The sequence below is a fragment of the Microbacterium zouquanmingi genome, from assembly GCF_052266675.1.
Lineage (GTDB): Bacteria > Actinomycetota > Actinomycetes > Actinomycetales > Microbacteriaceae > Microbacterium.
In genome coordinates, this window is sequence record NZ_JBQPRA010000004.1 from 283,970 (window position 1) to 339,444 (window position 55,475).

The window sequence follows — 55,475 nt, forward strand, 5'->3', positions numbered from 1 at the left end:
TGTGGAACTCCTCGAACCAGTACAGTGCATTGGCGACCAGGAAACCGCGCACTTCGTTGCGGCCGTAGTCGAAGATGAGCGTGCCCCAGTCCTGGTGCTCGCCGCGTCGGGGATCGGGATGCTCGTAGACGGGACGTCCGTCGAAGCGGGCGAGCGCGAACTCGTCCTTCGGGAAGTGACCCGGCACCCAGTCCAAGATCACCCCGATGCCGGCCTGGTGCAGCTGATCGATCAGATACCGCAGGTCATCGGGGGATCCGAACCGAGCGGTGGGTGCGTAGTAGCCGCTGACCTGGTAGCCCCATGAGCCGCCGAAAGGATGCTCCGCAAGCGGCATGAACTCGACGTGCGTGAAGCCCGTCTCGATGACGTGTGCGATCAGCGGCTCGGCGACGTCGCGATAGCCGAGCCCGCCACGCCACGATCCGAGGTGCACTTCGTAGACGCTCATCGGCTGTGCGACCGCGTGGGTGGCCGCGCGACGAGTCATCCATGCGCCGTCCTTCCAGCTGTAGGCAGAGAAGGGGACGACGGATGCGGTCTCGGGCGGCACCTGCGAACGCTGCGCCATCGGATCGGCTTTGAGGATCCACGTTCCATCCGGAGTGAGGATCTGGTACTTGTACACCGTCCCGGGCGAGATGCCCGGGATGAACAGCTCCCAGACTCCGCTGGATCCCATCGAGCGCAGCGTGTGGCCCTCGCCGCTCCAGTCGTTGAACTCTCCGACGACTCGGACCGCCTGTGCATTGGGCGCCCATACGGCGAACGAGATGCCGATCTCGCCGTCGATGAGGTGGGCGTTTGCCCCCAGGACCTCCCAGAGCCGCTCATGGCGGCCCTCGGCGATCAGGTGGAGATCGAGCTCGCCGACTGTCGGCAGGTGGCGATACGGGTCGCCGGCGACCCGTTCCGGGCCACCGTCGTACGCCGTCGCAAGACGGTACGGTGCGGGCGAACCCGGATGGCTGCCTTCCCAGATGCCATCGGAGGTATGTGAGAGCGGCACGCGGGTGCCATCGTCGAGCACTGCGATGACGGAGTCTGCGAGCGGACGCCGCGCGCGGATGACGGTGCGGCCAGGACCGCCGTCGTCACCAGCGGGATGCGGGCCGAGCACATCGTGCGGCATGTGGTGGGCGCCCGCGGCGATGGCGCACCAGCCTGCCGATCCGGGGGCATGCACGGACTCGCTCATGTGCTGCTCTTCACGTGGAGGACGTGCACGGGATCTGTGAACGCATCAAGTCGCACGTAGTTGTGATCAGACCAGGTCCAGACCGCGCCGGTGATGAGGTCTTCCACTTCGTACCGGTCGCCGAGAGCGATGCCCCAGATCGTCGTGTCGAGGTGCACGATCGTCTCACGCACAGAGTGCGGATCGACGTTGGCGACGACGATGATCGTGTCGGAGACGCCGTCTGCGGTGAACGCGCCGTCGAGATGCTTCGAATACACCAGGATGCTGTCATCGTCGCTCCAGTGCACCGAGAGGTTGCGCAGCTGGCGCAGCGCGGGGTGACTGGCGCGAATGGCGTTCAGCCTGCGCAGGTACGGTGCGAGCGAGTCTCCGGTGCTCTCTGCCGCGGCGAAGTCCCTGAACTTGTACTCGTACTTCTCGTTGTCGATGTTCTCTTCAGAACCGGGACGGGCCACGTTCTCGAACAGCTCGTAGCCGGCGTACACCCCGTAGAGCGGAGCGGCGGTGGCAGCGATCGCTGCCCGAATCCTGTACGCGCCGCGACCACCGTACTGCAGATACTCGGTGAGGATGTCGGGGGTGTTCACGAAGAGGTTCGGTCGCAGATAGTCGGCGGTCACTGCGGCGAGCCCGGTGAGAAATTCTTCGAGCTCAGACTTCGTATTGCGCCAGGTGTAGTAGGTGTAGCTCTGCTGGAAGCCGGCCGCCGCGAGAGCGCGCAGCGGTGCGGGGCGGGTGAACGCTTCAGCGAGGAACACCGCTCCGGGTTCGCCGGCTGTGACTTCGGCGATCAGCCACTCCCAGAACTGCAGCGGCTTGGTATGAGGGTTGTCCACGCGGAAGGTCTTCACGCCCTGCGCGATCCAGTGCCTGACGATGCGCAGCACTTCGGCGCAGAGGCCTGTCGGGTCGTCATCGAAGTTCAGCGGATAGATGTCCTGGTACTTCTTCGGTGGGTTCTCGGCGTAGGCGATCGTGCCATCGGGGAGTGCGGTGAACCATTCCGGGTGCGATGCCACCCACGGATGATCGGGGGAGGCCTGCAACGCGAGATCGAGCGCTACTTCGATTCCCGCCTTCTGCGCTTCGCGCACGAAGAAGCGGAAGTCGGCCGGAGTCCCGAGGTCGGGGTGAACGGCATCGTGCCCGCCAGAGGCTGCGCCGATCGCCCAGGGCGATCCGGGATCAGCAGGACCAGCATCCAGGGTGTTGTTGGGCCCCTTGCGATGCGCGTGACCGATCGGATGGATCGGCGGCAGATACAGCACATCGAAGCCGAGGTCCGCGACCCTCGCGAGGCTTTTCACCGCGGATCGGAAGGTTCCGCTCTTGACGGTGCCATCTTTGAGCTTCCTGGCGCCCTCGGAACGAGGGAAGAACTCGTACCACGCACCCACGCCCGCACGGGTGCGCTCGACGACGAGCGTCTGCTCAGCGCTCACCGAGGAGAGCGAGAACAACGGCTGCTCGGCGAAGACGGTCGCAAGGGCAGGATCGCCGGCTGCGGTGAGGGCGGCACCCGCATCGCCTCCAGCGAGGACCGCGGCCAGCTTCTTCAGCTGCGCGCGTTCATTTACCGGCCTTGTGGTCTCAGCCGCCGCTCTGGCCAGGAGCTCGCCGCCGATGGCGCCCATCACCTCGACATCGACGCCGGCTGCGATCTTCACGGAGGCAGCGTGCGCCCAGGTGGCGAAATCATCGCCGAACGCCTCGAAGCAGTACCGCCATGTGCCTTGAGCATCGAGGGCGATATCGGCCTGCCAGCGATCGGTGCCATCGGCGAGTGCAGTCATCCGATGCAGAGACTCGACACCCATCGGACTCGTGAGTCGAACGTGCACGCCGATGCGGTCGTGGCCTTCTCGGAAAGCCACGACGCCGAACGGCACGACCTCGCCGGCGAACGCTTTGGCAGCGAATCCGCCAGGGACAGCAGGTGTCGGATCGGAAAGCGGGATGCGCCCGGTCCGCGTGAGAGCAGACGAGTGCGTGGCCCGCGGACGCAGTGGAATCTGTGCGGGACTTCGAAGCTCCGCCGAACGATCTGCTGAACGTGTGACCACACCCTGAATGTACCGCGCCGGGCACCCGGGGAGAACCCGGCTGGCCGCGAAGAATCAGCTCTACTCGACGCGGAAGAGGCGCATTGATGTGCCGGGCGTCGGCACGACCTGTCCCGGAGCGAATTCTTCCGCTGTGGATGCCGGCCGCTCGTCTGCGCTCGACCACAGGGAAGTGAATTTCGCCGCACCGGCCAGCGTGGTCGGCAGGATCACATCGATCGGCTCTTCGGTGCCGTGCACGATCAGAAGAGTGCGATTGGTCTTCTCATGCACGGGCGTTGATTCCGCGACGTACTGGAGCGTGCGGTTGCCCGGATCGGTCCACTGCGCTTCTTCCATGCTCTCGCCATTCTGGTTGAACCAGTCCATGTTCGAGGCGTTCGGCGTATGAACATCGCGCCGCGCGTAACGGCTGGGACGAAGCGCTGCGTTCTCCCTGCGAAGCCGGGTGAGCGTGGAGACGTGGGTGCGCAGATCCTCTTGCCATGGTTCGAAGTCCCAGCTGAGCCAGGTGAGATCTGAATCATGCGCGTACGCATTGTTGTTGCCGTTCTGGGTGCGACCCGTCTCATCTCCGGCGGTGAGCATCGGGATGCCCGCTGAGAGCAGCAGCGTCCCCAGCAGGTTGCGCATCGCCTTGCGGCGAGCGCTGAGAATCGTCGGGTCGTCGCTAGGGCCCTCGACACCGTGGTTGAAGCCGCGGTTCATGTTCGCACCGTCGCGGTTGTTCTCACCGTTGGCCTCGTTGTGTTTGACGGCGTAGGTCACCAGATCGTTGAGGGTGAATCCATCATGCGCGGTGACGAAGTTGATTCCGGCGAGTGGGCCGCGCTCTTTGCTGAAGGTGTTCGATGAGCCGGCCAGACGCGTGGCAAACCCGCCGATGCCGACGGGCGCAGAAGCGCGCCGGGCGTAGTCGATGTCGCTCAGCCAGAAGTTGCGCACACGGTCGCGGTAGCGATCGTTCCATTCGTGCCACCCATCGGGGAAATTCCCGGTCTGCCACCCGCCGAGCCCGACATCCCACGGCTCCGCGATGATCTTGACGTCGGCCAGCACGGGATCTGCGCTGATGGCTTTCAGTAGCGGATGCTCTGGCGAATACTCATGCGCAGCATCCCGACCGAGCGATGTGGCGAGGTCGAACCGGAAACCATCGACCTGCATCTCATCCGCCCAATAGCGCAGTGAATCCAGGACCAGCCTGGCCCCGGCATCCGTCGCGGTGTTCAGAGTGTTTCCACACCCGGTGGTGTCGATATAGACACCATCAACCTGCTGACGGTAATACGTGGCGTTGTCGATGCCGCGCAGGCTCGTGCGCGGACCTCCGATCCCCTCCTCCGATGTGTGGTTGTAGACCACGTCGAGGATGACCTCCAGGCCCGCTTCATGCAGAAGCCGCACCATGCCCTTGAACTCGGTGATGACGGCATCAGGACCCTGCTTGCGTGCCTCTTCGGTCGCATAGGCCGCGTGCGGGGTGAAGAAGTTCAGGGTGTTGTAGCCCCAGTAGTTCGATAGTCCGCGATCGAGCAGCCGAGGCTCTGAAGCGAAGCTGTGCACGGGGAGCAGCTCGACGGCGGTGACCCCGAGAGAGTGGAGATGATCGATCATCGCCGGATGAGCGAGCCCGGCGTAGGTGCCGTGCAGGGCCGGTGGGATCTCGGGGTGACGCTTGGTCGTGCCTTTCAGGTGCGCTTCGTAGATGACGGTGTTGTCGAGGGGAATCTGCGGTTTGCCCACACCGCCCCAATCGAAACCGTCAGAGATGACGACCGAGCGCCAGTCTCCGTACCCGTCGCCCTGGGCGAGCCCGCGTGCGTAGGGGTCGAGCAGCAGCGTCGCAGGATTGAATGTGTTGCCAGGACCGTGCGGACCGTCAACTCTCAGTGCGTAGCGCGTGCCGGGGGAGAGGAGATCGGTCGTCGCTTCCCACACACCGCCCGAGCACTGTTCCAACGGCACCGTGTCGGTGACCCAGTCGAGATCGACCTCATCGAACACGACGAGTTCGATCGATGCGGCGTGGTGCGACCAGACGCGCAGAGTCGCGACGCCATCGTGCAACTGCACGCCGAGGTTGTCGAGGGCCGTGCCGCCTGGCGAGGTGAAGTCGGACATGCCTTACAGAGTATGCGGCAGAAGGTCGTGCGCCGACCAGGCGAAAATGCGGGAGAGTTAAGGGATGCGGTTCTATCTCGACCACGCGGCGACGACTCCGTTGCGCCCGCAGGCGCGCGAGGCGTGGCTTTCCGCCTCCGAAATCGTCGGCAACGCCTCCTCGACGCACGGGGCGGGTCAAGATGCCAGGCGACTGCTCGAAGAGTCACGAGAGGGCATCGCCGCAATCCTGGGCTGCGACCCGATCGAAATCGTGCTGACCTCTGGCGGAACAGAATCGATCAACACCGCGCTGCGCGGGATGTGGGCGTCACGGCCGGCATCGGCGGATGCCATCGTGCTGCCGGACGGCGAGCATCACGCCACGATGGACACCGTCGCAGCCCTCGCAGCAGAAGGCGCGCACGTGCGCGCGGTTTCACTCACGGACACCGGACGAATCGATCCGGATGCCTTCCGCGAGAGCCTTCCCGGTGCGGCCCTCGCAACCGCACTGGTCGCGAACAATGAGGTCGGAACGATCAACGATGCAGTGGCACTCTCGCGAGAGGCCGCAGCCGCGATGGTTCCGCTGCACCTGGATGCGGTCGCAGCCCTCGGTCACATCCCGCTGTCGTTCCGTGAATTGAGGGCGGATGCTGCGCCAGGAGCAGGGTTGGTGGCGATGAGCATCGCCGGGCACAAGATCGGTGCCCCGGTCGGCATCGGAGCGCTCGTCGTCGCCCGTACAGCGAAGATCTCCGCACTGCTGCACGGCGGGGCGCAGCAGCGTGGTCTGCGTGCAGGCACCCAGGATGTTCCGGGGGCAGCGTCCTTCGCCGCGGCTCTGGCTGCGGCAGAGGCGGAGCGCGAGTCGGAGCACAGCAGGCTGAGCATGTTGCGTGACCGGTTGGTCGACGGCATCCGCTCGGCTGTTCCGGCAGCTCGATTGCTCGGCGATCCCAGCGACCGCTTGCCGGGCAACGCGCACTTCCTCTTCCCCGGGGCCGTCGGGGAGAGCCTGCTCTTCCTGCTCGATGTGGCGGGACTTGCGGCATCCACCGGCTCTGCGTGCCAGGCCGGCGTCGCCGAGCCCTCGCACGTCGTGATCGCCATGGGCGGCAGCGAGCGCGACGCGCGAAGCGTGTTGCGCTTCACCCTCGGACGCACCTCCGCAGATGCCGATGTCGATGCGGTCCTCGCGGTGATCGGGGAAGCATATTCACGGGCATCCGGGGCCCGTACAGCCGGCGGATCGTAAACTGGACCCATGCGGATTCTTGCGGCGATGAGTGGCGGCGTCGATTCTGCGGTTGCGGCAGCCCGCGCCGTCGAAGCCGGACACGACGTCACCGGCGTGCACCTTGCGCTCTCCCGAGCGGGGGGAACGCTGCGCACCGGCAGTCGCGGCTGTTGCACGATCGAAGACGCCATGGACGCCAGGCGCGCGTCCGACATGCTCGGCATCCCGTTCTACGTGTGGGACTTCTCCGAGCGTTTCCGCGATGACGTGATCGACGACTTCATCTCCGAGTATCAGGCCGGACGTACGCCCAACCCGTGCATGCGCTGTAACGAGAAGATCAAGTTCGCCGCGCTCCTCGAGCGCGCGATCGAACTCGGCTTCGACGCAGTGTGCACCGGGCACTACGCGACGCTCGTAGACGGCGAGAACGGGCTCGAGCTGCACCGTGCCTCGGACAACGCGAAGGACCAGTCGTATGTCCTCGGCGTTCTCACCGCGGAGCAGCTGGCGCACACCTACTTCCCGCTGGGCGAGACGCCCTCGAAGGCGCTGGTTCGCGCTGAAGCCGCTGAGCGGGGTCTGAGCGTCGCGCAGAAGCCGGACAGCCATGACATCTGCTTCATCCCCGACGGCGACACCCGGGGCTGGCTGGCCGAGAAGGTCGGCGCAGAGCAGGGCGAGATCCTCGACCGGAACGGTGATGTCGTCGGCTCGCACGACGGTGCCCACGCATTCACTGTGGGGCAGCGGCGCGGGCTGAAGCTCGGCGTCCCGGCATCGGATGGAAAGCCGCGATTCGTGCTCGAAGTGCGTCCCGTCTCGAACACCGTCGTCGTCGGCCCCAAGGAAGCCCTCGCGATCGGTGAGATCTCGGGGGAGCGGCACTCGTGGGCGGGCGCCGCACCCACCTCGAGTGAGTTCGACTGCGATGTGCAGATCCGTGCGCATTCAGAGCCCGTTCCCGCGCGTGCGACTGTGGCGGCGGACGGCGTCACCGTGGTTCCCGAAGTGCCGCTGGATGGTGTAGCTCCCGGTCAGACCGCTGTGCTGTACGTCGGCACGCGTGTGCTCGGCCAGTTCACGATCGACCGGACAGTCTCTGCGGTACCGGTCGACGCCTGAAAAGCCGAGTGATGTCGGCACCCGCTCGTAGACTGATCGAGTGCCGGAGAACATCTCACTGCAAGACGCTCGCATCGAGGCTGAAGAGCTGACGACGCGCATCCTCGAAGCGAAAGACGCGTACTACGGGCGCGACACCTCGCTGGTCGATGATGCGACATACGACGGCTGGATGCACCGGCTCGACGACCTCGAGCGTCTGCACCCCGAACTGCGCGGGCAGGACTCCCCGACGCAGATGGTGGGCGCAGCTCAGGCCACGGGCCTTGCGACGATCGAGCATGCCGAGCGGATGCTGAGTCTCGACAACGTCTTCTCCGTCGAAGAACTGCGTGAATGGGCGGCGAAGACTCGCGCGGCGGCTGGTCGCGATGTTGCGTGGCTCACCGAGCTGAAGATCGACGGGCTCGCCATCAACCTGCGGTACGAGAACGGCGTGCTCACCTCAGCGGCCACACGCGGCGACGGACGGGTCGGTGAGATCGTCACCGAGAACGCGCTGCGCCTCGCCGATATCCCGAAGCAGCTCAGCGGTGAGGGGCATCCCGAGGTCGTCGAAGTGCGCGGCGAGGTGTTCATCCCCGTTGCGGCGTTCGAACGGCTCAACGCGGCTCAGGCTGCGTTCCGGGAACGTGCATATTCCGATGCCTTGGGAAAGTGGGAGGCGCGTGGAGGTGCGAAGCGCCCGTTCGAAGAAGACAAGGCGCGAAGTGCCGCGGCGCGCCGATTCCCCGCTTTCGCGAACCCGCGAAATGCCGCCAGCGGCGGGCTGCGTCAGCAGATCGACAAGAAGGATGGCCTCGAACTCGAGGCCGGCCTCCTGCGAATCGAATCGCTGTCGCTGTACGTGCACGGCATCGGGGCGTGGGAGAACCCGCCGGTAGCCGCGCAGAGCGAAGTGTACGAACTTCTCGCCTCATGGGGGCTGCCGACCAGCCCGCATTCCAAGGTGTGTCATTCGATCGATGAGGTCACCGAGTTCGTGGCGTACTTCGGAGAGCACCGCCACGATATCGAGCACGAACTCGATGGCATCGTGGTGAAGGTCGATGAGCTCGCGCTGCACGACGAACTCGGAGTGACCAGCAGGGCTCCTCGGTGGGCGATCGCCTACAAGTACGCGCCGGAAGAGGTGCAGACGACGCTGCTCGATATCGTCGTCTCAGTGGGGCGCACTGGACGCGCCACGCCGTTCGCGGTGATGGCTCCCGCGCACGTGGCAGGGTCAGTTGTCCGTCAGGCGACTCTGCACAACAAGGACGTCGTCAAAGCCAAGGGCGTCCTCATCGGCGACACAGTCGTGCTCCGCAAGGCGGGCGATGTCATCCCCGAGGTGCTGGGGCCGGTCGTCGAGCGTCGCGACGGCTCCGAGCGCGAGTTCGTGATGCCCGAGAACTGCCCGGAGTGCGCAACACCGCTGCGAGCCATGAAAGAGGGCGATATCGACCTCCGGTGCCCCAACGCCAGGTCCTGCCCCGCCCAGGTGCGCGGACGCGTAGAGCACATCGGTTCGCGCGGTGCGCTCGACATCGAAGCCCTCGGTGAAGTCACGGCAGCAGCGCTCACCCAGCCGAGCATTCCATCGCAGCCGCCCCTCGACACCGAGGCCGGACTGTTCACGCTGAGTCTCGAGCAGATCGTGCCGATCGAAGTCGTCGTCCGTGATGCAGAGACCGGGCTTCCCAAAGAAGTCGACGACGGCTCCGTCAAGACTCGTGCGCCCTTCCGCCGCAACCCGACCGCGGCAGAGAGGAAGCGGGGAGTGAACTCTTCCCAACCCTCATCGCAGGCGACGAAGCTGCTCGCAGAGCTCGAGAAGGCGAAGACCAAGGAACTGTGGCGCCTGCTCGTGTCGCTGAATATCCGCCACGTCGGGCCTGTCGCTGCCCGCGCCCTGGCGCAGTGGTTCGGTTCCTTGGACGCGATTCGCGCTGCCTCAAGAGATGAGCTGGCAGCGGTCGACGGCGTCGGCGGAATCATCGCCGACTCGCTGCTGGCGTGGTTCGACATCGATTGGCATCTCGACATCGTCGAGCAGTGGGCCGCGGCGGGCGTGCAGTGGGCAACGCCTGGACACCCCGGGCCCGGCGCAGCTGTCGCTGAGGACGGCGTGCTCGATGGCCTCACGGTCGTCGCGACCGGTTCTCTCGATGGCTACACCCGAGACGGGGCGCAAGAGGCGATCATCAGGGCCGGCGGCAAGGCGGCATCCAGCGTCTCGAAGAAGACGGACTTCGTCGCGGCGGGTCCTGGTGCTGGTTCGAAACTCGCCAAGGCAGAGGAGCTCGGCATCCGCATTCTGGATGCTGCCCAGTTCCACACTCTTGTGACCGAGGGCCCTGACGCGCTGGGTTGACTCCCGCCAGAATTGCTCTGCGCGACGAAAATCGCCCTGCCACGCGGATTCTCAGCGGGCAGGGCGATTCTCACTGTGTGAAGCGGCTCAGTCCTTGTGGCGCGGCTTGCGGAACGGCTTGTCGTCGCGGGCGGGGCGGTCCCCGTAGGAGGGGCGGTCGCGGCGCTCGTAACCACCGCGGGATCCGCCGTCGCTGGCGCCGCGGCGCCCGGGAGCACCGCGGTCGGCCTTGATCTCGATCAGACGGCCCGAGATGCGCGTGTCCTTGAGCTTGTCGAGGACTGCAGGGTTCATATTCGAGGGCAGTTCGACGATGGTGAAGTCCGGCTTGATGTTGATCGCACCGAAGTCATCGCGGCCGAGTCCGCCCTCGTTGGCCAGCGCACCGACGATCTGTCGCGGCTCCACACGGTGTCGGCGGCCGATCTCGATCCGGTACGCAGCGTAGTCACCGCGCCCACGACGTTCACGCGGCTCGCGGGCCGGGCGGTCGCCGCGGTCGCGATCGTTGCGCGGACGGTTGTCGCGAGCGACAGCCGCGGTGAGCGGGTCGTTCTCAGGGTCGAGCAGCAGCGGCGTTGCACCCTGTGCCACGACAGCGAGGGCCGCGGCGACGTCAGCCTCGGGAACATCGTGGTTGCGCACGTAGTGCGCGACGATGTCGCGGAAGGCCTCGATGCGTGCGGTCTCGGCGAGAGCCGCGGTGATGCCGTCGTCGAAGCGCGCGAGACGTGTGGTGTTGACGTCATCGGTGCTGGGCAGCGTCATCTGGGTCGGCGCCTGGCGGGTCGCCTTCTCGATGCTCTTGAGCAGGTATCGCTCGCGCGGAGTGATGAAGCTGATTGCGTCGCCGGTGCGGCCGGCACGGCCCGTGCGACCGATACGGTGCACGTAGGACTCGGTGTCGGTGGGGATGTCGTAGTTGACGACATGGCTGATGCGCTCGACGTCAAGCCCGCGAGCAGCGACATCGGTGGCGACGAGGATGTCGAGCTTGCCGTCCTTGAGCTGGTTGACGCTGCGCTCACGCTGAACCTGTGCCACGTCGCCGTTGATCGCCGCTGCGGAGTAACCGCGTGCGCGCAGCTTCTCGGCGAGAGTCTCGGTCTCGTTCTTCGTGCGGACGAAGACGATCATGCCGTCGAAATTCTCGACCTCGAGGATGCGGGTGAGGGCGTCGACCTTCTGCTGGTACGAGACGACGAGGTAGCGCTGCGTGATGTTCGTGGCGGTCGCCGTCTTGGACTTGACCGTGATCTCTTCTGCATCGCGGAGGTACTTCTGCGCGAGCCGTCGGATCTGCGCGGGCATGGTCGCAGAGAACAGTGCGACCTGCTTCTCTTCGGGGGTCTGCGCGAGAATCTGCTCGACGTCTTCAGCGAAGCCCATCTTCAGCATCTCGTCGGCCTCATCGAGCACGAGGTACTTCAGCTCGGAGAGATCGAGGGTTCCCTTCGCGAGGTGATCCATGATGCGACCGGGCGTGCCGACGACGACATGCACTCCGCGGCGGAGGGCCGACAGCTGGACGCCGTATCCCTGGCCGCCGTACACGGGGAGGACGTGCACGCCTTTCATCTTCGCGGAGTAGGACTCGAACGCTTCGCACACCTGAAGGGCGAGCTCACGGGTCGGCGCGAGCACGAGTGCCTGCGGAGTCTTCTGCGCGACGTCGAGGCGTTCGAGCACTGGCAGTGCGAACGCGGCGGTCTTTCCCGTTCCGGTCTGTGCCATGCCGACGACATCCCGTCCGCCGAGAAGCGTCGGGATCGTGGCCGCTTGGATCGGCGAGGGTGTCTCGTAGCCGAGGTCGCGGATGGCTTTCAGGACCGGCCCGGTGATGCCGAGCTCCTCGAATCCGGGAAGGGTGGGGGATTCGTCAGTGGGCTCGTTCAGAGATGCGTCTTCAGGGGTCACCGACTAAGGGTAGCGCCCCGGGTGGCACGTTCCCTGTGAAGACGCAATCTCAGGCGGAGCCGGTGAGCGCGAGGATCTTGTCTTTGACCTGTCGGCGCAGAACTTTTCCGATGAGTGACTTCGGGAGCTCGTCGACGACGAACAGCCGACGCGGCACCTTGTATGGGGTGAGGATGCTGCGCGCGTACTCGCGGATGGCCTCCTCATCAAGTTCAGCACCAGCATCCAGAACGATGGCGGCGACGACCTCTTCTCCGGAATGATCGCTCGGCAGACCGACGACGGCGACGTCGTCGACGGACGGATGCTGACGCAGCGCGTTCTCGACCTCTGTGGGGGAGACGTTGAACCCGCCGGTGATGATGAGTTCTTTGATCCGGTCGATGATCCGCACGAAACCGGCGTCGTCGATCGTGACGATATCGCCGGTGCGGTACCAGCCCTCGGCGAAGGACTGTTCGGTTGCCTCCGGATTGCCGTAGTAGCCGGAGAAGACCTGTGGACCACGCACGACGAGCTCTCCTGGCGCACCGGGCTCGACGTCCTGCGTGGGGTTGTCCGGGTCGACCACTCGGCATTCGGTTCCGGGCAACGGAAGGCCGATGGTCCCGGCGACACGGTTCTCGGCCACGGGGTTCGCCATGAGCACGGGGGAGCATTCGCTCAGCCCATACCCCTCGACGAGGTAGCCGCCGCTGGCCTCTTCGAAAGGCACGACCAGTTCGTGCGGCAGCGCCATCGCGCCCGAAATAGCCACTTCGGTGCCTGCCAGAGAGATGCCCTTGGCCTTCGCTGACTTCAGCAGGCGGTCGGCGATCGGGGGCACGAGCGGGAGGAACGTCGGCGGATGCTTCTTCACGACGTCGAGCACGAGGTCGGGGTCGAACTTCGGGAACAGCACCAGACGCGCGCCCATCGACATCGCGAACGTGAGGCAGAGAGTGAGCCCGTAGGCGTGGAACATCGGCAGGACGGCGTAGACGACGCATCCATAGCCGCGCTTTATCGATGGCACCCAGGCGCGCGCCTGCGCTGCGTTGGCCAGCAGGTTGCGGTGGGTGAGGGATGCCCCCTTCGGGGTGCCGGTGGTGCCCGAGGTGTACTGAATGATCGCGAGGTCATCGGTGGCGGGCCGCGGATACGATGACGGCAGCGGCTCGGACCCGACGATCTGCTCCCACAGCGTCGTGCCGCGGACCTTCTCGGTCAGGGCAGCGCGCGATTCGCGAGCCTTGGCAACGGGAAGCCGGAGGGCTGCACGAGTGCGGAGGGGCATTGCGGCGGTGATGTCGACGGAGATGAGCGATGGCACCGCCAGATCTTCCGGGAACTCCTGCACGGTTGCGACGACCTTGTTCCACACGATCGCATGCTTCGCCCCGTGATCTTCGAACTGTTTGCGCAACTCACGCGGCGTGTAGAGCGGGTTGTGCTCGATGACGACAGCACCGAGGCGGAGCACCGCGTAGAAGGCGATGATGTGCTGCGGGCAGTTCGGCAGCACGATCGCCACCGGGTCGCCGGACCGGATGCCGCGGGCGTAGAGCCCTGCCGCCGCGCGATCGATCGCCGACTGCAGCTGCGAGTAGGACGTTTCGCGACCGAAGAACTCCAGAGCCGGAGCATCCGGGTAATCGCGTGCCGAGGCTTCGACGATGTCGACGAGCGATCCCGTCACCGGAGGAAGATCTTCGGGAACTCCCTCTGCATAGCTGGCGATCCACGGACGAGGGGGGTGATGCGTCGTCATGCTCTTCACCCTATTCGCAATGCAGGCAGGAGGTCTGTGCGACGCCAACTAGACTGAGACGGTGTCTGAAATCACCCCTGAACTTGTACGCCATCTCGGCGTGCTCGCGCGCATCCAGCTGAACGACGACGAGGTGACGCGGCTCACGGGCCAGCTCGACGCCATCGTCGACAACATCGCGAAGGTCTCCGAGGTGGCGACCGCTGACGTCGCTGCCACGAGTCACCCCATCCCGCTCGCGAATGTCTTCCGACCCGACGAGGTCGGCGAGACGCTCACTCATGAGCAGGTGCTGCAGAACGCACCGGATGCCGCGGACGGCCGGTTCCGCGTGACCGCCATCTTGGGAGAAGAACAGTGAGCGACATCATCCGCTGGACCGCCGCGGAGCTCGCCGACAAGCTTTCCGCGGGTGAAGTCTCCAGTCGCGAAGCGACGCAGGCGCATCTCGATCGGATCGCCGCCGTCGACGGTGACGTGCACGCATTCCTGCATGTGAACGAGGGGGCTCTCGCCGCAGCCGACGCTGTCGACAGCGCCCGTGCCGCGGGGGAGCAGCTGCACGCGCTCGCCGGCGTTCCGCTCGCGATCAAGGACGTCCTGGTCACGAAGGACCAGCCGACCACCAGCGGATCCAAGATCCTCGAGGGATACATGTCGCCGTACGACGCGACCGTCGTCGCTCGTGCGCGCGCTGCCGGCCTCGTGCCGCTCGGCAAGACGAACATGGACGAGTTCGCGATGGGCTCCTCGACCGAGTTCTCGGCGTACGGACCGACGCGCAACCCCTGGGACCTCGACCGCATCCCCGGCGGCTCCGGAGGCGGTTCGGCTGCGGCCGTTGCGGCGTTCGAAGCTCCGCTCGCCCTGGGCTCTGACACCGGAGGGTCGATCCGCCAGCCTGCCCACGTCACCGGAACCGTCGGCATGAAGCCCACTTATGGCGGCGTGAGCCGCTACGGCGCGATCGCTCTGGCATCGAGCCTCGATCAGGTCGGACCTGTGACTCGCACGGTGCTCGATTCAGGCCTCCTGCACGATGTCATCGGTGGGCACGACCCGCAGGATTCGACGTCTCTCGCTGACCAATGGCCGTCGTTCGCCGATGCAGCCCGCGAGGGTGCGCGTGGTGACGTGCTCAAGGGACTCAAGGTCGGTGTCGTCAAGGAGTTCCCGGACTCCGGCTTCCAGCCAGGGGTCGCGGCGTCCTTCCGCGCATCGCTCGACTTGCTCGAGGCGAACGGCGCCGAGATCGTCGAGATCTCCACGCCGCATTTCGAGTACGGCGTCGCCGCGTATTACCTGATCCTCCCCGCTGAGGCATCCAGCAACCTGGCGAAGTTCGACTCCGTGCGCTTCGGTCTTCGCGTCACGCCGGAAGGCGGCGCAACCGTCGAAGACGTCATGTCTGCGACGCGTGAGGCCGGCTTCGGCGACGAGGTCAAGCGCCGCATCATCCTCGGCACCTACGCGCTCTCGGCGGGCTACTACGACGCCTACTACGGCAGTGCGCAGAAGGTGCGAACGCTCATTCAGCAGGACTTCGACAAGGCGTTCGCCGAGGTCGATGTCATCGCGACGCCGTCGGCCCCGACGACGGCGTTCAAGATCGGCGAGAAGATTGACGATCCGCTGCAGATGTACCTGAACGACCTCACGACGATCCCTGCGAACCTTGCGGGTGTCCCTGGTATCTCGATCCCGTCCGGGCTCGCGGACGACGACGGCCTGCCCGTCGGCATCCAGTTCCTCGCCCCCGCACGCGAGGACGCTCGTCTCTACCGTGTGGGCGCGGCGCTCGAGACCGCACTCGTCGACTCGTGGGGAGCCCCGCTGCTCACCCGCGCCCCCACCCTTCGACAAGCTCAGGGACCAGCAGGAGGGAACCGCTGATGGCCGCCGCAGCCAAGCTGATGGATTACGACAAGGCCCTCGAACTGTTCGAGCCGGTGCTCGGGTTCGAAGTGCATGTCGAGCTCAACACGAACACGAAGATGTTCTCGGCGGCGCCGAACCCCGCCAACGAGATGTACCACGCGGCAGAGCCGAACACACTCATCGCTCCGGTCGATCTAGGTCTTCCCGGCGCGATGCCGGTGGTGAACGAGACAGCGATCCGGTCATCGATCAGCCTCGGTCTCGCGCTGAACTGCTCGATCGCGGAATCGAGCCGCTTTGCGCGGAAGAACTACTTCTACCCCGACCTCGGCAAGAACTATCAGATCTCGCAGTACGACGAGCCGATCGCGTACGAGGGCTCAGTGGTCGTCGAGCTCGAGGACGGCACACTCGTGACCGTGCCGATCGAGCGCGCGCACATGGAAGAAGACGCCGGCAAGCTCACCCACATGGGCGGCGCCACCGGACGCATCCAGGGCGCGGAGTACTCGCTGGTCGACTACAACCGTGCGGGCGTTCCGCTCGTCGAGATCGTCACCGACATCATCTTCGGCGCGGAGCACCGCGCCCCGGAGGTCGCGAAGGCGTACGTCTCCACGATCCGCGACATCGTGCGCAGCCTGGGTATCTCCGAAGCTCGCCTTGAGCGCGGCAACCTGCGCTGCGACGCGAACGTGTCACTGCGACCGCGCGTCGCCGAGGGCGAAGAGCCTGCGCCGCTCGGCACCCGCACCGAGACGAAGAACGTCAACTCGATGCGCTCTGTCGAGCGCGCGGTCCGCCATGAGATCCAGCGCCAGGCGCAGATTCTCGCTGATGGTGGCACCATCACACAGGAGACGCGTCACTGGCACGAGGACACCGGCACGACCTCACCCGGTCGACCGAAGTCGGATGCTGACGATTACCGCTATTTCCCTGAGCCCGACCTGCTGCCGGTGCAGCCGACCAGCGCGCTGATCGAGGAGCTGCGGTCGCAGCTGCCGGAGCAGCCTGTCGCGCGCCGTCGCCGCCTGAAGACGGAGTGGAACTTCACGGACCTGGAGTTCCAGGACGTCCGCAACGGCAACCTGATCGACGAGGTCGAGGCGACGATCGCCGCTGGGGCCACTCCGGCTGCCGCGCGCAAGTGGTGGACGGGTGAGATCTCTCGCCTCGCGAATGCGCAGGACAAGGACGTCGCAGGCCTCATCACGCCCGAGAATGTCGCTGCGCTGCAGAAGCTCGTCGATGACGGCACGCTGACTGACAAGCTCGCACGTCAGGTGCTCGAGGGCGTCATCGCCGGAGAGGGCACGCCCCAGCAGGTCGTGGATACTCGCGGTCTTGCTGTCGTCTCTGACGACGGTGCGCTGATCGCCGCTATCGATGAGGCTCTCGCGGCTCAGCCTGATGTGATGGCCAAGATCAAGGACGGCAAGGTTCAGGCAGCCGGCGCCATCATCGGTGCGGTCATGAAGGCGATGAAGGGGCAGGCGGATGCCGCTCGCGTGCGTGAGCTGATTCTGGAGCGCGCCGCTCAGTAGTCGTCGGGCCCCGACACTTCGGGGGCCGCGCGCACGGATGTCGGACCGATTCGCGTGATTGATCCGACATCCGTCGCTTGCGCCCCCAGACCGGGGGACGGATGTCGGTGGTTTCAGCGAGAATGGAACCATGGGGCGCGGTGACGGACGAGGCAGGCTCGTCTCTGCTGACGGAGCAGACGACACCGGCACCCGCATACTTCATGTCGACATGGACGCCTTCTACGCGGCCGTCGAGGTGATGGATGATCCCTCGCTGCGCGGGCTGCCGCTAATCATCGGCAGCCCGGACGGGCGTTCGGTCGTCTCCAGCGCCTCCTACGAGGCGCGCAGGTACGGCGTGCGCGCCGCGATGCCGGTGAGTCAGGCGATGAGGTTGTGTCCCACGGCGAAGATCGTGATGCCGCACTTCGACCGCTATCAGGCCGTGTCACGTCAGGTGATGGCTGTCTTCGAATCGATCACGCCGCTGGTGGAGCCGCTGTCGGTCGACGAGGCCTTCCTCGATGTACAGGGTGTGAGGCGACTGTGGGGGAGTCCGGGGCAGATCGCGCGCCTGGTCAGGGTGCGGGTGCAGGCCGAGGTCGGCATCAGCTGCAGCGTCGGTGTCGCCGCGACCAAGCACGTCGCGAAGATGGCATCGACGATCTCAAAGCCCGACGGGATGCTGATCGTGGCCGCCGCGGACACGCTCGACTTCCTGGCGCCGCGCTCGGTGCGGACGATGTGGGGTGTCGGGCCGAAGGCCTCGGATGCTTTGGAGGCACGTGGCATCCGCACGATCGGCGACATCCGCGACTCGCCGCAGGACATGCTCGACCGCGCTGTCGGACCTGCGTTGGGGGCGCGTATCGCGCAGCTCGCGCGCGGAGAGGACGCCAGGACCGTCGAAACCGATCGGGTCGAGAAGAGCGTCGGGCATGAAGAGACGTTCGACGTCGATGTGACCGACCGGGAGTTCCTCCGGGCGGAGCTTCTCCGACTGGCCGACCGGGTCGCCGTGCGACTGCGGAAGGCCTCATGGGAGTGCGCCACCGTGGCGATCAAGATCCGCTTCGACGACTTCGCCACGTTGAGCAGGTCTCAGACGCTCGCAGAGCCCACATCCGTCGGTCAGCGGATCGGCGAAGCGGCGCAGACGATGTACGAGTCGATCGACCGTCGCGATCCCGTCCGGCTGGTCGGGGTGCGCGCTGAGAAGCTGCGTCCGGCCGGTGGAGCGGCCTTCGCGCTGTGGGATGAAGACGAGCACTGGCGCAAGGTCGAAGGCGCCCTTGACAGTGCGCGGGCTCGATTCGGCAGTGCGACCATCACTCGCGCCCGACATGTCGGCCGTGGGGAGGGTCGCGGAACGGCGCGACACCCGAAGGACCACGGAGTCGACTGAATGCCCACGCAGAGCCTTCGTCGGCTAGCGTGTAGTCATGCCGAACATTGCACTGGACATCGGAAAGCAAGTCACCTCCTTCGGCGTGAAGAGCGCCTACGGCGAGCCGCAGGACGTCGATGGTGTGAGCATCACTCCCGTCGCGCTGACCTGGGCTGGTTTCGGCGGCGGCGCTGATCAGGACGACAACGGCGGCGGCGGTGGAGGCGGGGTATCCATTCCGCTCGGCGTATACGTCCGGCGTGAAGAGGGCCTCAGATTCGAGCCCAACATCGTTGCTCTGCTCGCTGTCGCGATCCCGTTCGTGTGCGTCGCCGGGCGTGCGCTCTCGCGCGTGATCCGTGCGCTCAAGAAGTAACGATCCGCTCGCACAAGCTCTGCAGCGCGGTGCGGCATCCGTCATCGACGCGGTCGTGGCAGTGGAGGCATCCAACCCGGTTGTGGTGATCGACGGGCGTGCTGGTGCGGGAAAGACGACCCTGTCACGGATGGTCGCTGCGAATTGGCCTGTGGCCGGACGACCTCAGCTGATCGCACTCGACTCGCTGTATCCAGGCTGGGACGGCCTCGACGCCGGCGCAGAGCGGGCACTGCACGATATTCTGCGACCTCATGCGCGGGGGCTGCTGAGCACCTGGCGGCGGTGGGACTGGGATCTCGAAGTCGAGGCGGAGGCGCATGCCGTCACCCCAGCTCTCGGTGTCATCCTCGAGGGCTGCGGAGCACTGACTCCGGCATCTGCGCGCTTGGCTGACGTGTGCGTGTGGGTCGAATCTCCCATGACATCACGTAAGCGCAGAGCGCTCGAGCGTGACGGAGATGGGTTCCGACCGCATTGGGAGCGGTGGGCGAAGCAAGAAGAGCGACACATCACCAGGGATTCGCCGCAGAAACTGGCGACCGTGACGGTCACTCTTCCGTAGTGGGCGGGGCACCGCCACTAGCGACCTAGGTCTATACCTGCATGGCGGTTGGCCGCCACCCATCGCCGACGAGGAGTTCGAGCCCGCATGACCAGATCCCATCACACCATTCGACGAGCCTGCGCAGCAGGTCTGGTCGCCGCAGTCCCCGGGACAGGGCTGCTCCTCACTCCCGTCGCGGCGTACGCTATGGCAGACGGCACGCCGACCGTACACTCCGTGAACGACGAGGCGACCCTCGTTGCCGCGATCAATCTGGGGAAGTAACGCCTTTGGGCAGCTCGGTGATGGCACGACGCCGAACGTCTCGACACCGCAAGCGGTAGCCTCGCCCGGCGACGTCGAGTTCGTCGCGCTGAGTGCGGGCACATTGCACTCGCTCGCGCTCGACGCGAACGGGAAGGCGTACAGCTGGGGTGATAATCGTTTCGGTGTGCTGGGCGATGGCACGGCTGTCCACCATTACACGCCGCAGCTCGTGCAGGGGCCGCAGCAGGTTGCTCACGTAACCGCTGTGAACTTCGGCGGAGAGCTCGGGTCAGCGCTGACGGACAACGGCGACGGCACCTACTCTACACGCGGCCTGCGCTGCCGATGTGAGCGTGGAATGGACTCTTGACGGGTCGCCTCAGACGCCGGTCAGCTACCCGGCGGGCTTCATGTTCACCGAGCTTCCCTCGGTCACTGACCCCGTGGATCTTTCGGGAACAGAAGGCGACACCGTGCAGTTCGAGGCGATCGCCGACGGCTGCCCTGCACCGGCCGCACTGACGTGGGAATTCTCCCGCGACGATGGTGCGACCTGGGAGCCGGTCACTGCGGACCCCACCGCAGACGAGACAGCGACGGGTCTGATGCTCAATGGCATCACACTCGCGCACGATGATCGGCAGTACCGGGCCATCGCAACGAACAGCGTCGGGTCGGTGCACAGCGCCTCCGCGACCCTGACAGTTGCGCGTGCAAGCACAGGTGGCGTGGAGAGCCCTGCCACGGGCGATAGCGCGCCCCCGAAAACTGAGATCGCGAAGACCGGAGGCTCCGACTCTTCGGCTGCGCTCGCTGTGGGGCTTGTCTTGCTCCTCGCGGGTGGGCTCAGCGTGCTCTGGATACGCGCGCGACGCAGGCACATCGCTGAGTAATAGCGTGTGATGCACGTAACGTGGGTGCGCCGGGGAAACTTCTGATTCCCCGGCGCACCTGTCTTCTGGCGTCTCAGCCGAGTTCGTCGGCGAGGGCGATCATGGTATCCAGCCGGAACCCGAGCCAGTGGAAGACGTGGAACCGAGAGTCATCTGTGTCTTCGAGGTCGGAGTCATCGGTGATGTGCAAGCGGCTCGCGATGATCAGCCGCAGAGCGGTCAGAGTGCGCAACCAGGCATCGATCTCGTGACTACTGACGACAACCTCGACCTCGGAGCGCTCGCCTTGCTCATCAGCGGGGTCGAGGAAAGGATCGAGGGCGCCGCGCACCAGCGCAGCATCGGCGGTGCGGCGGGCGAGCAGGTCATCGCGCGTCGCCATCGTGAACTCGACGGATGCCTCGGCATCCTCAGGGTACGGATTCGGGGTCAGGCGTGCGACGGCCGGATCACGCTCACTGTCTGTCGCCGTGATCACCTCGGTGAGCTGATCGACGAGGTCGGCGAGATTCACGATCTCTATCATCGCCAGAGGCATCCGGATTTCTGTCAGTGTCATTGCGGAGCCTTTCGGACCGTCGCCCACAGCCCGTAGTCGTGCATGGCCTGAGCGTGCAGCTCCATGGTCTCGCGGGGGCCGGTGGAGACGATGGCATGCCCTTCGTGATGGACGGCCAGCATGAGGGTGGTGGCGTGCTCGTGCGAGTACCCGAAGTAGGTGCGGAAGACACGGGTGACATAGCTCATGAGATTCACGGGGTCGTTCCACACGACGACCTGCCAGGGGTCGAGCGGTGCCGCGCTCAGATCGACCAACTCGTCGAGATCTGGGGTTGCAATCGGCGTGCTCATGCCCACCCCAACTCGTGCAGCTGCGCGTCGTCGATTCCGTAGAAGTGCGCGATCTCGTGAACGAGTGTCGTGTGCACTTCGTCGCGGAGCTCGTCCTCGTTGTCGCACTGCGCGAGGTGCGGCTCGCGGTAGATCACGATCCGGTCAGGAAGCTCGCCCATCCCGTACTGACCGCGCTCGGTCAGAGCCAGCCCGTCGTAAAGACCGAGCAGGTCCAGGCTGCCGTCCTCGGGACGCTTCTCGACGACGAAGATGACATTGTCGAGGCCATCGACCATCTCGTCGGGCAGCCGGTCGAGCTCGTCGATGACGAGTTCTTCGAAGGCCGCAGCATCCATGTCCATTGCTCACAAGCCTACGGCTCGCGGCAGTCAATTGATGAACAGCAGGAGGGCTGCGACGAGCAGGAAGAGCGCACCGAAGATGATGTTGAGGACGCGGATGCCGCCGCGTGATCGAGTCAGCGTTCGGAACGGTCTCGCGGCGGTCGCGAAGAAGCCCCACATGACGATCACATCGACCGTGACGACCGTTCCGATCAGGATGAGGTACTGGGGGAGTGCTGGTTCGTCGAGGCGGATGAACTGCGGCACGAAGGCGAGGAAGAACACAATCGCCTTCGGGTTCAGCACGTTCACCCAGAAGCCGCGTCGCATCATCGACAAGCGGCCTTCTCGATCGGGAGCAGCACCATCGGATGCCGCGGGTTCAGGCACGCGGGCGAAGATCATGCGGATGCCGAGATACGCGAGGTACGCGGCACCGGTGTACCTGACGATGTCGAACAGGAGCGGTGAGCGGGAGACCAGCAGGCCGACCCCCGCCGCGATGATGATGACGTGCACGATCAGCGCGAGCTGCTGACCGATCACTCCCCATACCGAGCGGCGCCAGCCCTGCGCGATCGCATTGGACATCGTGTTGATGGCGCCTGCGCCGGGGGTGAAGCTGATGACGGCGGATGCTGCGAGGAGGGAGAGCCAGACAGTCAGCGACACCAGGCAATTCTAGGGGTGGGATCGTATCGCCGCGACGAGCGTGAATGAGTGCCTAGCGCCGAAACGAGAACGAGGTGTGAACCCTGACTGGTTACACAGTCGAAGGTTCACACCTCGTATATCTGGGGTGGCTAACGGGGCTTGAACCCGCGACCCCCGCGACCACAACGCGGTGCTCTACCAGCTGAGCTATAGCCACCATGTGTCAGCCGGAGCAGACAACCCGTCTAGTCTATTACACCTCTGAAGCGAACGATGACACCGTGCGCTCGGAGATCGCACGCGCCTCGTCACTCGACGGCCCAGGTGCGTCGACGAAGACCGCCTCACGGTAGTACTGCATTTCTCGAATGGACTCGAGGATGTCTGCCAGAGCGCGGTGACCGCCGTTCTTCTCGGGTGCCTGGAAGAACACTCGCGGGTACCACCGGCGTGAGAGTTCTTTGACGCTGGAGACGTCGACGTTTCGGTAGTGCAGCCACTGGTCGATCTGCGGCATGTACTTTGCGAGGAACATGCGATCGGTGCCGATCGTGTTGCCTGCAAGAGGCGCCTTGCGTTCTTGAGGGACGAAGCGCTTGATGTACGCGAGCGTCTGCGCCTCAGCATCCGCGAGTGAAACGCCCGCGGGAATCTCTTCGATCAGGCCGGAGGTCTTGTGCATCTCGGTGACGAACTCGCCCATGTTCGCGAGTGCCTCGTTGCTGGGGTTGATGACGACCTGGAAACCGGGATCGACCGGTCGCAACTCGAAGTCGGTTATCACGACGGCGATCTCTACGAGCTCATCGATCGAAAGATCGAGTCCCGTCATCTCACAGTCGATCCAGACGAGTCGGTCGTTCTCAGACGCAGATACCATGTCCTCATTCTAATGAGCGTGCCGACATCGCACTGATATCGTGGAGGTATACGCCTTCGTAGCTCAGTGGAAGAGCAACGGCCTTCTAATCCGTCGGTCGCAGGTTCGAATCCTGCCGGGGGCACCTCATCCATTGCGCAGTGCACAGACCGCGTCGTCTGCGCACCAGAAATCACCGACCAGGCGAAATGTGCCCGTTGCGAGGTGAAGTCGCTCTGCACGATATTTGAGCCCCATCGGGTCGGAGACGATCCGCAGATGGCCGAGCACGCGGTCGTCATCGTTCTGCACTCGCCACAGATGGGCGGATGCCCGGATCAGCCGTTCACGGCTCGAAGTGAGGCGTGGCGTGGCATAGGGGAGTGCGGGCAGTAGTGCGTGCTGGGTCTGTGACATCAGATTCTCCTTTCGCCTCGACAGTACGACCGGCCACTGACATTGCACGGAGTGCTGCGGAAGTCTCCTTTTCTCCACTGATCGGGCATTCGTGCGAGTTCTCCACCGAACGTGGTTCTGGGCCGATCTCACTTGGTCCCTGAGGTGCACTCTGAGAGCACCCGGGCGAGCCCCGGCACCAAAAGGAGAAAAGATGAACGACACTGTGACAATTCTCGGTCGCGTGGGAGGCGATCCGAATCGCAGCCAGACCCCGGGCGGAGTTCCCGTGGTGAACTTTCGCGTCGCAAGTCCGCAGAGCCGCTACGACGCCAAGACGCAAAGCTGGATTGAAACTGGCACCAACTGGTACAACGTCTCGGCGTTCCGCCAGCTCGCCGAGCACGCGAAGGCGTCGCTGCGCACGGGCGATGGTGTGATCATCACCGGCAAGCTGCGACTCCGCGAATGGGAGAGCGGCGGAAAGAAGGGGATGAGCGCCGATATCGATGCCGAGACGATCGGCCACGATCTGCGCTGGGGCGCGAGCGCTTTCGCCAAGGCCCGTCCGGCTGGCGCAGCCTACGTGGCGCCGACTGAGGGTCGAGAAGCCGATGCCGCCCCTGCTGAGGACGAGATCCCTGATGGCGACGGAGCGGGCGCGGGATCGGACAGCTTCGCAGCCGAAGACGAATGGGCGGTACGCACATGAGGCCAGCGATGTGTCGCATGTCAACGCTGGGATGAGAAGAATCTGGCAGCGTTTGACGGGGTGCGCACATAGGATCGGAGCGTGCCCCGTCGACCTGCTCACTCACGTCCCTATGCCGTCGTCGCCGGAGTCTTGATCTCTCTGGGGCTCGCACTCACCGCGTGTGCGCCTGAACCGGCTCCAACGCCGACGCCGACAGCGGTGTCGACCGCGACGGCGGAACCCACGCCGGAGGGGCCGGTGTTCCATCCTGATGGGACAGCCGAAGACAATCTGCCCATTTTCGAGGCAGTCACCGCGCAGGTGTGGGCAGCATCAGGAAGCTCTTCTGGGCGTGCGTACATCGACGCGCTCGTCGCCGCCGGTTTCGATAAATCTGCGATGCAGGTCACCCAGGACCTCACGACAGTGGGGCACGCGGTAGAGAGCATGCAGTTCTCGGTGCGCTGGGGTGACGCGCAATGTCTGGTCGGACAGGTCGGGCCGTCGACCGGGAATCCGGTGACGATGGTGATGGATCAGCTCGCCGAAGGACGATGCCTCGTAGGCAGCACCAGGCCGATCGACTGGTGATCCGGAGCCGGTAGGCTGGAGTGTCGATCCTCGACGGCTAGCTAAGGAGCGTTTTTCGGTGGCTGAGTACATCTACTCGATGGTTCGTGCGCGCAAGGCGGTGGGCGAGAAGCTCATCCTCGATGACGTGACCATGTCGTTCCTTCCCGGAGCGAAGATCGGTATGGTCGGCCCGAACGGTGCCGGTAAGTCGACGATCCTCAAGATCATGGCAGGGCTTGATCAGCCCTCGAACGGCGAGGCGAAGCTCACGCCCGGCTTCACCGTCGGAATCCTCATGCAGGAGCCCGAGCTCGACGAGTCCAAGAATGTGCTGGAGAACATCCAAGAGGGTGTTGCGATCAAGGCGAAGCTGGACCGCTTCAACGAGATCTCTGCGCTGATGGCAGATCCGGATGCCGACTTCGACACCCTGCTCGCCGAGATGGGCGTGCTGCAGGAAGAGATCGACGCCGCAGACGGTTGGGACCTCGACTCCCAGCTCGAGCAGGCGATGGATGCACTGCGAACCCCGCCGGCCGACGCCGCGATCGCTCCGCTCTCCGGTGGAGAGAAGCGTCGTGTCGCACTGGCGAAGCTCCTGCTGCAGAAGCCGGACCTTCTTCTGCTCGACGAGCCCACCAACCACCTCGACGCCGAGAGCGTTCTCTGGCTCGAGCAGCACCTGCAGGCGTACAAGGGTGCCGTCATCGCCATCACGCACGACCGGTACTTCCTCGACAATGTCGCAGAGTGGATCGCTGAGGTCGACCGTGGGCGACTCATCGGCTACGAGGGCAACTACTCCACCTACCTCGAGAAGAAGGGCGAGCGTCTCGCCATCCAGGGCAAGAAGGACGCCAAGCTCGCCAAGCGCCTGAAGGATGAGCTCGAGTGGGTTCGCTCCAGCGCCAAGGGACGCCAGACCAAGTCGAAGGCTCGTCTGGCCCGTTACGAAGAGATGGCCACTGAGGCCGAGCGCACCAGGAAGCTGGACTTCGAAGAGATTCAGATTCCTGCCGGCCCTCGCCTGGGCAGCGTCGTGATCGAGGCCAAGAACTTGAAGAAGGGCTTCGGCGATCGTGTACTGATCGACGGCCTCAGCTTCAGCCTTCCGCCGAACGGCATCGTCGGGATCATCGGCGCCAACGGCGTGGGAAAGACCACGCTGTTCAAGACCATCGTCGGCCTCGAGCCGCTCGATAGCGGCGATCTCAAGATCGGTGAGACGGTCAAGATCAGCTACGTCGACCAGTCGCGTGCGAACATCGACCCGAACAAGAACCTGTGGGAGGTCGTCTCCGACGGGCTCGACTTCATCACGGTCGGCAAGACCGAGATCCCCTCTCGGGCATACGTCTCCAAGTTCGGATTCAAGGGCCCGGATCAGCAGAAGAAGGCCGGTGTCCTCTCCGGTGGTGAGCGCAACCGACTGAACCTCGCGCTGACGCTCAAGGAAGGCGGCAACCTTCTGCTCCTCGACGAGCCCACCAACGACCTCGACATCGAGACTTTGAGCTCGCTCGAGAACGCGCTACTCGAGTTCCCTGGTTGCGCTGTGGTCATCACGCACGACCGGTGGTTCCTTGACCGCATCGCGACTCATATCCTCGCCTACGAGGGCACGGACGAGAACCCTGCCAAGTGGCACTGGTTCGAGGGCAACTTCGAGTCCTACGAGCAGAACAAGATCGAGCGTCTCGGACCGGATGCTGCAAACCCGCACCGCTCCACGCACCGCAAGCTCACGCGTGACTGACGACTCGACAGGCACCGGAATGCGTCTGCATCTCCCCATCCACCTGCGATGGGGAGATCTGGACGCGTTCAACCACGTCAACAACACCTCGATGCTCAAGCTTCTCGAAGAGGCTCGCGTGCGCGCCTTCTGGAGGGCGGCACCGGGGGAGGATGCGCCCGCTACCGCAGTGCTGGATTCCGGGATCGACCAGGGAATCCTCACCCTCATCGCCCGCCAGGAGATCGAGTATCTCGCCCCTGTGCCGTACCAGCGTCGTCCGCTCGATGTGCAGATGTGGTTCGCGAAGATCGGCGGATCAAGCGTCGAAGTCTGCTATGAAGTCTTCAACGACCCCACGAACGCCGAGCGTGTGCTCTACGCGCGCTCAACCGCCATCGTCGTGCTCGTCGATGCCCAGACGGGGCGGCCGACCCGCGTGGCAGACGAGATGCGACAGGTGTGGGCGCCGTACCTCGGAGACCCCGTCACCTACGCGCATCGACGTTAGTCTGCTGCTCCCGGCGCGTCAGGCACGCGGATCATGATCTCCTGCGACACGCTCGCAGCCAGTACACCTTCACGCGTGTAGATCCGGCCGGTCGCCAGGCCTCGCCCACCGCGCGCATTCGCTGACTTCTGCACGTACAGCATCCACTCATCGACCCGCGCAGGACGGTGCCACCACATCGCGTGGTCGAGGCTTGCGACTTTCAGCCCCGGCGTCGACCAGGCGATGCCATGAGCACGCAGGATCGACTCCTGGATCGTCATATCGCTGAGGTAGGCCAACGCCGCGCGGTGCATCCGCGCGTCATCGGGCATGGGCGATCGCAGCCGCATCCAGATGGCCTGGTGCGGGCTGAGCTCGCCGTCGGCGACGAGATAGATCGGCGACTGGATGTGTCGAATGTCCGCCGGACGATTCTTGAGCCATCGTGCTTCGCCGTGGAGGAGCTCGTCGTCTGAGACGAGATCTTCCGGCGCAGGAATATCAGAGGGCATGGGCGCGGCGTGCTCGAGACCGGGTGCGTCATCCTGGAACGACGCGATCATCGAGAAGATCGGCACACCGTTCTGATAGGCCTGTGCGCGACGCGTGGAGAATGACCGGCCGTCGTGAATGCGGTCGACGGCGATAGTGACGCCCTGGGAGGAGTCCCCGGGACGCAGAAAGTAGCCGTGCATCGAATGCGCGGCGCGATCGGCAGGCATAGTGCGTTCCGCGGCCAGCAGCGACTGTCCGAGAACCTGTCCACCGTAGATCCGTCCGGTCGGCATGCCGTGCGAGCGACCCGTGAAGATGTCTTCAGTGGTCCTGGCCTGACTCTCATCAAGATCGAGAACGTCGAGGAGATGGTCGACGGCTGCTCGAGCCTGCGCATCGGCGCTCATGGCGCTCCCTTCCATGACGCCGATTGCGTCCTTGGTAGTTTAGAACGTGTGCAGCCACGCCTCGTTCTCTCTGACCCCGACACCGCGAAGGACGTCCTGACTTTTCTCGGTCGTGCGAACCAGATCTCGGATGACGGCATCCGGCTCCAAGCGTCCGGAGGCGTACTAGCGATGACCGCTGCCGCCCTCGCACCGCAGGGGCTCTTCGACCAGACGCCGTCCATCTTGGCGATGCGCATCGTCCACGCTGATCCCGAGCTGGAGTGCGACATCGTCGTCGATGAGCTCACGGCTGACCACGACGATGATCGCCAGCTGATCCTTCCCGAGACCGGGAGGTCTCCGGCGTGGGCAGGCGTCGCGCCCCCGCGCGGTGGCTGGGCGCAGAAGAGCGACCTCGAAGCTGCTGCGGTGGCCACTCGCGCGCAGTGGGGCATCTCTGCGGTGGCGCGCGGCGCGACACCGGGAGCAGGCGAAGAAGCCGTCCGTGCACTGCGGGCAGCTATCTGGGGCGAGCCTGACGAAGAGCTTGGCGAGCTTCCTCGGGGCATCGCGTTCGCCGCGCACGCTTTCGGGTTCATCTCTGGCGAGGAGCAGGTGCCGGTGACGGTCTCGGGGCGATGGACGCGCCTTGCCTTCCGCCGCGGACATGTGCTTTCGCGTGGTCCGGTCGCAAGCGGGCTGACGGCTGTGCGATCGACGGGTTCCTCCGCCGGCTGACCAGCAGGGTCAGCGTGCCGCAGCACGTCCGGCCTGTCGACCGGAGAACAGGCAGCCGCCGAGGAACGTTCCTTCCAAGGCCCGGTAGCCGTGCACTCCGCCGCCACCGAACCCGCTGGCCTCACCGGCCGCGAAGAGCCCAGGGATGACAGCGCCGGCAGCATCGAGAGCGCGTCCGTCCAGATCCGTCTTGATTCCGCCGAGAGATTTCCGAGTCAGCACGTGCAGCTTGACGGCCACCATCGGCCCCGCAGAGCGGTCCTGCAGCCTGTGCGGCGCCGCTGTGCGGATGAGCTTGTCCCCGCGATAAGAGCGCATGGAGCGCAGCATCCCGATCTGCGCGTCCTTGGAGAAATCATTATCGATCTCGCGGTCGCGAGCGGTGACCTCGCGGCGGACGTGCTCGATATCCAGCACATCGCCGCCAGGGTGCGCGCGCATCTGCTCGAGGAGCGATTCCAGATCGTCTTCGACGATGAAGTCGGCTCCCTCATCGAGGAACGACTGCACCGGTCCGGTCGGGCCCTTCGCCAGACGGGATCTCAGCAGTAGGCCGATGTCCTTTCCGGTGAGATCAGGGTTCTGCTCGCTGCCGGAGAGCGCGAACTCCTTCTCGATGATCTGGCGGGTCGTGATGAACCAGGAGTGGTCATGCCCTGTTGTCCGCAGATGCTCGAGCGTGCCGAGCGTGTCGAAACCAGGGAACAACGGCACAGGGAGCCGCTTGCCGGTCGCATCGAGCCACAGCGAGGACGGTCCGGGGAGGATGCGGATGCCGTGCATGGGCCACACCGAATCCCAGTTCTGAATGCCCTCGACGTAGTGCCACATCCGATCCCCATTGATCAGATGAGCGCCTGCGGTCTCTGCGACGGCATGCATCGAGCCGTCCACGTATGCGGGGACGCCGGAGAGCATGTGCGCAGGGGCCGTGCCGAGACGGGCGGGCCAGGAAGCGCGCACGAGGTCATGGTTTCCGCCGATCCCGCCTGAGGAGAGGATCGTCGCTCCAGCGGAGATCTCGAAGTCGCCGATGACCTCGCGCGAGGAGGAGACACCACGCTCGGCTGCGCTGTCGGTGAGCACATCGCCGCGTGCACCGACGATTGCGCGATCCGCGGTGAGGAGCTCGGTCACCCGGTGGCGGGGGAGGATCGTCACCGTTCCCGCATCTTCGGCGCGGTGAACGGCCTCATCGAACGGGGCGACGATCCCAGGGCCCGTACCCCATGTGATGTGGAATCGGGGCACGGAGTTGCCAGGGCCGATCGCGCCGTAGCCGCCGCGTTCTGCCCAGCCGACGACGGGGAAGAAGCCGACGCCTCGTTCGCGCAGCCAGGCGCGTTTCTCTCCCGCGGCGAACTGCAGGTATGCCTCGGCCCACCGGCGCGGCCACTCATCCTCGACACGGTCGAAGCCGGCGTTGCCGAACCAGTCCTGCGACGCGAGTTCGAGCGAATCCTTGATCCCCATCCGCCGTTGCTCCGGCGAGTCGATGAAGAACAGTCCGCCGAACGACCACCATGCCTGACCGCCGAGGTTCGAGCGTGGCTCCTGATCGACGATGATCACACGGCGACCCGCCGCTGCCGCCTCTGAAGCGGCGACGAGGCCTGCCAGACCCCATCCGATGACCAGGACATCTGCGGACAGGGGCGTGGGTGTCATGTGTTCTCCGTTGAATCCTCACTGGTGCTGCGCGGGGCGAGCATGGTGCGCGTTCCCGGGCTCGTCGCAGCCGAAGGCAGCGTATTCACCATGGCATATGCGGCGCGCTCGAGGTAGTCCCAGAACGTGGCGTCGTGGAGGGGGGACAGCTGGATCTCATCGAGAGAGGTGCGCATGCACCGCAACCAGCGATCGCGTGCGTCGGGATCGATGCGGAAAGGCTGGTGGCGCAGGCGCAGACGCGGATGGCCGCGCTTCTCGCTGTAGGTGGTCGGTCCGCCCCAGTACTGCGCGAGGAACATCGTGAATCGCTCAGCAGCAGGACCGAGGTCCTCTTCGGGGTACATCGGCTTCAGCACAGGGTCGAGAGCGACTTCGCGGTAGAAGCCGTCGACGATCCGCTCGATCGTGTCGTAGCCGCCGATCTCGTCGTAGAACGTCATCTGTCCTTCTCTGGTGGTTCGGGTGCCTGCTTCGGGCTCTTCTTGCGCCAGATGCCGCGTGCGGGTGCGGGAACACCTGTGACAGCGTTGGGTCTGGTCTTCGGAGGGTTCGCGCCGCGAACTCGGCGGGCGCCCTCGGAGCCGTTCGGCACGACAGATTCCAACGAGGGGATCTGGAGATCGAGCGCCTCGATCGCGCTCTTCAGACGCATGCGCAGTTCCTGGGCGGCGTCATCCATCGCCGTGGCACGTGTCTTCATCACGACACGGACGACGAGCGCTTCGCCGGTGATCGATTCCAAGCCCCACACCTCGGGCCGTTCGAGGATGCGGGTGCGCCACTTCGGATCCTTCGCGAGGCCCTGCGCTGCCTCGAGGAGTGCGGCTTCCACCTGCGACAGGTCGGCGTCGGCAGGCACGCCGATGTCGATGATGGCGCGTGCCCAGCCCTGCGACATATTGCCAATGCGGGTGACTTCGCCATTGCGCACGTACCAGAGCGTGCCGTTGACATCGCGAACGTGCGTGATGCGCACGGCGACATACTCGACCACTCCGGATGCCAGGCCCATGTCGACCATGTCGCCGATGCCGATCTGGTCCTCGGCGACGATGAAGAGACCGTTGAGCACATCCTTGACGATGTTCTGGGCACCGAATCCGAGCCCCGCGCCGATCGCTGCGGTCAGCAGCGTGAGAGATCCGACCAGGTTGGGTGCGAGCAGGTTCGTGATGAGCACGAGCGCCACGATCGCGACGGCGACATTGACGATGTTCTGCAGGATGCTGCCGAGCGTGCGGGTACGCTGCACGAGGCGCATATCAGCGAGAGGTGAGCGCTCGAAGGCCTGCGTGTCATCCACGTTCGCCTTCAGCTTCGCGCTGCTGACGATGCGAGTGACGACACGCCGGATGACCAGGCGCAGCACGAACGCGATGCCGATGCAGATCGCAATGATCAGGACGACCTTCAGGATGTTCTGCCCTGCTTCGAGCAGCCAGTGCATGAACGAGACCCACAGCGCGGCCAGGTCATTGAGGACGGGCGGTGGCTCAGGGGGTGCATCGAATGGAATGAACGGCACCCCCCGATCCTATCGATCAGATGTGCGCTTCAGGCTCCTCGCCATCGCGCGACTGCGCGTAGAGGGCACGCTCGACATCGGCAAGCTCCTCACCGACCAGGCGGCGCAGGGCGGGAGGCGCATCCTTGTTGTCGGCGAGCCATGCCCGGGTGGCATCACGCAGCTCGACGCTGCCGAGAGCGGTGGGATAGAGCCCGACGATGAGATAGTTCGCGATCTGATAGGTCCGCGAGTCCCAGACGTCGATGAGCATGTCGAAGTAGCTCTGCACGAACTCTCCGAGCACACCCACGCTGTTCGGGTGGACGAAACCGGCTGCAGCCGAGCGCACGATCGTGTTCGGCAGATCGGCGTTGTCGATGAGCGATGCCCAGGCTGCGCGCTTGTCTTCGATCGTCGGCAGTGCGGCACGAGCCTGGGCGGCGAACTCCGCGCCCTTCGACGTGTTGTCCGCAGCGAGAGCAGCAGCGATCGATGCGGCGTCGGTCGCGCCGATCGATGCGAGTCCCACCAGCAGCTGCCACGAAAGGTCAGCATCGATCTCGAGGCCGGGGAGGGCCTCTTCGCCGGAGCGGAGACGACCGATGATTCCCGCATGCTCGGAATTGACGAGCGATGAGGCGAAAGCGGTGACGAACTGCAGCTGGCTGTCACCGCCGGCCGGGGCGCTGTGCGCGAGGTCCCACAGCGCATCTGCGATCTTCAGGCGAGTTGCGTCGCGCTGTGCAGGGGTGACATAGAGCGTTGCGGCGGTGCGCAGCTGCGCCAGCGTCGTGCGGATGGTGGTCGACTCTGTCTCGCGACCGATGTTCCCGAGCACGAGGTCGATGTAGTCGGATGCTGCGCTCTCTGCGTCGCGCGTCTGATCCCACGCAGCGCCCCAGATGAGCGAGCGAGCGAGCGGGTCGGAGATGTCGCCGAGGTGTGCGATAGCCGTAGCGAGCGACCGCTCGTCGAGGCGGATCTTCGCGTAGGCGAGGTCGTTGTCGTTGAGCAGCACGAGATCAGGCCGCTTCTGTCCCTGGAGCTCCGGCACCTCTGTGCGGTCGCCGTCCACATCGATCTCGACGTAGTGCGAGCGCGTGAGAGTGCCGTCCTCGAGGTTGTAGAAGCCGATGCCGAGACGGTGCGGGCGGATGGTCGGATAGTCCGCAGGAGCCGTCTGGGTGATGGCGAATCGTGTGATGAGACCGTCGACGTCTTCAGCGATGACGGGGGAGAGCGTGTTGACTCCTGCTGTCTCCAGCCACTTCTTCGACCAGGTGCTGAGGTCACGACCGCTGCTCGCCTCGAGCTCGGTGAGCAGATCACTCAGCTCGGTGTTCCCCCAGGCGTGCTTCTGGAAGTACTGGCCGACGCCAGCGAAGAAGGCATCGATTCCGACCCAGGCAGCAAGCTGCTTGAGCACCGATCCGCCCTTGGCGTAGGTGATGCCATCGAAGTTCACCTGCACGTCTTCGAGATCATTGATCTCGGCCATGATCGGGTGCGTGGAGGGGAGCTGATCCTGGCGGTATGCCCAGGTCTTCTCCATGGCGTTGAACGTGGTCCATGCCTCGGTCCACTCCGTTGCCTCGGCGGTCGCGATGGTCGATGCCCATTCAGCGAACGACTCGTTCAACCAGAGATCGTTCCACCACTTCATGGTGACGAGATCGCCGAACCACATGTGCGCGAGCTCATGGAGGATCGTGACGACACGACGCTCCTTGACGGCGTCTGTCACCTTGCTGCGGAACACATAGGTCTCGGTGAAGGTGACCGCGCCCGCGTTCTCCATCGCTCCGGCGTTGAACTCCGGCACGAACAGCTGGTCGTACTTCGCGAACGGGTACGGCACGCCGAACTTCTGCTCGTAATAAGCGAAGCCCTCGCGGGTCTTGTCGAAGATGTAGTCAGCATCGAGGTGTGCCCACAGGCTCTTGCGCGCATAGACGCCGAGCGGGATCACTCGTCCATCCGCGCTGGTCAGCTCGGAGAACGTCGACTCGTACGGACCTGCCACAAGCGCGGTGATGTACGAGGAGATGCGCGGGGTGGGCTCGAAGCCCCACGTCGCCGTGCTGCTCTCATCGTGGTTGATCGGCTCGGGCGTGGGGGAGTTGGAGACGACCTTCCACGAGTCTGGCGCGGTGACGGTGAACTGGAAGGTGGCCTTCAGATCGGGCTGCTCGAACACCGCGAAGACGCGACGCGAATCAGGCACCTCGAACTGCGAGTACAGGTAGACCTCTTCGTCGACCGGGTCGACGAAGCGATGCAGACCTTCACCCGTGTTCGTGTAGAGGCAGTCCGCATCGACGACGAGGACGTTCTCCTCCTGCAGGCCCGTCAGGGCGATGCGAGAGTCGGCGAAGACCTCGACAGGGTCCAGCTGCTCTCCGTTGAGGGAGATCTCGCGTACGTCGCGCGCGATCAGATCGATGAAGGTGAAGCTGCCCGGCGTCGCGGTGAAGCGCACGACGCTTCGAGATCCGAAGACCTCGGCGCCCTTCGTCAGGTCGAGTGAGACCTCGTACGACTGCGTGTCGATGAGGGCACGGCGCTCCTGCGCTTCGATGCGGGTGAGGTTCTCTCCAGGCACAGCTTTTCTCCCAGGGGTTCGGGGTATCGCTTAGATCCGACGCGGCTGGCGCGGAAGGCAACCATGACAGCCTACGCCAGGACCCAGCTGATGCATCGCGATGAGATGGAAAGATGGAACCGTGACCACGAGTGACCAGATCATTGTTCCGTTCGCCTCTTCTGCCGCTGCCAGCGGAGCCGAGTACATCGAGACGCCGGTAGCGTATGACGCGCTCATCCTGGCGAGCTTCGGAGGCCCAGAGGGGCAGGATGATGTCATCCCGTTCCTGCGGAATGTGACGCGTGGGCGCGGCATCCCCGACGAACGCCTCGAAGAGGTCGCACATCACTACCGGCATTTCGGGGGTGTGAGCCCGATCAACGGGCAGAACCGCGAGTTGAAGGCGGCTCTCGAGGCAGAGCTCGCCTCGCGCGGCATGGACCTGCCGGTCTACTGGGGCAACCGCAACTGGGACCCCTACCTGCCGGATGCGTTCACGGCAGCCGCCGACGACGGACACCGCACCCTGCTCGTCTTGGCGACGAGCGCCTACAGCTCCTATTCCAGCGATCGCCAGTATCGCGAGGACATCGCTCGCGCGATCACCGAAGCCGGCCTCGAGGAACGCGTCACAGCCGACAAGATCAGACTGTTCTTCGACCACCCCGGTTTCGTCGCACCTTTCCAAGAGGGTGTGGATGCTGCGGTGCGGCAGTTCCTGGGCCAGGGCATCGCGGCATCCGACATTCATGTGCTCTTCTCGACGCACTCGATCCCCATCGCAGACGCCGAGCGTTCCGGTCCGCGTGATGTCGATTGGGGAGAGGGCGGCGCGTACGGTGCGCAGCACCGCGCGGTTGCCGAGCACATCATTGAGAAGCTCGGCGCCGTGACCGGCGGCGCAACGGTGCCGTGGCAGCTGGTGTTCCAGTCTCGCTCGGGCCCACCCACCCAGCCCTGGCTCGAGCCGGACATCAACGACGTGATCGCACAGCTGCCGGCTGCCGGTGCGAAGGCTGTCATCATCGTGCCGCTCGGATTCGTCAGCGACCACATGGAGGTTCTCTGGGATCTCGACACCGAGGCGATGGAGTCGGCACAGGAGGCGGGGCTCCCCGCAGTGCGCACGCCGACCCCCGGCATCCATCCGGCATTCGTCGCTGGCCTTATCGATCTGGTGATCGAGCGCATCGAGGGCACGCCGGCCGATGATCGTCCGCATGTGACCGACCTCGGTCCTTGGTACGACGTGTCGCGACCTGGGGACTGCGAGAACGTCAGACTCGGGTTCAAACCGGCCGCTGCCGGGATAGCGCCATGACCGACGTGCGACGCTTCTAGGATGGTGACCATGCGCATCCACATCGCCACAGATCACGCGGGGCTCGAGTTCTCCACGCAGCTCCAGAACCACCTGAGCGCTCTCGGACACGAAGTCATCGACCACGGTCCAGTCGAGTACGACGCTCTCGACGACTACCCGGCATTCTGCATCCGTGCGGCGCAGGCTGTCGTGGCGGACCAGGCGAAGGGCATCGACACACTGGGCATCGTCTTCGGTGGCTCAGGTAACGGCGAGCAGATCGCAGCGAACAAGGTGCAGGGCATCAGAGCAGCTCTTGTGTGGAACCTGTCCACTGCAGAGCTCGCCCGCCAGCACAACGATGCGAATGTGATCTCGATCGGTGCGCGCCAGCATACGTTCGAAGAGGTCGTCGCGTTCATCGAGCGCTTCATCGAGACACCCTTCTCCGATGAAGAACGGCACGTCCGTCGCATCGGTCAGATCGCTGACTTCGAGCGCGACGGTACGCTCCTCCCCGACCCCAGGGTCTGACGTGCCTGAGGGACACTCCGTACACCGGATCGCCCGGCAGTTCGAACGCAACTTCATCGGCAAGACTCTGCATGCGTCCAGCCCGCAGGGCCGCTTCGTCGAGGGCGCCGAGGTACTGAACGGCCGTGAGGCCATCGGCGTCAAAGCCGTCGGCAAGCAGATGTTCCTCGAGGCCGAAGGTGACCTGTGGCTGCGCGTCCACCTCGGTCTGTACGGCGCATGGGATTTCGCCGGTGAGATTCTGCTGGATCCGACCATTGCCTCGGCGAACGGCCGGATGGGACAGACCAACCAGCGCGGCACCGATCTGGATGCGCCGATCCTCGATGATGCCGGAGAGAACTCGCTGGCATCGATCGGCGCACCGCGTCGTGCACGCGTGCACGTGCGCATGTCGGAGCAGACCAAGGGCCTCGCCGACGAGGGAGCGCAATGGCCGCCACCGATCGTGGGGCAGGTGCGCCTTCGTCTCATGACCGATATCACCGTCGCAGACCTGCGCGGACCCACTGCGTGCGTGCTGCAGACACCGAACGAGATGCTCGCCACGGTTGCCAAGCTCGGGCCTGATCCGCTGGTCGGGGATCCCGCGGAGAACGAGGAGCGCTTCGTCCGCGTCGTACGCAAGAAGGGCACGGCGATCGCGCTGCTGCTCATGGATCAGTCCGTCGTCAGCGGCATCGGAAACGTGTACCGTGCCGAGATGCTCTACCGGGCGCGGCTCAACCCGCACACGCGTGGCAAGGACGTGCCGGAGGAGATCGTGCGGGAACTCTGGCGCGACTGGGCCCGTCTGCTGCCGATCGGGGTCGAGACCGGGCAGATGATGACGATGGATGATCTGTCACCCGACGACTACCGTGCCGCGATGGCGAGTCGCGATGATCGGCACTGGGTCTACCACCGTGCGGGACTACCGTGTCGTACCTGCGGCACCGAGATCGTCCTGGAAGAGATCGGTGCACGCAAGCTGTACTGGTGCCCGAAATGTCAGGCGTGATGACGGGGTACCGGCCTTAGGCTGAGATCATGCGCCAGAACCCGAGTTTTGCGATGACCGATATCGCCGAGTTGCGTCGCGTGATCGCGGGCAATCCGTGGGCGACACTGGTCGGACGCGATGCCAACGGAATGACCGCATCGCACTATCCGATCCTGCTGGATCCGGATCGTGACGACCTCACGGTCGTCGGCCATGTCGGCCGCCCTGACGACCTCGTGCTGGGCCTCGGGGAGCCCAAGCAGGAGCTGCTGATGATCTTCCAGGGCCCGCACGGGTACATCTCCCCGGGGTGGTACGGCGATGTCCCCGCGGTTCCGACGTGGAACTACATCGCGGTGCATCTCTCGGGGGTCCCCGAGATCCTTGGTACTCAGGCGAATCTGAAAGTGCTCGATGACCTCGTCGAGCACTTCGAGCGCCGCTTTCCTTCGCCACGCGGGATGTGGACGCCGCCGAACGATACGGCATTCATCTCGCGCCTCGAGGCGGGGACGACCGGCTTCCGTCTGACGCCGACGCGCGTGACGGCCAAGCGCAAGCTGAGCCAGAACAAGTCCGATGACATCATCGAGAACGTGATCCTCGAGCTCTCCGGGGACGAGGCTTACCCGAACCCGGCACTCGTCGCCGAGATGCAGCGCGCGCATGACGCACGGCTGGCCGCACGAGGTGCCGAGGCGCCACGCACGTGACGTCGATCGATGAGAGTGTGGCGGCGATCCGCCAGGTGAGGATCGCCGGCCCCGGTCGTGAGTACCTCATGGATGACGAGCCGGTCGACATCCACATCGATGCGGGTCAGATCGTCGATATCGCCCCTTCGGGTGCTCTGCCGGTCCGGGGCCAGGCGATCGATGCGCATGGTGCGTGGGTCGTGCCGGGGCTGTGGGACAGCCACGTCCATACAGTCCAGTGGGCGCTGGTATCCGAGCGGGTCGCGCTCCACGATGCAACATCCGCGCGGGAAGCAGCAGCACTGATGGCGGCATCCGCGTATTTCGTCGACGGCCGTCGTATCGGCACCGGATTTCGCGACGCGCTCTGGGGTGATTCGCCATCGGTCGAGATTCTGGATGCTGCGACCGGCGACGTTCCGACGTACCTGATCAACGCGGATGTGCACAGCGCCTGGTTGAACTCCGCTGCCCTCCGACGTGAAGGATTCGTCACGCCGGATGGAGTGCTCCGCGAAGAGGATGCTTTCGAGATCTCGAAACGCCTGAACGCGGTAGAGCCGCTGCACAGTGACGCCGCAGTGAAGACGGCGGGACGCGCGGCGGCAGCACGCGGCGTGACGGGAATCGTCGATTTCGACATGGCCTGGAACGCTGACGCCTGGGTGAGACGGGCCGACTCCGGCTTCCGCTCTCAGCGCATCGAGTTCGCCGTCTACCCCGCGGACCTGGAGCGCGCCATTGCGGCGGGTCTGCGCACGGGAGACTCGCTCGACGGGACAAATGGGCTCGTGCACGTCGGCGCGCTGAAGGTCATCACCGATGGATCCCTCGGCACGCGCACGGCAGCATGCACGCATGCTTACCCCGGTGATGAGTCCGATCGCGGAGTCCTCAACGTCTCGCCGTCCGAACTCATTCAGCTGCTGACCCGGTCGACGGGGGCGGGCTTCGCCGCAGCGGTGCACGCGATCGGCGATCGGGCGGTATCGTTCGCTCTGGATGCGGTGACGGTGACGGGTGCACGCGGAACGATCGAGCACGCGCAGCTCGTGCGTCATGCTGACATCGCCCGTATCGCGCGCCTCGGTCTTGCCGCGAGCATTCAGCCTCAGCACGCTCTGGATGACCGAGATCTCGTCGACGGATACTGGGCGGATCAGACCGCAGTGGGCTACCCGATGGCCGCTCTCGCGCGCGCAGGCGTCGAGCTTCGGCTGGGGTCGGATGCTCCGGTGGCACCGCTTGACCCGTGGCAGGCGATCTCGGCCGCCGTGCACCGCACAGATGGCGACCATGCTCCCTGGCATCCCGAAGAGCGGTTGAGCGTCGACGAAGCACTTTCGGCGAGCGTCCGAAGCGAGGTGCGTCCGGGGGACCGCGCAGATCTCGTCATCTGCTCGGCCGACCCGCGTACGGCTTCAGCTGCGACTCTGCGTCGGATGCCTGTTCTCGCTACGCTGCTCGACGGACGTGTGACGCACCTGGAGTGACCCGCAGTCGGTGTGGGTTCACGGCTTCGGCGGCACAGAAGGTACCGTCGTAAGGTGACATCTGCCCCAGAGACTCCCTTGCCTTCTCGCGCCCAATTGCGCCGTGAGCGGTCACCGGAGCACGCCACTGCCACACGATTCATTCCGCACGTGCAGGGACTGCGTGCGATCGCCGTCCTCTTCGTGGTGCTGTATCACTTCTGGCCGGGTCGCCTGAGCGGCGGCTACGTCGGTGTCGACATCTTCTTCGTGATCTCCGGCTTCCTGATCACGGGACACCTCGCTCGCGAGCTGTCGTCGACGGGGCGCGTGAATCTTGGTCAGTTCTGGGCCCGACGCGCACGGCGACTCCTGCCGGCATCGCTGCTCGTGCTGCTGTTCTGCGCGATCGTCTCGGCGCTGCCCTTCCTCACACCGACCTCGGCTCTGCCCGCGGAGATGCGTGAGATCATCGCCGCCACGTTCTATGTCGAGAACTGGTATCTCGCCTTCAACTCTGCTGACTATCTCGCTCTCGCGGGCGATCCGACCACCGTGCAGCACTACTGGTCGCTGTCGCTCGAAGAGCAGTTCTACGTCATCTGGCCGCTGCTCATGCTGCTTGCGGCATGGGTCGCCGTGAAGTGGTTCCGTGGATCGCGCCTGCGCGCCGCGGCCATTGCGATCGGCATCGTCTCGGTCGCCTCATTCATCTTCTGCGTCGTCTACACGATGACCGACCCCGCACCCGCGTACTTCGTGACGTTCGGCCGAATGTGGCAGTTCGGCGTCGGTGCACTCATCGCTCTGGTTCCAAGGCTGCGTGTGAGCAATGCCGCGCTGAGCTTCCTGCTCGGCTGGGCGGGCATCCTGGTGCTGCTCTACACCGCGGTGTCCTTCGGCCGCGAGACCGTGTTCCCCGGCTACATGGCGCTCCTGCCGACGCTGGGGGCCGCGGCGATCATCGCAGCGTCCAACACCGAGCGCTGGTGGTATCCGACCCGACTCCTGTCGATCCGTCCGATGCGGTTCACCGGTGACATCTCGTACAGCCTCTACCTCTGGCACTGGCCGCTGATCGTCATCGCACCGTCGGTGCCGTTCTGGGGACTCACGATCTACCACCGCGTGGCGCTGCTGTGCATCTGCTTCATCCTCGCGTGGCTGACGAAGAAGTTCGTCGAAGACCCGATGAGGGCGTGGAAGCCGTTGACCTCACGTCGACCGCGGGTGACGCTGTGGGCGTCGTTGGGCGCGATGGTCCTGGTCGCCGCCACAGCTCTTGGCGGATGGGCCGCGAATGCGCCGGCGTACCAGCAGGGTGTTCAGGCGATCCAAGACGTGCGTGAGAACCCGCCGGCCTGCTTCGGAGCGGCGAGCATTCTCGAGGAGGCGTGTGCAGGTCAGGCGCCCGACACCATCCTCCCCGCCCCCGGATTCGCCGGCGCGGACAGTCCTGACGAGCCGCAGTGCTTCATTCAGCTGAACGACTCGCGCCCGGTCTCGTGCGATTTCGGCTCTGATGCCCCGGACGCTCCGCGCGTCGCCCTGGTCGGAGACAGCCACGCGTACCAGTACCTCGCGACGTTCGCGGCGATCGCCGATCGAGAAGGCTGGAACCTGACGACGTATTTCAAGGGCGCGTGCCCGTGGAACACCACGCCTCTTGCCACAGCCGGATCATTCGGCGAGGCCTGCACCGACTGGCGAGAGGGCATCTCGGCTGCGCTGGCCGACAACGAGTTCGATGTCGTCTTCACCTCTGCGATCTCGAACACTCCGTACGCCTCGGCTGGATACGACTCGTCCTTCGATGCTGCAGTTGCGGGGTACCGTGACGCGTGGTCGACGATGACGGACCGAGGCATCCCCGTCGTGACTGTGGTGGACAACCCGGGGTGGGAGACCGACCCGAACAAGTGCCTGCGTACACGCGATGCGTCCGAATGTGTGAGCCCGCGCTCCGAGCGACTGCCGGAAAACGATGCGATTCGGGAAGCTGCGGAGGGTGTTTCCGGGGTGACACTGCTCGACTTCACTGACGTGTACTGCGACGCCGACACCTGCTTCCCGGTGATCGGCGGAGCGAACGCCTACCGCGATCAGGATCATCTGACGGTGACCTTCGCCAACACGCTGACACCTCAGATCACCGAAGCGCTGCAGAACGCGATCACCAGCGGCGTCGGCTGATTCTGTCGCACGCACGACGAAGGGCGCCGGGATGACCCCGGCGCCCTTCGTCGTGTCTGAGTGTCTTACTCGGCGATGTGCGCGAGCAGGAACCAGCGGTCCTTCTCAAGACCACGCATGATCTCGATTGCGACGTCCTGGCTCGTGAGGTCGACTTCATCGAGTCCGTCGATCGCGGCCTTGGTGTCGACGAGGATTGCGTCGATGTCGGCGATCACGTTGCGGATGAGATCGCGCGACTGCGCGAATCCCGCAGGGACGTCAGAGGCTGCGCCCTTCTCCGCAACAGCCTTCACGCGTGCATCGATGGGGAGTCCGAGAGCGACGATGCGCTCCGCGGCCGAATCGGCGAAGGCGCCGGCGTTCGCGACGATTGCGTCGAAGAGTTCGTGCACACCGACGAAGTTCGCACCGCGCACGTGCCAGTGCGCCTGCTTTCCGCTGATCGTCAGTGCCTGAAGACCCAGGACGACGGGGGAGAGGAACTGTGCGGTGGCTGCGGCAACGGTCGGGTCGCTCGCGGTGGTGGAAACGGTCTGCGATTTGCTCATTTTTCTTCCTCCAGAACGGCTTTCGGTGCCTGTCGAGTACAACGCTACTCAGCATCGAACATTCCGCAAGCAAGCTGAGGCTGGGCTTATCAGGCTGAATATCCGCGGAATCATGCGGAAGTCAGGATAGTCTCACCTCATGAGCATCTCGTCTTCTGCATCCGTCCTCGCCCTTGCAGGCAAGACTCCGAAGATCTCCGATGACGCATTCATCGCCGATGGTGCGCGCGTCATCGGCGAGGTCGTTCTGCAGTCGGGTTCGAGCGTCTGGTACAACGCGGTTCTCCGCGGGGATTCTGCGGGAATCGTGCTGGGCAAGGGCAGCAACGTGCAGGACAATGTGTCGGTCCACGTCGACAGTGGGCAGAGCGTGCTCATCGGAGCGAACGTCTCGATCGGGCACAACGCTGTCGTCCACGGCTGCACGATCGGCGATGGATCACTGATCGGCATGGGCTCGGTGATTCTCAGCGGCGCGGTGATCGGCAAGGGTTGCCTGATCGCTGGCGGCGCCGTCGTTCTCGGCGGAACAGAGATTCCCGACGGCTCGCTGGTGGCAGGTGTGCCTGCGAAGGTGCGGCGTGCCCTTGACGATCAGGAGCGCGCGGACCTCATTCGTAACGCAGAGATCTACCACCAGCATCTGAAGACGCACGAGGATGCCGCATCGCTCCGATAGAGTTGAAGGCCTACGGGGCGGTGGCCAAGCTGGTGAAGGCAGTGGGCTCATAACCCAACGATCGCGGGTTCAAGTCCCGCCCGCCCTACCGTGATCCGCTAGAGCGGACGTGCCGTGATGGCCTCGTTGCCGAGGTCCTTCCGGGCGGTGCGCAGGCACTTGGTGCACAGAAGCTCGACCGTGCGCGGGTGATCCTCGCCGCACGTGCAATCGATCGTCACGCGCCACTTCGCACGACGACCGCACGGAGCGTACGCCTCTTCATCGCCGTGGTCGCATTCGCATTCCACGGGGGAGTCTTCACTCCACCCGAGGGTCAGCTCGTCGAATCTCAGGTCCACAGGAGCATTCTGCCGCATCACATCACATTCCCGATGTACGAGTACTTCACGAACACTTCCGCAGAGATGCCGGATTCGGCCAGGACACCCTGCACAGCGTTCATCATGTAGTTGGAGTCCCATCCCATATACAGGAAGTTGTCCTGGTCCAGCGCATCCCACTGGCCCTTCCACGCCATCTCCGAGTAGATCGGTCCGCCGTGGGCGGCGCAGTAGGCGAGTGCTGCAGGGCGATCATCTGTCCATGCCCGGCGAAAGACGCGGTTGAACAGCGCGCGGACGTCCTTGACCTCCCAGTGCTCCCCGCGGTACTCGACATAGTCGAACTCGCGATCCCAGCCCACGGGCCAGCCGCGGCGACGCACCGCATCGAGCACAGGAGTCAGTCCGTCATCGTCGATCTCGGGGAGCGCAGGACGGGCCCAGATCTGCAGGAGGGATGCTGCAAGGCGCACAGTACGCGTGGTGATCGCGGCGGTGTTCCAGACCGGCAGTTCGGCGAGCATCCTGGTCTCAGCAACATCGCTTCGCGCGTACGCCTGCGTCTGCTTGTCGGGGAAGGGCGCGCCGAACACGCGTTCTGTGAGCGGCGCTTCGAGTAGCGTGAGGTTTCCGAGCGTGGGGGCGAGCGCGCGGTGGCTGTTCTGCTTGTCCTCGGAGTACTCGCTCCATGGCCTCGTGCCGTCACCAGACCAGGTTTCGCTCGGCATCAGCGGCACGATGTGCTCGATGTCGTAGTCGCGCGGGTTGCTGACATCCTCGAGACGACCGAGCACGTACGCGGCGTGCGGAAGCTCTACGTACTTCAGTACGGCACTCACCCGTTCGTCAGACGGAGTGATCCGCGCGAAGGCTCGCATGAGCGACTCGCGTCCCTCGGAGCGCGCACGGCACAGCCGCGCGATGAGGCGTTCGATCGGGAGTCCCACCAGAGCGCGGCGCAGGAACAGCGCCTGCGTCCACTCGAGAGTCTCGATGAATTCGGTGCGTGAAATGCGCCCACGAGCATGATCGCTGTAGGCGCTCATCGCGAGTGGATAGGCCGCACGGCCGAAAGTGTTGAGGTATTCGAGCTGTCGACGAACCTCGGCATCATTCTCTGCCGAGGGGTCGAGCAGGACGCCGTAGATCTCGGCGTAGTGACGCCAGGTCTCAGCGTCGGACTGAAGGTGCTGCGCATCGACATTCGGGAACGACCGGCGGAATGCGGCGTAGACGCCGTGCTCACCGTCGACCGTGACCTCGCGGCCAGTCGTCATCACCAAGAAATGGCGCCAGAACGCTCCGATCATCTCGCCGGTGTGGCGCTCGATCGGCAGCCAGAAGCGAGCTTCGACGTCGAGCTGCTCGGCGTGCGTGAGCCCCATCAGGATGTAGTTGTGGATCAATTCATGGTCGCGCAGGGGCTCGCCGGTGGAGTTCAGGCTCTCGAAGATCTGCTGTGCATTCGCCGCCGCACCCAGAGTGATCGAGACGTGCTCGAGCCGCTGAAGCCCGCGCCAGATCGAGGACGCCTCGTCAGCGTGCACCTGGCTGCGGAAGAACGCGTAGTTGTCATCGAACCGCGACTCGCGGTCGGAAGCATCCGGATGGTCCAGCACGACCGACTCGTACAGATGAGCCCACGCATCGTGGGGGCGCAGCTTCGTGCGCGTCGCGTCGTCATCCCGGACGAGCACCCGCGCGAGCTCGGCGGCCATCACCGGATCGCTTTCACGCACTGCGTGGTGGAGAGCTGCGACCAGCAGCATGATCGTCGTGATGCGCTGCTGACCGTCGATGAGGATCAGATCGGTTTCGGACGAGTCCTGGGCGGAGAGGATCGACCCGATGAAGTGCCGGTGGCTGTCGTCCTCATCAGTGACGGCGCGGATGTCGGCGAGGAGGCGCTCGCATCCGCCGATGTCCCACCGGTACTGCCGCTGATAGACAGGAACAACAATCGTGGTGCCGGGAGTCGACAGCCAATCGATCGTATTGACAGCCTTGGCGTCGACGTTCGTGGCGATTGCCATGGTGTTCGCTTCTGCTCCTCACACGGGGGCGGCACCGAAATTTCCGCCTGCTACGAGTCTAATGGGCGAGCGATTTTCACGGCCGCGTCCCGGGGCGGGTGCAGGGCGCGCTGTTAGGCTTGCCTTATCAGGGCCTGTTAAAACGTGCTGGCCCCCGATGAGAGGATCTGGCTCAGATCATGGCATACATCAAATCCGCTGCCCTCGAGGAAAAGGGATTCGTCGTCCTCGACAGCTACAACCAGGCGCTCGACCCCAGGGAATGGCTCGACATCGAGTACAACGACTGGAAGTCGTCTGGTGACACGCGCTTCGCGCCGCTGGCCAGCGCCAAGGGCGAGATCGAGTGCAACGGCTTCTGGAACCACAAGCCGCCGCGCACCGACAAAGACGGTGTGTGGATCCCCTCGCAGACCGAAAAAGCCCCGATCCTCACGCGTCGCGCGCAGGAGCCCGGTGCGAACGTTGGCCGCTGCCGCGTCATCGAGCTGCAGCCGACTCCGTATGGCGAGTGCCTCTACAACCTCCACCAGGACGACAACAACCGTCTGAACCCGGACGGAACCGGCTGGGTCGTGCGCGGCTTCTTCAACCTCACCGACGACAAGGACAGCTTCTTCGTCCTCCGCGAGAACCGCACTGACCCCGCAGGCGAGGTGCGCATCGCTCTTCCGGCCGGCGCGCAGCTCATCGTGGACACGCAGCGTCTGTGGCACGCAGCAACCCACACGGGTTCTGAGCCGCGCTACAACCTGATCACGTCGTGGACCTCTGGTCCTGAGCTCGATGCCTACATCGAGAAGTACCACGGCACCGATGACATCGAGAACTACGAAGTCCCGCAGGACGTTCTCGAGGCCGGCTACGCCGAGCAGGCGCGAAAGGATGCTGCCCGCGCGGCGTACTACGCAGCCAAGGGGCAGCAGGCCAAGATCGCAATGAGCGAGGCCTGAGCCCCAAAGAAATGCCCCGGCTTCGGCCGGGGCATTTCTTGTCTGAATCACACGCTTGTCATTTCGCTCGAAGTCAGCGATAATCGCCGTATAACCGCATAGAAGCGCCACTCTCGTGGAACAGGTCGTTGGGGAAGACGCACCTGATGAAACGGAGAGATCATGGCAACGGCTTACGCACGCGGAGTGGTGTACATCCACTCTGCACCTCGCGCGCTCTGCCCGCACCTCGAATGGGCGGTGGGACGTGCTATCGGTCGTGCAGTGAACTTCGACTGGGCAGATCAGCCCGTTCTCGAAGGGTCTCGTCGCGCCGAGTTCTACTGGGATGGTCCGGTCGGCACCGGGGCTGCTCTCGCCACGGCGATCCGCGGGTGGGAGCACTTGCGCTTCGAGGTCACCGAAGACCCGACGCCGCGCAGCGACGGCGGACGCTGGCTGCACACTCCCGACCTCGGCATCCACTATGCCCAGACGGATGCCGCCGGCAACATCGTCATCGGCGAAGACCGAATCCGCTACGCGATGGAGATCGCAGCTGGCAGCGCACTTGAGCTGCAGCGCGAACTCGACATCGCACTCGGCTCCAGCTGGGATGAGGAGCTCGAGCCCTTCCGTCACGCCAGCGACGACTCCAGCGTCGTCTGGCTCCACAAGGTGGGTTAGCCCGAACGGCGACCACAACGAATCGGGGCGTCGGGAGGCGTCGGTATCGGAAGCCGGTGATGATCCCGGCGGCTGAGAACGCGAATCCCGCGCCCTGGAGGACGAAAGCCTCGCTCCGAGAGAATCGGAGACGAGGCCTTCGTCACGTGCGGGTTCCTGAATCGTGCTCAGTCGTGGAAGACGAGTTCGAATCGTTCGCACACCACTGGCATGTCCGCAGCGAAGCCCCGCTCTGAGTACTCTCCCCAGAAGCGCTCATGCACCTCGCGCCAGTCCTTCAGCGTGCGGTCGCCCTCACCTTCTGCGAAGGCGTGCTCCGCTGATACCTGGTCGAACGGCACGATCTGGATCTCGGTCGTTCGTAGCACTGCACGCGGGGCTTCCGCGCCATCCAGGATGATGCTGAGGTCTCCCACGGCCGGCACTGGTTCCTGCTCGTTCTCGTAGTCCCGGAGGGATGACGCCGTGCCGGTCTTGGTGCCCGCCAGCACGAGCGCGAGGAGACCGTCCGCATGCTCTGGTGTGGCGCCGAACGCCCAGCCCTCGGGAGGGGTCTCAGGCAGCTCCGGGTGCTCCGCTCGGGCAGCGCTCCAGAAGGCATCGATCGCGGTGACCATCTGAACCGATCTCAGTCGTCGTACGACGTGAACGCGACGACGGCGTTGTGGCCGCCGAACCCGAACGAGTTGCTGATCGCGAGTTGAGGGCCGTCGCCGAGGGGCTGCGCGTCGCCCGACACCAGCAGGGGGATCTCGGGATCCTGTGTCGTGATGTTGATCGTCGGGGGAGCGATGCGATCGCGGATCGCGAGCACCGTGAACATCGCCTCGAGCGCGCCGGTTCCACCGAGCAGGTGCCCTGTGGATGCTTTCGTCGCCGACACCGGGATCTCGTGAACGCGATCGCCGATGACGCTGCGCAGCGCTGCGTACTCGTTGGGGTCGCCGACAGGAGTGGATGTGGCGTGTGCGTTGACGTGTGTGATTTCGTCCGGCGTACGGCCGGCGGACTCCAGCGCGAGCTTCACGGCACGAGCCGCACCTTCTGGCGCGTTGGCGGTGATGTGGTACGCGTCTGCTGTGACGCCACCGCCGACGAGCTCGGCGTAGATCTTCGCCCCGCGTGCCTTGGCGTGCTCCTCGGTCTCGAGGATGAGAACGGCCGCTCCTTCGCCCATGACGAAGCCGTCGCGGTCTTCGGAGTAGGGACGAGAAGCGGTCGCAGGGTCGTCGTTGCGGCGAGAGAGTGCCTGCATCGATGCGAACGAAGCAATGGTGATCGGGTGGATGGCTGATTCGGTGCCACCTGCGATCACGACGTCTGCGAGGCCGGCCTGCAGGTGCTCGTAGGCGTTCACGAGCGACTCTGTGCTCGAGGCGCACGCGGACGCAACCGTCCGGGCGAACGCGCGGGCGGTGAAGTGAAGTGAGAGGTTGCCGGCAGCAGAGTTCGGCATGAGCATGGGAACCGTCATCGGCATGACGCGACGAGGACCCTTCTCGCGCAGGGTGTCCCACGCATCCAGCAGCGTCCAGACGCCACCGATACCAGTCGCGAAGTCGACGCCGAGACGCTCGGGATCTACATCCGGGGCTCCCGCGTCTTCCCATGCCTCCATCGCGGCGATGAGCGCGAACTGCGACGAAGGGTCGAGGCGCTTGGCGACGGGGCGTGCCAGCACCTCTTCTGGGCGAACGATGGCCTCCGCCGCGAAGGTGACGGGAAGCTCGAGTTCTGCGACCCAGTCGTGCTCAAGGGAGCGGCCGCCGGACATCCCGGCCAGCAGGTTGGTCCAGTTCTCCGGTGCCGTGCCGCCGATGGCGGAGGTGGCACCGATACCGGTGACGACGATGCGCTTGGTCATATCCTGGGGTTCCTTGCTGGGACGGGATCGGGGGAGCCGGACAACACCGACAGAGGATGCCACGCCCTGCAGGTGGCAGGGGTGGCATCCGTCAGATCTGTTACTCCTGGCCTGCGACGATGAAGTTCACAGCGTCGCCGACGGTCTTGAGGTTCTTGACCTCGTCGTCGGGGATGGTGACGCCGAACTTCTCCTCGGCGTTGACGACGATCGTCATCATGGAGATCGAGTCGATGTCGAGGTCGTCGGTGAAGGACTTCTCGAGTGCGACCTCGGAGCTGTCGATGCCGGTCTCGTCGGTGATGAGCTCAGCGAGGCCGGAAAGGACCTCATCGTTGGTGAAAGCCATGTGGTTTTCCTCTTTCTTGCGGGTTGTGTTCGGAACCGTTGCCCATTCTAGAGAACGGTGTGCGGAGTTCAGGGCAGGACGACGACCTGCGCGGCAAAGACAAGACCGGCGCCGAAGCCGATCTGCAGTGCCAGGCCGCCGGAGAGCTCGGGGTGTTCCTCGAGCAGTCGGTGCGTTGCGAGCGGGATCGATGCGGCTGAGGTGTTGCCGGTGGTCTCGATATCGCGAGCGATGACCGTCGTCTCGGGGAGCTTCAGCTGCTTGGCGAACTCATCGATGATGCGCATGTTCGCCTGATGCGGAATGAATGCTGCGAGATCGGATGCTTCGATACCCGCCACCTCAAGCGCCTCACGGGCGACCTTCGCCATCTCCCACACCGCCCAGCGGAAGACTGCAGGGCCTTCCTGGCGGAGGGTCGGCCACGGTATGTCGCCGTTGCCATCGCGGTACTCGACGAGCGTGTGGTTCATGCTGACCACATCGGCCTTGGAGCCGTCAGAACCCCAGACGACAGGTGAGATCGCCGGAGTGTCGCTGGGGCCGATGACGGCTGCTCCTGCGCCGTCGCCGAGTAGGAACGAGATGCTGCGATCGGTGGGATCGACGACGTTCGAGAGCTTCTCCGCGCCGATCACGAGGGCGTAGCGGGCAGCTCCCGCACGAATCAGCGCGTCCGCCTGAGCGATGCTGTAGGCGTACCCAGCGCAGGCAGCGTTCGAATCGTAGGCGGCAGCCGGGTTCGCGCCGACTCGATCTGCGACGACAGCGGCAGCCGATGGCGTCTGGCGCATGTTGCTGATGGTGGCGACGATGACGAGGTCGATCTCGGATGCCGGGATACCGGACTTCTCGATGGCCTCAGCCCCGGCGATCGCGGCGAGGTCTACCGCGCTGGTCTCGCTGTTCGCACGAGTGCGCGTGATGATCCCGGTGCGCTGGCGGATCCACTCGTCGCTGGAATCGATCGGGCCGACGAGATCGTCGTTGGGAACCGGATTCTCGCCGCGTGCCGCGCCGAAGGCGAGGATGCGGGTGTATTGCGGGCCGGTCGCCTGCTTGAGGGTTGCGGGCATCATGCGGCTCCGTTCAGCAGCGCGGCGGCTGCATCGAGATCATCTGGCGTTTTGACTGCGACGACGGGTGTTCCGCGCAGTCCTCGTTTGGCAAGGCCCGCGAGTGCACCTGCGGGCGTGAGCTCGATCATGCCAGTGATGCCCGCCTCGGCGAAGGCCGACATGCACAGATCCCAGCGCACGGGCGAGGAGACCTGATTGACGATGAGATCGAGAGCCTGCGCTCCGGAGGAGACGACGGAACCGTCGTGATTGGTCCAGAGGGTCAGATCCGGGTCGTTCGGTGCAAGATCCGCGACGGAGGCGCGCAGTGCGTCGACGGCAGGTGACATGGAGGAGGTGTGGAAGGCGCCAGCAACCTGCAGCGGGATGACGCGCGTGCCGCGCAGCGGCATCTCGGCGAGCGAAGCCAGTGCAGGCAGAGCGCCTGCGGCGACGATCTGGCCGCCACCGTTGTAGTTGGCCGGCGTCAGATCGAGTTCCGCAAGACGGTCGAGGACTGCCTGCTCGTCTCCCCCGATGACCGCGCTCATGCCGGTGGGAGCCTGAGCGGCGGCATCCGCCATCGCCCGTCCGCGGATGCCGACCAGGCGCATCGTCTGTTCTGCGGAGATCACTCCGGTGCCGACGATGGCTGCGAGCTCGCCCACAGAGTGGCCGGCGACGCCATCGGGGCGCCGACCCGCACGCTCGGCGAGCGCGTGCGCTGCGATCAACGATGCGGCAACAATGAGGGGCTGAGCAATGCGCGTGTCGCGGATCGTTTCAGCATCCGACTCGGTACCGTGCGCGATGAGATCGACCTCGGCGGCTTCGGAATACCGAGCGAGGCGGTCAGCCACGCCGTCGAGTTCGAGCCAAGGGGTAAGGAAGCCCGGGGTCTGTGAGCCCTGTCCCGGGCAAGCGACGACAATCACCCGTCTAGTCTGCCAACGATCATCGCCAAACGGTGGATGTACCCTCACAAGATTCGCGAGATCGTTTGTGCGTGGCGCACAGTCCGGCGCTATCGCGGGCGGCGAGTGGCCGTTCGACGGCGCCCAGGTTCTGCCGTGCCGACGGATCCGAGGATCAGAGCGGTCTGCAGGATCAGCGCTTCGCGAGGACCAGTGGCATCCCAGCCGATGACTTCGCTGACGCGCTTCAAGCGGTATCGGACGGTATTCGGGTGCACGAAGAGCTCACGCGCTGTTGCTTCAAGGGAGCGCCCGTTGTCGAGATAGCTCCAGAGCGTCGTGACCAAGTCGGTCGAGTGCGCGTGCAGAGGCCGATAGATGCGGTCGATCAGCGTCTGCTTCGCCAGCGGGTCGCCAGCGAGTGCTCGTTCGGGGAGCAGGTCGTCGGCCTCGACAGGGCGAGGGGCGGTGCGCCACGCGCGCGCGACAGCGAATCCTGCCAATGCGGCCCGTGCGCTCTGTCCGGCATCTACCAGTGCGGTCACGGGAGGGCCGAGGACCACATAGCCAGGGCCGAAGAAGGGCTCGAGCCGCGTGGCGATCTCATCGAAGGCGAGCTCGTCGCCTTCTTCTTCGCGGCCGGGCACCTGGGCGCGACCGAGAACGAGCACCAGCCGTGAACCCTGTACGCCGATGAGCACGTCGACTGCGAGCTTGCGGGCCGTACGGCGAACGTGATCGACGTCGAACTGCGGCGGCGTCGTTCCGACGAGTACGCACACCTCGCCGTGGCCGTGCCAGCCGAGTGCCGCGATACGACTGGGGAGCTCCTCGTCGGCCTCGCCGGTGAGGATGGAATCCACCACGAGCGCTTCGAGCCGGGCATCCCACAGCCCGCGCGCCTCGGCGGCGCGAGCGTAGACGTCCGCCGCGGCGAACGCGACATCACGGGAGTACAGCAGGATCGCCTCGCGCAGCATCTCGCCCTTGCCGGCGATGCGCTCTTCAGTGATCTCGACCGTGACGCGGATGAGCTGAAGCGTCTGTGTGAGGCTCACGCTGCGCAGCAGCTCTCGAGGCGCGGCTGCGAAGATATCGGCGGCGATCCACGGAGTGGAGGTCGGATCATCGAACCACTGGATGAACGAAGTGATGCCCGCCTGGGCCACCAGCCCCACCGCAGAGCGGCGGGCTGGTGGCATGTCGGCGTACCAGGGGAGCGTATCTTCGAGGCGCTGGATCGTCGCGGTTGCGAGGTCGCCGGATATCCGACGCAGCCAGGCGAGCGTCGACGCCTTATCCATGGCGGCGGGAGACGATGCGGTCACACGCGACTCAGCTTTCGCCGCCGGCGCTTCCGCTTGCACCCGCGTTGACGTTGTGCAGGTCGTACTTCGCGATCGCCTGTGCGATCACGGCGCGGTCGACCTTGCCCTGGTCAGCGAGGCCCTGGAGCGCACGAACCACCATCGACGGACCGTCGATCTTGAAGAAGCGACGTGCTGCGGCACGAGTATCGGCGAACCCGAATCCGTCGGCGCCGAGCGTGTAGTAGTCGCCCGGAACCCACTGGCGGATCTGGTCCTGTACCGCGTGCATGAAGTCGCTCGTGGCGATGAACGGACCAGTTGTGCCCTGCAGCTTCTGCGTCAGGTACGGCACCTTGGGCTCTTCTTCAGGGTGCAGGAAGTTGTGCTCGTCGGCGGCGAGGCCGTCGCGACGCAGTTCGTTCCAGCTCGTGACCGACCAGACATCCGAAGCGATGCCCCAGTCGTTCGCAAGCAGCTCCTGTGCCTCGATCGCCCACGGCACGCCGACACCGGATGCGAGCAGCTGGACGCGGTGTCCATCACCTGAGCCTTCGGAGACACGGTGCAGACCCTTGAGGATGCCCTCGACGTCGACGTTCTCCGGCTCAGCGGGCTGCTTGAGCGGCTCGTTGTAGACCGTGAGGTAGTACATGACGTCGGGATCCGGGTGCGTACCGCCGTACATGCGGTCGATACCGGCCTGCACGATGTGCGCGACCTCGTAGCCGTAGGCCGGGTCGTAGCTGATCGTGGCGGGGTTGGTCGAAGCGAGCAGCGGCGAGTGGCCGTCTGCGTGCTGCGTGCCCTCACCAGCAAGCGTCGTGCGTCCAGCGGTCGCACCGATCACGAATCCGCGGACCATCTGGTCGCCGGCGGCCCAGAAGGCGTCACCCGTGCGCTGGTATCCGAACATCGAGTAGAAGATGTAGATCGGGATCAGCGGCTCGCCGTGCGTCGAGTACGAGCTTCCCGTTGCAGTGAGTGCTGCCGTTGCGCCGGCCTCGTTGATGCCGACGTGCATGATCTGGCCCTGCGGACTCTCCTTGTAGGCGAGGAGAAGCTCACGGTCGACCGCGGTGTAGTTCTGGCCGTTCGGGTTGTAGATCTTGGCGGTCGGGAAGTACGCGTCGATACCGAACGTGCGCGCCTCATCCGGGATGATCGGCACGATGCGCTCACCGAAGCCCTTGACCCGCATGAGGTCTTTGAGCATGCGGACGAACGCCATGGTCGTGGCGACTTCCTGGTTGCCGGAGCCCTTCTTCGGGAAGGCGTAGTCCTTGTCCTCCGGCAGGTTGAGAGCAACGTGAGTGGCACGGCGCTCTGGGAGGAAACCACCGAGATCGCGGCGGCGGTCCAGCATGTACTGGATCGTCTCGTCCTGAGCGCCCGGGTGGTAGTACGGCGGACGGTACGGGTCAGCCTCGAGCTGCGCGTCCGTGATCGGGATCTGCATCGTGTCGCGGAATAGCTTGAGGTCGTCAAGCGTCATCTTCTTCATCTGGTGGGTCGCGTTGCGGCCTTCGAAGTGCGGTCCGAGACCGTAACCCTTGACGGTCTTGGCGAGGATGACAGTCGGCTGGCCCTTGTGCTCCATGGCCGCCTTGTAGGCCGCGTACACCTTGCGGTAGTCGTGGCCGCCGCGACGGAGCTTCCAGATCTGGTCGTCGGTGTAGTCCTTGACCAGAGCGGCTGCACGCTCGTCGCGACCGAAGAAGTTCTCGCGCACGAACGCGCCGCTCTCGGCCTTGTAGGTCTGGTAGTCGCCATCGGGGGTGACATTCATGAGGTTCAGCAGAGCGCCCTCAGAGTCATGTGCGAGCAGGTCGTCCCACTCACGGCCCCAGACGACCTTGATGACGTTCCAGCCCGCGCCGCGGAAGTAGGACTCGAGTTCCTGAATGATCTTTCCGTTACCGCGCACAGGCCCGTCGAGGCGCTGCAGGTTGCAGTTGATCACGAAAGTGAGGTTGTCCAGACCCTCGTTGGCTGCGACCTGCAGCTGTCCGCGGGACTCGACCTCGTCCATCTCGCCATCGCCGAGGAACGCCCACACGTGCGAGTCGGCGACGTCCTTGATGCCACGGTTGGCGAGATACTTGTTCGTCATCGCCTGATAGATGGCGTTGATCGGGCCGAGACCCATCGACACGGTCGGGAACTGCCAGAAGTCCGACATCATGCGCGGGTGCGGGTACGAGGGGATGCCGTTCGGCGCGCCGGACTTCTCCTGACGGAATGCGTCGAGCTGGCTTTCGCTCAGGCGGCCTTCGAGGAAGGCACGTGCGTACATTCCGGGGGAGGCGTGACCCTGGTAGAAGATCTGGTCGCCACCAGAAGCGTGATCCTGGCCGCGGAAGAAGTGGTTGTGGCCGACCTCGTACAGTGATGCTGCCGAGGCATAGGTGGAGATGTGACCGCCGACACCGATGCCGGGGCGCTGTGCGCGGTGCACCGTGATCGCTGCGTTCCAGCGGATCCAGTGGCGGTAGCGGCGCTCGAGCTCTTCATCGCCCGGGAATGCTGCCTCGTTCTCCGCGGCGATCGTGTTGATGTAGTCGGTGGTCGGAACCATCGGCACGTTCAGATGCAGCTCTTTGGAGCGCTTAAGCATGCTGAGCATGATCTCGCGGCCACGGCCGGGACCCTTGACGTCGACGAGCTCGTCGAGCGACTGCTGCCATTCGCCTGTCTCGTCCGGATCACTGTCGAGGGGGCCCTGAGAGTACGGATCCTGGTCGTGAACGGTCACGTGGAACCTTTCGTCATGCTGGCAGGTCATGCCAAGGAAACGGGAAGCGACGCGGGAAGCCTTGTCGGCTTTGCACAACGCGCGCCGTATTCAGCCTAGCCGTCTTCCGCGATTACGTCGCGCATCCGAGAGGTCGTTAGAATAGATCCACCAGGGCCTTTAGCTCAGCTGGTAGAGCGCCACGTTTACACCGTGGATGTCGTCGGTTCGATCCCGGCAGGGCCCACTGGATGCGGGGCGATA

The 55,475-nt window shown here is 64.9% G+C and carries 53 protein-coding genes and 4 tRNA genes (2 of these 57 running past the window's edge); 29 read left to right on the forward strand and 28 right to left on the reverse strand.

The features are described from left to right. The 3 genes in view from glgB to glgX are tightly spaced (at most 60 nt apart) and all read right to left on the reverse strand, a layout consistent with a single transcriptional unit that may run on beyond the window. A protein-coding gene (glgB, locus tag ACTU6V_RS11955) for a 1,4-alpha-glucan branching protein GlgB (protein WP_443475671.1) crosses the window boundary here: on the reverse strand, positions 1 to 1,198 show its 5' portion. The gene continues 986 nt to the left of window position 1, outside the view; only the first 1,198 of its 2,184 coding nucleotides appear in the window; it begins with the start codon at positions 1,196 to 1,198; its stop codon lies beyond the left edge, outside the window. Beyond that, a complete protein-coding gene (locus ACTU6V_RS11960) occupies positions 1,195 to 3,264 on the reverse strand; it encodes a maltotransferase domain-containing protein (RefSeq protein ID WP_443475672.1) in 2,070 nt (689 codons plus the stop codon). The genes glgB and ACTU6V_RS11960 overlap by 4 nt, the downstream gene beginning before the upstream one ends. Positions 3,265 to 3,324: 60 nt before the next feature. Continuing rightward, positions 3,325 to 5,388 carry a glycogen debranching protein GlgX gene (glgX, locus tag ACTU6V_RS11965; protein WP_443469260.1) on the reverse strand — a complete coding sequence of 688 codons (2,064 nt, stop codon included), beginning with the start codon at positions 5,386 to 5,388 and terminating at the stop codon, positions 3,325 to 3,327. Between the two features lie 64 nt (positions 5,389 to 5,452). Between glgX and ACTU6V_RS11970 the strand changes: the two genes are divergently transcribed. From ACTU6V_RS11970 to ligA, 3 genes are read left to right on the forward strand one after another with little or no spacing between them, the layout of a single operon-like run. Continuing rightward, positions 5,453 to 6,628 carry a cysteine desulfurase family protein gene (locus ACTU6V_RS11970; RefSeq protein ID WP_443475673.1) on the forward strand — a complete coding sequence of 392 codons (1,176 nt, stop codon included), beginning with the start codon at positions 5,453 to 5,455 and terminating at the stop codon, positions 6,626 to 6,628. A gap of 9 nt (positions 6,629 to 6,637) precedes the next feature. Next, positions 6,638 to 7,735: a tRNA 2-thiouridine(34) synthase MnmA gene (gene mnmA / locus ACTU6V_RS11975; RefSeq protein WP_443469258.1), complete on the forward strand. Its 1,098-nt coding sequence runs from the start codon at positions 6,638 to 6,640 to the stop codon at positions 7,733 to 7,735. A 40-nt stretch (positions 7,736 to 7,775) separates the two neighbouring features. Next, complete coding sequence (gene ligA / locus ACTU6V_RS11980) at positions 7,776 to 10,091, forward strand: NAD-dependent DNA ligase LigA (RefSeq protein WP_443469257.1); 2,316 nt, start codon at positions 7,776 to 7,778, stop codon at positions 10,089 to 10,091. An 87-nt stretch (positions 10,092 to 10,178) separates the two neighbouring features. Here ligA and ACTU6V_RS11985 read toward each other — a convergent pair whose 3' ends face one another. Next, positions 10,179 to 12,008 carry a DEAD/DEAH box helicase gene (locus tag ACTU6V_RS11985; protein WP_443469256.1) on the reverse strand — a complete coding sequence of 610 codons (1,830 nt, stop codon included), beginning with the start codon at positions 12,006 to 12,008 and terminating at the stop codon, positions 10,179 to 10,181. 49 nt (positions 12,009 to 12,057) lie between these two features. After that, positions 12,058 to 13,758: a long-chain-fatty-acid--CoA ligase gene (locus ACTU6V_RS11990; RefSeq protein WP_443469255.1), complete on the reverse strand. Its 1,701-nt coding sequence runs from the start codon at positions 13,756 to 13,758 to the stop codon at positions 12,058 to 12,060. A gap of 61 nt (positions 13,759 to 13,819) precedes the next feature. On the opposite strand from ACTU6V_RS11990, the gene gatC reads away from it, so the two are divergent. From gatC to ACTU6V_RS12035, 9 genes are all read left to right on the forward strand, one after another. Continuing rightward, on the forward strand, positions 13,820 to 14,119 hold the full coding sequence (gatC, locus tag ACTU6V_RS11995; RefSeq protein ID WP_443469254.1) for an Asp-tRNA(Asn)/Glu-tRNA(Gln) amidotransferase subunit GatC: 300 nt from the start codon (positions 13,820 to 13,822) through the stop codon (positions 14,117 to 14,119). Then, a complete protein-coding gene (gatA, locus tag ACTU6V_RS12000) occupies positions 14,116 to 15,651 on the forward strand; it encodes an Asp-tRNA(Asn)/Glu-tRNA(Gln) amidotransferase subunit GatA (RefSeq protein ID WP_443475674.1) in 1,536 nt (511 codons plus the stop codon). Before gatC ends, gatA begins: the two co-directional genes overlap by 4 nt. Further along, positions 15,651 to 17,183, forward strand: a complete 1,533-nt coding sequence (gatB, locus tag ACTU6V_RS12005; protein ID WP_443469252.1) for an Asp-tRNA(Asn)/Glu-tRNA(Gln) amidotransferase subunit GatB — start codon at positions 15,651 to 15,653, stop codon at positions 17,181 to 17,183. The genes gatA and gatB overlap by 1 nt, the downstream gene beginning before the upstream one ends. Positions 17,184 to 17,313: 130 nt before the next feature. Beyond that, on the forward strand, positions 17,314 to 18,570 hold the full coding sequence (gene dinB, locus ACTU6V_RS12010) for a DNA polymerase IV (protein WP_443475675.1): 1,257 nt from the start codon (positions 17,314 to 17,316) through the stop codon (positions 18,568 to 18,570). Positions 18,571 to 18,607: 37 nt separating this feature from the next. Next, complete coding sequence (locus ACTU6V_RS12015) at positions 18,608 to 18,928, forward strand: hypothetical protein (RefSeq protein WP_417511611.1); 321 nt, start codon at positions 18,608 to 18,610, stop codon at positions 18,926 to 18,928. Further along, the gene (locus ACTU6V_RS12020; RefSeq protein ID WP_443469250.1) at positions 18,912 to 19,493 is read left to right on the forward strand and encodes a nucleoside/nucleotide kinase family protein; all 582 of its coding nucleotides are present in this window, start codon (positions 18,912 to 18,914) and stop codon (positions 19,491 to 19,493) included. The genes ACTU6V_RS12015 and ACTU6V_RS12020 overlap by 17 nt, the downstream gene beginning before the upstream one ends. An 87-nt stretch (positions 19,494 to 19,580) precedes the next feature. After that, positions 19,581 to 19,760, forward strand: a complete 180-nt coding sequence (locus tag ACTU6V_RS12025; RefSeq protein ID WP_443469249.1) for a hypothetical protein — start codon at positions 19,581 to 19,583, stop codon at positions 19,758 to 19,760. Continuing rightward, positions 19,735 to 20,112: an RCC1 domain-containing protein gene (locus tag ACTU6V_RS12030; RefSeq protein WP_443475676.1), complete on the forward strand. Its 378-nt coding sequence runs from the start codon at positions 19,735 to 19,737 to the stop codon at positions 20,110 to 20,112. Before ACTU6V_RS12025 ends, ACTU6V_RS12030 begins: the two co-directional genes overlap by 26 nt. Continuing rightward, entirely contained in the window at positions 20,090 to 20,635 is a 546-nt protein-coding gene (locus ACTU6V_RS12035) for an LPXTG cell wall anchor domain-containing protein (protein ID WP_443475677.1), read from the forward strand. The genes ACTU6V_RS12030 and ACTU6V_RS12035 overlap by 23 nt, the downstream gene beginning before the upstream one ends. Before the next feature lie 73 nt (positions 20,636 to 20,708). Here ACTU6V_RS12035 and ACTU6V_RS12040 read toward each other — a convergent pair whose 3' ends face one another. The 6 genes from ACTU6V_RS12040 to orn form a co-directional block, all read right to left on the reverse strand. Further along, on the reverse strand, positions 20,709 to 21,194 hold the full coding sequence (locus tag ACTU6V_RS12040; protein WP_443469247.1) for a DUF2017 family protein: 486 nt from the start codon (positions 21,192 to 21,194) through the stop codon (positions 20,709 to 20,711). Next, positions 21,191 to 21,487, reverse strand: coding sequence for an ATP-dependent Clp protease adapter ClpS (clpS, locus tag ACTU6V_RS12045; protein WP_443469246.1), 297 nt, complete (start codon positions 21,485 to 21,487; stop codon positions 21,191 to 21,193). Before clpS ends, ACTU6V_RS12040 begins: the two co-directional genes overlap by 4 nt. After that, positions 21,484 to 21,831, reverse strand: a complete 348-nt coding sequence (locus ACTU6V_RS12050; RefSeq protein ID WP_443469245.1) for a metallopeptidase family protein — start codon at positions 21,829 to 21,831, stop codon at positions 21,484 to 21,486. The genes clpS and ACTU6V_RS12050 overlap by 4 nt, the downstream gene beginning before the upstream one ends. Before the next feature lie 27 nt (positions 21,832 to 21,858). Continuing rightward, positions 21,859 to 22,485, reverse strand: a complete 627-nt coding sequence (locus ACTU6V_RS12055) for a LysE family translocator (protein ID WP_443469244.1) — start codon at positions 22,483 to 22,485, stop codon at positions 21,859 to 21,861. 123 nt (positions 22,486 to 22,608) lie between these two features. Continuing rightward, positions 22,609 to 22,684, reverse strand: a tRNA-His gene (locus tag ACTU6V_RS12060). A 36-nt stretch (positions 22,685 to 22,720) separates the two neighbouring features. Continuing rightward, a complete protein-coding gene (gene orn / locus ACTU6V_RS12065) occupies positions 22,721 to 23,347 on the reverse strand; it encodes an oligoribonuclease (RefSeq protein WP_443469243.1) in 627 nt (208 codons plus the stop codon). Between the two features lie 52 nt (positions 23,348 to 23,399). Here orn and ACTU6V_RS12070 point away from each other — a divergent pair. Further along, positions 23,400 to 23,471: transfer RNA gene (locus tag ACTU6V_RS12070), tRNA-Arg, on the forward strand. Positions 23,472 to 23,473: 2 nt separating this feature from the next. Here ACTU6V_RS12070 and ACTU6V_RS12075 read toward each other — a convergent pair. Further along, entirely contained in the window at positions 23,474 to 23,743 is a 270-nt protein-coding gene (locus ACTU6V_RS12075; RefSeq protein WP_443468416.1) for a hypothetical protein, read from the reverse strand. 193 nt (positions 23,744 to 23,936) lie between these two features. Between ACTU6V_RS12075 and ACTU6V_RS12080 the strand changes: the two genes are divergently transcribed. The 4 genes from ACTU6V_RS12080 (at position 23,937) to ACTU6V_RS12095 (ending at position 27,235) form a co-directional block, all read left to right on the forward strand. Then, positions 23,937 to 24,434 (forward strand): single-stranded DNA-binding protein, encoded by a 498-nt coding sequence (locus tag ACTU6V_RS12080; RefSeq protein ID WP_443468415.1) that lies wholly within the window; start codon positions 23,937 to 23,939, stop codon positions 24,432 to 24,434. Positions 24,435 to 24,515: 81 nt separating this feature from the next. After that, on the forward strand, positions 24,516 to 25,007 hold the full coding sequence (locus ACTU6V_RS12085) for a DUF6993 domain-containing protein (RefSeq protein WP_443468414.1): 492 nt from the start codon (positions 24,516 to 24,518) through the stop codon (positions 25,005 to 25,007). Between the two features lie 58 nt (positions 25,008 to 25,065). Then, on the forward strand, positions 25,066 to 26,745 hold the full coding sequence (gene ettA / locus ACTU6V_RS12090; protein ID WP_417511630.1) for an energy-dependent translational throttle protein EttA: 1,680 nt from the start codon (positions 25,066 to 25,068) through the stop codon (positions 26,743 to 26,745). 19 nt (positions 26,746 to 26,764) lie between these two features. Continuing rightward, positions 26,765 to 27,235: an acyl-CoA thioesterase gene (locus tag ACTU6V_RS12095; protein ID WP_443468439.1), complete on the forward strand. Its 471-nt coding sequence runs from the start codon at positions 26,765 to 26,767 to the stop codon at positions 27,233 to 27,235. Here the strand turns inward: ACTU6V_RS12095 and ACTU6V_RS12100 are convergent. Further along, positions 27,232 to 28,119 carry an acyl-CoA thioesterase gene (locus tag ACTU6V_RS12100; protein WP_443468413.1) on the reverse strand — a complete coding sequence of 296 codons (888 nt, stop codon included), beginning with the start codon at positions 28,117 to 28,119 and terminating at the stop codon, positions 27,232 to 27,234. The two genes, ACTU6V_RS12095 and ACTU6V_RS12100, sit on opposite strands and share 4 nt — an antisense overlap. Before the next feature lie 48 nt (positions 28,120 to 28,167). Here ACTU6V_RS12100 and ACTU6V_RS12105 point away from each other — a divergent pair, with 48 nt between their 5' ends. Further along, positions 28,168 to 28,839, forward strand: coding sequence for a DUF8185 domain-containing protein (locus ACTU6V_RS12105; RefSeq protein WP_443468412.1), 672 nt, complete (start codon positions 28,168 to 28,170; stop codon positions 28,837 to 28,839). 9 nt (positions 28,840 to 28,848) lie between these two features. On the opposite strand, the gene ACTU6V_RS12110 is transcribed toward ACTU6V_RS12105, so the two are convergent. From ACTU6V_RS12110 to pepN, 4 genes are read right to left on the reverse strand one after another with little or no spacing between them, the layout of a single operon-like run. Continuing rightward, the gene (locus ACTU6V_RS12110; RefSeq protein ID WP_443475678.1) at positions 28,849 to 30,507 is read right to left on the reverse strand and encodes an FAD-binding dehydrogenase; all 1,659 of its coding nucleotides are present in this window, start codon (positions 30,505 to 30,507) and stop codon (positions 28,849 to 28,851) included. After that, complete coding sequence (locus ACTU6V_RS12115) at positions 30,504 to 30,950, reverse strand: globin (protein WP_443468410.1); 447 nt, start codon at positions 30,948 to 30,950, stop codon at positions 30,504 to 30,506. The genes ACTU6V_RS12110 and ACTU6V_RS12115 overlap by 4 nt, the downstream gene beginning before the upstream one ends. Next, a complete protein-coding gene (locus ACTU6V_RS12120) occupies positions 30,947 to 32,026 on the reverse strand; it encodes a mechanosensitive ion channel family protein (RefSeq protein WP_443475733.1) in 1,080 nt (359 codons plus the stop codon). The genes ACTU6V_RS12115 and ACTU6V_RS12120 overlap by 4 nt, the downstream gene beginning before the upstream one ends. Before the next feature lie 25 nt (positions 32,027 to 32,051). After that, positions 32,052 to 34,619 (reverse strand): aminopeptidase N, encoded by a 2,568-nt coding sequence (pepN, locus tag ACTU6V_RS12125; protein WP_443475679.1) that lies wholly within the window; start codon positions 34,617 to 34,619, stop codon positions 32,052 to 32,054. Between the two features lie 100 nt (positions 34,620 to 34,719). On the opposite strand from pepN, the gene ACTU6V_RS12130 reads away from it, so the two are divergent. From ACTU6V_RS12130 to ACTU6V_RS12155, 6 genes are read left to right on the forward strand one after another with little or no spacing between them, the layout of a single operon-like run. Beyond that, positions 34,720 to 35,922: a ferrochelatase gene (locus tag ACTU6V_RS12130; protein WP_443468407.1), complete on the forward strand. Its 1,203-nt coding sequence runs from the start codon at positions 34,720 to 34,722 to the stop codon at positions 35,920 to 35,922. A gap of 30 nt (positions 35,923 to 35,952) precedes the next feature. Next, positions 35,953 to 36,438 carry a ribose-5-phosphate isomerase gene (locus tag ACTU6V_RS12135; RefSeq protein WP_443468406.1) on the forward strand — a complete coding sequence of 162 codons (486 nt, stop codon included), beginning with the start codon at positions 35,953 to 35,955 and terminating at the stop codon, positions 36,436 to 36,438. Between the two features lies 1 nt (position 36,439). Further along, entirely contained in the window at positions 36,440 to 37,438 is a 999-nt protein-coding gene (locus tag ACTU6V_RS12140; RefSeq protein ID WP_443468405.1) for an Fpg/Nei family DNA glycosylase, read from the forward strand. Between the two features lie 29 nt (positions 37,439 to 37,467). Beyond that, on the forward strand, positions 37,468 to 38,133 hold the full coding sequence (locus ACTU6V_RS12145) for an FMN-binding negative transcriptional regulator (protein WP_443468404.1): 666 nt from the start codon (positions 37,468 to 37,470) through the stop codon (positions 38,131 to 38,133). After that, positions 38,130 to 39,608, forward strand: a complete 1,479-nt coding sequence (locus ACTU6V_RS12150; protein ID WP_443475680.1) for an amidohydrolase — start codon at positions 38,130 to 38,132, stop codon at positions 39,606 to 39,608. Before ACTU6V_RS12145 ends, ACTU6V_RS12150 begins: the two co-directional genes overlap by 4 nt. Positions 39,609 to 39,662: 54 nt before the next feature. Next, positions 39,663 to 41,780, forward strand: a complete 2,118-nt coding sequence (locus ACTU6V_RS12155) for an acyltransferase family protein (protein WP_443475681.1) — start codon at positions 39,663 to 39,665, stop codon at positions 41,778 to 41,780. A 65-nt stretch (positions 41,781 to 41,845) separates the two neighbouring features. On the opposite strand, the gene ACTU6V_RS12160 is transcribed toward ACTU6V_RS12155, so the two are convergent. Then, complete coding sequence (locus ACTU6V_RS12160; RefSeq protein ID WP_443468401.1) at positions 41,846 to 42,331, reverse strand: Dps family protein; 486 nt, start codon at positions 42,329 to 42,331, stop codon at positions 41,846 to 41,848. Positions 42,332 to 42,470: 139 nt separating this feature from the next. Here ACTU6V_RS12160 and ACTU6V_RS12165 point away from each other — a divergent pair, with 139 nt between their 5' ends. Together ACTU6V_RS12165 and ACTU6V_RS12170 are read left to right on the forward strand one after the other, a co-directional pair. Beyond that, on the forward strand, positions 42,471 to 43,010 hold the full coding sequence (locus ACTU6V_RS12165) for a gamma carbonic anhydrase family protein (protein WP_443475682.1): 540 nt from the start codon (positions 42,471 to 42,473) through the stop codon (positions 43,008 to 43,010). Positions 43,011 to 43,024: 14 nt separating this feature from the next. Then, positions 43,025 to 43,098 (forward strand) — tRNA-Ile (locus tag ACTU6V_RS12170). Between the two features lie 10 nt (positions 43,099 to 43,108). Here ACTU6V_RS12170 and ACTU6V_RS12175 read toward each other — a convergent pair. Together ACTU6V_RS12175 and ACTU6V_RS12180 are read right to left on the reverse strand one after the other, a co-directional pair. After that, a complete protein-coding gene (locus ACTU6V_RS12175; RefSeq protein WP_443468399.1) occupies positions 43,109 to 43,351 on the reverse strand; it encodes a hypothetical protein in 243 nt (80 codons plus the stop codon). 17 nt (positions 43,352 to 43,368) lie between these two features. Further along, on the reverse strand, positions 43,369 to 45,366 hold the full coding sequence (locus tag ACTU6V_RS12180) for a DUF262 domain-containing protein (protein ID WP_443468398.1): 1,998 nt from the start codon (positions 45,364 to 45,366) through the stop codon (positions 43,369 to 43,371). Between the two features lie 179 nt (positions 45,367 to 45,545). Between ACTU6V_RS12180 and ACTU6V_RS12185 the strand changes: the two genes are divergently transcribed. Both ACTU6V_RS12185 and ACTU6V_RS12190 read left to right on the forward strand, forming a co-directional pair. Then, complete coding sequence (locus ACTU6V_RS12185) at positions 45,546 to 46,319, forward strand: hypothetical protein (RefSeq protein ID WP_443468397.1); 774 nt, start codon at positions 45,546 to 45,548, stop codon at positions 46,317 to 46,319. Positions 46,320 to 46,481: 162 nt separating this feature from the next. Then, positions 46,482 to 46,985: a DUF3145 domain-containing protein gene (locus ACTU6V_RS12190; RefSeq protein ID WP_443468396.1), complete on the forward strand. Its 504-nt coding sequence runs from the start codon at positions 46,482 to 46,484 to the stop codon at positions 46,983 to 46,985. Positions 46,986 to 47,152: 167 nt separating this feature from the next. Here ACTU6V_RS12190 and ACTU6V_RS12195 read toward each other — a convergent pair whose 3' ends face one another. From ACTU6V_RS12195 to aceE, 7 genes are all read right to left on the reverse strand, one after another. Next, positions 47,153 to 47,602 carry an ASCH domain-containing protein gene (locus ACTU6V_RS12195; protein WP_443475683.1) on the reverse strand — a complete coding sequence of 150 codons (450 nt, stop codon included), beginning with the start codon at positions 47,600 to 47,602 and terminating at the stop codon, positions 47,153 to 47,155. A gap of 11 nt (positions 47,603 to 47,613) precedes the next feature. Beyond that, the gene (locus tag ACTU6V_RS12200; protein WP_443475684.1) at positions 47,614 to 48,849 is read right to left on the reverse strand and encodes a beta-ketoacyl-[acyl-carrier-protein] synthase family protein; all 1,236 of its coding nucleotides are present in this window, start codon (positions 48,847 to 48,849) and stop codon (positions 47,614 to 47,616) included. A 100-nt stretch (positions 48,850 to 48,949) separates the two neighbouring features. Next, positions 48,950 to 49,198 (reverse strand): acyl carrier protein, encoded by a 249-nt coding sequence (locus tag ACTU6V_RS12205; protein WP_417511664.1) that lies wholly within the window; start codon positions 49,196 to 49,198, stop codon positions 48,950 to 48,952. Positions 49,199 to 49,266: 68 nt separating this feature from the next. After that, the gene (locus ACTU6V_RS12210; protein ID WP_443468393.1) at positions 49,267 to 50,277 is read right to left on the reverse strand and encodes a beta-ketoacyl-ACP synthase III; all 1,011 of its coding nucleotides are present in this window, start codon (positions 50,275 to 50,277) and stop codon (positions 49,267 to 49,269) included. Next, the gene (locus ACTU6V_RS12215; RefSeq protein ID WP_443475685.1) at positions 50,274 to 51,191 is read right to left on the reverse strand and encodes an ACP S-malonyltransferase; all 918 of its coding nucleotides are present in this window, start codon (positions 51,189 to 51,191) and stop codon (positions 50,274 to 50,276) included. Before ACTU6V_RS12215 ends, ACTU6V_RS12210 begins: the two co-directional genes overlap by 4 nt. 89 nt (positions 51,192 to 51,280) lie before the next feature. After that, a complete protein-coding gene (locus ACTU6V_RS12220; RefSeq protein ID WP_443468438.1) occupies positions 51,281 to 52,474 on the reverse strand; it encodes a PucR family transcriptional regulator in 1,194 nt (397 codons plus the stop codon). Between the two features lie 31 nt (positions 52,475 to 52,505). Beyond that, entirely contained in the window at positions 52,506 to 55,232 is a 2,727-nt protein-coding gene (gene aceE / locus ACTU6V_RS12225; protein ID WP_443475686.1) for a pyruvate dehydrogenase (acetyl-transferring), homodimeric type, read from the reverse strand. Between the two features lie 153 nt (positions 55,233 to 55,385). On the opposite strand from aceE, the gene ACTU6V_RS12230 reads away from it, so the two are divergent. Beyond that, positions 55,386 to 55,458, forward strand: a tRNA-Val gene (locus ACTU6V_RS12230). Here ACTU6V_RS12230 and ACTU6V_RS12235 read toward each other — a convergent pair. Next, positions 55,418 to 55,475, reverse strand: partial view of a helix-turn-helix domain-containing protein gene (locus ACTU6V_RS12235; RefSeq protein WP_443475734.1) — the 3' portion only. It continues 239 nt past the right edge of the window; the window shows 58 of its 297 coding nt (coding positions 240–297); its start codon lies beyond the right edge, outside the window — the gene reads right to left on this strand; the stop codon is at positions 55,418 to 55,420. The genes ACTU6V_RS12230 and ACTU6V_RS12235 overlap by 41 nt on opposite strands.

What these genes read in the sequence shown, in the direction of transcription:
- gatB (WP_443469252.1), top strand. Translation starts at nt 15,651, where the DNA reads ATGGCCGCCGCAGCCAAGCTGATGGATTACGACAAGGCCCTCGAACTG.
- ACTU6V_RS12180 (WP_443468398.1), bottom strand. Translation starts at nt 45,366, where the DNA reads ATGGCAATCGCCACGAACGTCGACGCCAAGGCTGTCAATACGATCGAT.
- orn (WP_443469243.1), bottom strand. Translation starts at nt 23,347, where the DNA reads ATGGTATCTGCGTCTGAGAACGACCGACTCGTCTGGATCGACTGTGAG.
- ACTU6V_RS12220 (WP_443468438.1), bottom strand. Translation starts at nt 52,474, where the DNA reads ATGGATAAGGCGTCGACGCTCGCCTGGCTGCGTCGGATATCCGGCGAC.
- ACTU6V_RS12015 (WP_417511611.1), top strand. Translation starts at nt 18,608, where the DNA reads ATGCCGAACATTGCACTGGACATCGGAAAGCAAGTCACCTCCTTCGGC.
- ACTU6V_RS12080 (WP_443468415.1), top strand. Translation starts at nt 23,937, where the DNA reads ATGAACGACACTGTGACAATTCTCGGTCGCGTGGGAGGCGATCCGAAT.
- ACTU6V_RS12145 (WP_443468404.1), top strand. Translation starts at nt 37,468, where the DNA reads ATGCGCCAGAACCCGAGTTTTGCGATGACCGATATCGCCGAGTTGCGT.
- ACTU6V_RS12200 (WP_443475684.1), bottom strand. Translation starts at nt 48,849, where the DNA reads ATGACCAAGCGCATCGTCGTCACCGGTATCGGTGCCACCTCCGCCATC.
- ACTU6V_RS12185 (WP_443468397.1), top strand. Translation starts at nt 45,546, where the DNA reads ATGGCATACATCAAATCCGCTGCCCTCGAGGAAAAGGGATTCGTCGTC.
- ACTU6V_RS12050 (WP_443469245.1), bottom strand. Translation starts at nt 21,831, where the DNA reads ATGGACATGGATGCTGCGGCCTTCGAAGAACTCGTCATCGACGAGCTC.
- ACTU6V_RS12075 (WP_443468416.1), bottom strand. Translation starts at nt 23,743, where the DNA reads ATGTCACAGACCCAGCACGCACTACTGCCCGCACTCCCCTATGCCACG.
- glgX (WP_443469260.1), bottom strand. Translation starts at nt 5,388, where the DNA reads ATGTCCGACTTCACCTCGCCAGGCGGCACGGCCCTCGACAACCTCGGC.
- dinB (WP_443475675.1), top strand. Translation starts at nt 17,314, where the DNA reads ATGGGGCGCGGTGACGGACGAGGCAGGCTCGTCTCTGCTGACGGAGCA.
- ACTU6V_RS12135 (WP_443468406.1), top strand. Translation starts at nt 35,953, where the DNA reads ATGCGCATCCACATCGCCACAGATCACGCGGGGCTCGAGTTCTCCACG.
- ACTU6V_RS11970 (WP_443475673.1), top strand. Translation starts at nt 5,453, where the DNA reads ATGCGGTTCTATCTCGACCACGCGGCGACGACTCCGTTGCGCCCGCAG.
- ACTU6V_RS11990 (WP_443469255.1), bottom strand. Translation starts at nt 13,758, where the DNA reads ATGACGACGCATCACCCCCCTCGTCCGTGGATCGCCAGCTATGCAGAG.
- ACTU6V_RS12110 (WP_443475678.1), bottom strand. Translation starts at nt 30,507, where the DNA reads ATGACACCCACGCCCCTGTCCGCAGATGTCCTGGTCATCGGATGGGGT.
- ACTU6V_RS12210 (WP_443468393.1), bottom strand. Translation starts at nt 50,277, where the DNA reads ATGATGCCCGCAACCCTCAAGCAGGCGACCGGCCCGCAATACACCCGC.
- ACTU6V_RS12205 (WP_417511664.1), bottom strand. Translation starts at nt 49,198, where the DNA reads ATGGCTTTCACCAACGATGAGGTCCTTTCCGGCCTCGCTGAGCTCATC.
- ACTU6V_RS12195 (WP_443475683.1), bottom strand. Translation starts at nt 47,602, where the DNA reads ATGGTCACCGCGATCGATGCCTTCTGGAGCGCTGCCCGAGCGGAGCAC.
- ACTU6V_RS12040 (WP_443469247.1), bottom strand. Translation starts at nt 21,194, where the DNA reads ATGACACTGACAGAAATCCGGATGCCTCTGGCGATGATAGAGATCGTG.
- ACTU6V_RS12025 (WP_443469249.1), top strand. Translation starts at nt 19,581, where the DNA reads ATGACCAGATCCCATCACACCATTCGACGAGCCTGCGCAGCAGGTCTG.
- ACTU6V_RS12165 (WP_443475682.1), top strand. Translation starts at nt 42,471, where the DNA reads ATGAGCATCTCGTCTTCTGCATCCGTCCTCGCCCTTGCAGGCAAGACT.
- clpS (WP_443469246.1), bottom strand. Translation starts at nt 21,487, where the DNA reads ATGAGCACGCCGATTGCAACCCCAGATCTCGACGAGTTGGTCGATCTG.
- ACTU6V_RS12115 (WP_443468410.1), bottom strand. Translation starts at nt 30,950, where the DNA reads ATGACGTTCTACGACGAGATCGGCGGCTACGACACGATCGAGCGGATC.
- ACTU6V_RS12100 (WP_443468413.1), bottom strand. Translation starts at nt 28,119, where the DNA reads ATGAGCGCCGATGCGCAGGCTCGAGCAGCCGTCGACCATCTCCTCGAC.
- ACTU6V_RS12160 (WP_443468401.1), bottom strand. Translation starts at nt 42,331, where the DNA reads ATGAGCAAATCGCAGACCGTTTCCACCACCGCGAGCGACCCGACCGTT.
- mnmA (WP_443469258.1), top strand. Translation starts at nt 6,638, where the DNA reads ATGCGGATTCTTGCGGCGATGAGTGGCGGCGTCGATTCTGCGGTTGCG.
- ACTU6V_RS12130 (WP_443468407.1), top strand. Translation starts at nt 34,720, where the DNA reads ATGAGATGGAAAGATGGAACCGTGACCACGAGTGACCAGATCATTGTT.
- ACTU6V_RS12095 (WP_443468439.1), top strand. Translation starts at nt 26,765, where the DNA reads ATGCGTCTGCATCTCCCCATCCACCTGCGATGGGGAGATCTGGACGCG.
- ACTU6V_RS12190 (WP_443468396.1), top strand. Translation starts at nt 46,482, where the DNA reads ATGGCAACGGCTTACGCACGCGGAGTGGTGTACATCCACTCTGCACCT.